This window comes from Nostoc sp., from assembly GCF_036918245.1.
Taxonomy (GTDB): Bacteria; Cyanobacteriota; Cyanobacteriia; order Cyanobacteriales; family Nostocaceae; genus Nostoc.
The window spans coordinates 115,344-173,014 of record NZ_JBALEF010000036.1; the positions used below are offsets into that span (position 1 = coordinate 115,344).

The following is a 57,671-nucleotide window of genomic DNA, read 5'->3' on the forward strand; positions in this document are numbered from 1 at the left end:
TATGCCAGTCATGCCTTTTTCCACAGTAGGTGAAGCAGTCTCTTTAGCCAATGACTCAATCTATGGATTAAGTGCTGCTATATTTGCCTCGGAAACAGAAGCTTTAGAAGTTGCTTACCAGATAGATGCAGGTGCTATTAGTCTCAACGATGCTGGACTCACCGCCATCATGCATGAGGGAGAGAAAAACCCCTTCAAATTCTCCGGTTTGGGAGGATCGCGCATGGGTGCGGCGGCGCTGAAACGGTTCATGCGAAAAAAAGCTATTTTGATTAAAACTAACGCTACTAATGACCCTTGGTGGTTTGAGAATGGGGAGTGACCAATGCCATCTGTTTTATGGCAAGGGACTGGGGACTGGGGACTGGGGACTGGGGACTGGGTGAAAAGCCTTTTTGTGTCTAAATTTTATCATCTGTTAATGTCCTAACCACCAAGGCTTTTGCTATACCAGAGGCGATCGCCTCTGCCACAGTTTCGCCCACAATAACCAAAGCACCTGGAAGAATTTTGATAGTTTTGGTTCAGAACACAAGTCTTTTGGTTCAAAACACGAGTCCATTCGTTCAAAACACGAGTCCATTTGTTCAGAACACAAGTCTTTTGGTTCAAAACACGAGTCCATTCGTTCAAAACACGAGTCCATTCGTTCAAAACACGAGTCCATTCGTTCAAAACACGAGTCCATTCGTTCAGAACACAAGTCCATTCGTTCAGAACACAAGTCCATTCGTTCAGAACACAAGTCTATTCTCAACAATTTGTTGTCTAGTATTAAGAAAACCTATAGGTCGGTTTCTACAATAGCGTTACACTCTATAACGGACTAAGCCTTTATGTAGATTCTGTAGCGCCTGATGAACCTAGCCGATATCCTCAAAGACTCAAACTACAAACTATCTCAGTTTACTGCGGCGGAAATTGAGCAGTTAGAGCAGAGCATTACTCTTAAAGCAACCAAAAGTGGCGAAGTGCCTTATATCGTTTGTTTGGTGCGTCAGAAGGCAATTAAGCTGACGCCAGAGGAAGCAATTCGGCAGCTATATTTACAGGTTTTAAATCAACGCCTGCACTATCCTCTCAGTCGCATTGAAGTCGAGTATGGGGTGAACTTTGGGCGGGAGGTGAAACGGGCAGACATTGTGGTGATGGACAAAGATCGTCCGAACACAGTCTACATGATTGTAGAGCTAAAGAAGCCAAAGCTAAAGGATGGGAAAGATCAGCTTCGCTCTTACTGCAATGCCACGGGTGCGCCGATCGCAGTTTGGACAAATGGCGATCAAATCTCCTACTACCAGCGCAAAGATCCCAATTATTTTGAAGATATCCCTGGTTTGCCCAATGCTAATCAAACCCTGGCAGATATTCTTCAGATCAAATTCACGCTGGAAGACTTGATCGCTAATGACAAGTTGATAAAGGAGAATAAATCTCTCAAAACCCTGATCGAAGAAATGGAAGACGAGGTGCTGGCGAATGCTGGGGTAGATGTGTTTGAGGAACTGTTTAAGCTGATTTTTACGAAACTCTATGATGAGTGGTATTCTGGGCAGGGCAACCGCCGTAAAACCCGTTCTCTAGAGTTTCGCAATACCGGACAGACAGAAGCAGCACTCAAAACCAAGATTCAGGATTTGTTTGATGGGGCAAAGAAAAAGTGGGAAGGGGTGTTTAGTGAGGATGCTAAAATTAGCCTCACGCCTTCGCACCTGTCGGTTTGTGTGTCGTCGTTGGAGAATGTGAAGCTGTTTAACTCCAATTTGGATGTGATCGATGAAGCCTTTGAGTATTTGATCAACCAGAGCAGTAAAGGTGAGAAAGGACAGTTTTTTACGCCCCGCTATGTGATTGATATGTGCGTAAAAATGCTCAATCCGCAAGAAGATGAGTATATGATCGACACGGCGGCGGGGTCATCTGGGTTTCCGGTGCATACGATTTTTCATGTGTGGCGGCAGATTTTGGTGGATGAGGGGTTGCAGGCGAGTCATTTGTTTTCGCTAGAAGACAAACCGCCCCGTTGCAAAGAATATGTGGAAGAGAAGGTGTTTGCGATCGACTTTGATGAGAAGGCGGTGCGGGTGGCGCGGACGCTGAACTTGATAGCGGGGGATGGACAGACAAATGTATTGCACCTGAACACGCTGGACTATGAACTGTGGAATGAAGTAACCGAACAAGAGGAATGGGATAACATTTATAATGCTGGGTTCAAACGGCTGAAACGGTTGCGACCGAAAGGGAATAAAGATTTTCGAGAGTTTCAGTTTGATGTGTTGATGGCGAATCCGCCCTTTGCCGGAGATATCAAGGAACCGCGCATGATTGCCCGCTATGATTTGGCAAAGAAACCGGATGGTAAGTGGCAAAGCAAGGTTGGGCGCGATATTTTGTTTATTGAGCGCAATTTGGACTTTTTGAAACCGGGGGGTAGAATGGCGATCGTGCTGCCCCAAGGACGGTTTAATAATTCATCGGATAAGAATATTCGAGATTTCATTGCGGAACGCTGCCGGATTTTGGCAGTCGTGGGGCTGCATGGCAATACGTTTAAGCCGCACACAGGTACAAAGACTTCGGTGCTGTTTGTGCAGAAGTGGAATGACGACCCGAAGGCGGGCGCACTCTGCCCTCGCCGGGATGACTACAACATCTTTTTTGCGACGATGCGGAAATCGGGGAAGGATAATTCTGGGGAGAAGATGTGGCGCAAAATTTCATCGTCTACTTCACCGCCTGATGACGAACTCAGCGAATTGATGCCACCTTCTCCGATGCAGCGAGTGGTGGGGGTGGAGGGCGATTTTTTACAAGATGTTCACGGTCATTTAGTGGTAGATCATGACTTGTATAACCACGAAGGACTGACGGAAGACGGCATTGCGGAAGCGTTTATTGAGTTTGCCAAAAAGGAGAAGCTCAGTTTTTTTGAATCTAGCCCATCTGTTACGCCGTTTGATGCTGTGAGGTATCAGCAGTTAATGGATGGGCTTGAAGCAGCAGCAGTCAACTTCCACCGTGTATGCTACGAAAATGAAGAATTCCGCATAGATTCAGAGTATTACCATCCATTACATCTAGTTTATGAGTCATTAGTTACAGCTAAGGAGCATGACAGGCTAGGAAAGTTATGCAATTTAATCGCTGGGCCTTTCGGCTCAACTGTCACAACAGATAACTATGTTGAAGACGAAGAATTCCGGTATATCAGAGGTAAAGATGTTCAAGATTTCTTCCTGGATGATAGCGATCCAGTTTATGTAGAAAGAAATTTATTTGACTCACTATCACAGTTTCATCTTAAAGCACTTGATATTCTCGTTACTGTTGTTGGAATGAACTTTGGTAAAACAGCTTTAGTTCTTCCTAAAGACTGTCCCGCTATTTTTAGCTGCAAAAGCACATTATTGAAAAATTCAGAGATCAATCCATATTTTCTGGTGACATATCTCTCTTGCAAACACGGTTATAGATTAATTAGAAGAGGTAGAAGAGGGGCTGCACAACCAGGTATAAATCTTTTTGATTTGAGGACGGTTACTGTTCCTATCTTTAGTCGCTCTTTTCAATATCAAGTAGAGATGATTGTAAATAATTATTGTCAATCACTAAAGGAAGAATCAAAAGAACTCTATCAACAAGCTGAGGATTTGCTGTTGTCGGAGCTTGGCTTGAAGGACTGGCAACCCACAGAAGAAACCGTTGCTGTCAAGAGTTTTGCTGAGTCGTTCCTGTCTTCCGGTCGCTTAGACGCTGAGTATTACCAGCAGAGATTTTATGAGGTTGAAAGTAAAATCAAAGCAAATGGATTTGTTCTAACTAAAGATATTTGCTCTCATATTAACTATGGCTCAGTACCAACAAGTTCTTACACAGAGAATGGTGAAGGTATTCCATACATCAAAGGGCTAAATCTTAAAAATGCAGAAATTGTTACCGTTCAACTGGATAGAATAATTAATACTGAAAGTTTACCCTCAAAGGTTTATACAAAAAAAGGAGATATTGTTATATCCCAAATGGGGACAGTAGGTAATTGCGGAGTAGTTGAAGATGAACAAGCAGGATGGATATTTGCTTCCTTCACCATCAGAATCAGGCTCAAAAACCAAGCTGATTTTAATCCGCATTTCGTTGCCTTTTATATTGATAAAGTCGCTAGACCCTATTACTTAATGCGTAATATTGCTCAAGCTAGCGTTAGGCAAAATACAGACTTACCAACCATCAAAAATATGTATATTCCACTTGTTACCAAAGATGTACAGCTTTTAATAGCTGAGAAAATGCAAAATGGGAAAGATGCAAAATCAAAATCCAAGCAACTGCTAGAAATTGCTAAGACAGGAGTAGAAAAAGCGATCGAAACTGATGAAGCGATAGCAACGGCTTGGATCAATCAGCAACTTGAAGTCTTGGACATTAACCTAACCACTACCACTTAAGATATTGGAGTAGCAATGAAAGCAGTTAAAGTCATGGCAACGATTAATGAGCAAGGACAAATAACTTTAGATTACCCTCTCATAACGGATAAAAATAGCCGTGTAGAAGTTATTATTTTAATTCCAGAAGAGGAAGTTCTGGATGATCAATCTCAAGCAGGAGTCTTAGCAGATTTCCGGCAAGCTTGGCACGAAGCCATGACCGGGCAAACTATCCCGGTGGCTCAACTTTGGGAAGGGCTAGAAAATGACTGATCGGCCTTTCATTCAAGTTGAAGCTTCGCCAACGTTCAACCAAAATTTACGCGCTCTTGCCAAGAAGTATCGCAGTATTCGGAATGATATACAACCCATCATCGAACAACTTGAGCAGGGAGAGTTGCCAGGAGATAAAATACCTGGGGTTGGTTATGCGGTCTTCAAGTTAAGAGTCCGAAATAGCGACACTCAAAAAGGTAAAAGCGGTGGCTATCGTCTGATTTACTATGTCAAGACAGCAACGGGAATTATTTTGCTGACTATTTATGCAAAATCTGAACAAGTCGATATTGCCGCAGATGACATTCAGAGCATCATTACAGAATATGAGCAACGGGCGATCAAAGATAAAGAGGATATCTAAACAAAGGATACTAGCGGCCGCTTAACTTAGCTCGACGAGAAACGCGATCGCTTGGAAGAAAAACAGAATTTTACATTGCAGAATTTTCAGTCAGGATTTCGGCACTAATTAGTGTGAGTTCGATGGATAGGAAAGGCCAAAAAGGTTGCTAGATATGAATTTGCTCAACTGGGTAGACCATAAGGCGATCGCATAGAAGGGAAAGCCCGAGAAGCCGATGATTCAATGGTTTAGTTATAAAACAAACCCAGAAATGAGCTTATATGAAATGATCTACATTAGTCCTGATAATAACAATCGTGCCCGTACTTGGCATTGGTTTAAGAACAATCAAATCTTTCAACGCACCTTAATTCAAGAAGAACGGCTAAGATAGTAATTTATCCTTTCAGAGATAACCACTCTTTATTCTCCTGTCCGCGCAGGCGGACTTTGTTTGTGTAGCTACGACTTCCAGTCGTTAGGCTTTCATCTCAAATTTCAACTTAGTAAGGTACACGCATGGCCAAAGGTGACAAAATAAACTTTTCTACTCCTAGCGGATTTCCAGAATTTCTTCCTAGCGAAAAGCGTCTAGAATTATATTTGTTAGATATCATCCGTAGAGTTTTTGAAAGCTATGGATTTACGCCCATCGAAACACCTGCTGTAGAACGTTTAGAAGTGCTGCAAGCTAAAGGTAATCAAGGTGACAATATCATTTATGGAATTGAACCCATACTGCCACCAAATCGCCAAGCCGAGAGAGATAAATCGGGCGAAACTGGTTCGGAAGCAAGAGCTTTGAAGTTCGATCAAACAGTTCCTTTAGCGGCGTATATTGCCCGTCACCTGAATGAATTAACCTTTCCCTTTGCTCGTTATCAAACCGATGTAGTTTTTCGGGGGGAACGGGCTAAAGATGGGCGTTTTCGTCAGTTTCGTCAGTGCGATATTGATGTAGTTGCTCGTCGTGAACTCAGCTTGCTCTATGATGCTCAGATGCCTGCAATTATCACGGAGATATTTGAAGCAATTAATATTGGTGATTTTCTGATTCGCATCAATAACCGAAAAGTTCTTACTGGTCTCTTTAAATCATTGGGAATTGCCGAAAATCAAATTAAATCGTGTATTGGTATTGTTGATACTCTAGAAAAGATTGGTGAAACTAAAGTAAAACAAGATTTAGAGAAAGAAGGAATTTCAGCCGAACAGGCGCAAAAAATTATTGAGTTTATTAAAATTGGCGGTTCGGTTGATGAAGTATTAGATAAGCTCAAGCACCTCGCCCAAAATCTGCCAGAAACCGAGCAATTGAGTTTAGGAGTTACCGAATTAGAAACGGTAATTGCTGGGGTGCGTAATCTCGGAGTTGCCGAAAACCGTTTCTGTATTGATTTATCCATTGCCCGTGGTCTTGATTACTATACTGGCACAGTTTACGAAACAACTCTATTAGGACATGAAGCTTTAGGTAGTATTTGTTCTGGCGGTAGATATGAGGAATTAGTCGGGGTATTTTTAGGTGAGAAAATGCCTGGTGTCGGCATTTCTATTGGCTTAACTCGTTTAATTAGTCGCTTGTTAAAAGCTGGGATTCTTAGTACCTTAGCTGCTACACCAGCCCAAGTGATGGTAGTGAATATGCAAGAAGATTTAATGCCCACTTATTTAAAAGTTTCTCAACATCTGCGTCAGGCGGGAATTAATGTGATAACTAACTTTGATAAGCGTCCTTTGGGTAAACAATTTCAATTAGCAGACAAGCAAGGAATTCAATTTTGCATAATTATTGGTTCTGAAGAAGCAGCAGCGCAAAAGTCATCGCTCAAAGATTTGAAAACAGGCGAACAAGTAGAAGTACTACTGGAAAATTTGGCTGAGGAAGTAAAAAAAAGGCTTACTTAATAGTTGACTTATAAAGTAGCAACTGTCTATTGCAATCTGCCTCATACACTCTACTTATTTGGAAGTCCTTTATGAGTTTGTCGGATGTCCCTAATCTCTGGGTTCCTCTAGCACTTTTAGGTTTAATTGTTATAGCTGCTGTATTTTTCAGCCGCAGCAGTTGATATTTAAAGTATTACAGTTGAGGTGGAGGTATCAGTTCTATGTTTGCTGTTGTCACACCCGATACAATCCATTTGCCCCCAGGCGCAGTAGTACGCCTACTCGGAAGTTGGCAAGATTATCAAGCATTGAATGAACAACTAGGCGATCGCTCCTCTCCTCGTATTAAGTATCGAGATGGAGAAATTCTCTTGATGGCACCGCTACCAGAACATGGGCCGAAAGTAAGTGTAATTGCAGATGTAGTAAAAGTTTTGCTCGATCATCTGGGACAAGAATACGAGGCATTTACCCCAATCACAATGGAACTTCCACAGGAAAGTGGTATAGAACCAGACTACTGTTTTTATATTGAAAACTGGGAGGCAATTGCAGGTAAAAACCGCATCAATTGGGGCGTTGATCCATCACCTGATTTAGTAGTGGAGATAGACATCACCAGCTACACTGATGTGAATGACTACCTACCTTATCGAATACCAGAAGTTTGGTTGTTCAGGAAGAACCAGCTTGTGATTTACAGATTGCAAGGCGATCGCTACACTATTGAAACCAGGAGCCGTTATTTCCCCAACATCAATGTGTCAGAAGTAGTCACAGAGTCTCTAAAAATTAGACCTCTTGCATAAATCCAAAATAAGAACCCCACCCCGCCAAAGCTACGCTTTGTCTCCCCTCCCCGCAAGCGGCGAGGGGTTGGGGGTGGGGTGTTAGGGACTTTTGCAAGAGGTCTATTGCCTACGAGCGCAATACTAGCACTGCTATTCGGGAATTACGGCGAAAATTGGCAAGTGAGAATTAAGTCTTTTGCGTTGGCGTAGCCAATGCAGACAATCTTTATCAATGACGACTACTTGGTACGATAAACTACAGAGTGTCACAACTTACTTTCAAGTAAATAAAAAAGGAATGCGTACATGGGAAAAGGGAGATTAGAAGCATTCAGCGATGGGGTGATTGCCATCATCATCACCATTATGGTGCTGGAAATCAAAGTACCGCATGGATTCGATTTAGCTGCCCTACGTCCACTAATCCCGGTATTTCTGAGCTATGTGTTGAGTTTTATTTATATCGGCATCTACTGGAACAATCACCATCACCTACTACAAGCAGTCCGACACGTTAATGGCCGTATCCTTTGGGCTAATCTGCATCTGCTGTTTTGGTTGTCCCTAATCCCCTTCGTTACTGGCTGGATGGGCGAGAATCACTTTGCCGCCATGCCAGTTGCCCTTTATGGTACGGTGTTGTTGTTGGCTGCGATCGCTTACTTCATCCTTACCCGCACCCTGATTTCTTACCACGGCAAGGATTCGACTCTAGCGATCGCAGTCACTGGAAACTTTAAGGAAAAGATATCGCTGGTATTCTATGCTGTGGCAATTCCACTTGCCTTTGTTAACTCATGGTTTGCTTGTGCATTATACGCTTTAGTCGCAGTCATCTGGCTGATTCCTGACCGTCGAATTGAGAAGACTCTCACTTTTTAAACGAATTACGAATCACCTACAAGTGCAATACCTAAACACAAAAAATATCAAAACGGCAAAACCAGTCGCGGCATAAAACACACTACTAATTCCGCCAAAACCAAAAGCATAACCCATCAACAATGGGCCTAATGTTTGTCCTAATCCATAGAATGTCCCATTTACCGATATAATCGTCGCCAAATATTCTCTTGGTGCTAAATCTGCTAACAGCGTTTGGATGCTAGGAAAACCAATACCAAGTCCAATCCCAAAAATTGTACTCGGAATTAATAGTAACCAGATATTTGATACAAAGGGAACTATTAACATCGCTAAAGCATAAAAAACATAAGATGCACTAATTAAACTTGTGGCAGGAAATCTTCTCACTAATCTACCTAACTGGGAAGCTGTGATGGTAATTGCTACGGAAACACTAGAAAGTAGCAATCCAATAATGGTGGGCGGCGCTTTGAAGGTATCGTTAATTAACTGTGGTAAATATGTGACATAAGCACCATAAAGGAAAACAAAGTTAGCAGCACTGGCAATAAAAAGTCCAAATAGCTGACGATTTTTCAGAACTTTTACGGCATTGCTCAAATACTCTTTGAGGTTGCGATCGCCTTTTGGTTCTGGATTCTTAAGTCCAAACAACACCAGTAACCCAAGAGGAATCGCTAATATGGGCAGCATAAAGGGATAATACCAGCCCATTGTAGCTAATGCACCACCGATTATTGGATAACTTGATGTGCCGACGCTGCTAATACTGGCATTGTAACCCATTGCTGTAGTCCGTCTGTCTCCGGTGTATAAATCGCCAATTAAGGTGATACTCAGAGAAAGTAAAGAAGCAGCACCAATTCCTTGCAGCAAACGCAACCATAGTAATAAATTAAAATCGCGGGCAAAGGCGCAAGCAGTACCAGCTATGCCAAATATAAATAGTGAAGGAACGATAATTCTCTTTCTGCCCAATCTATCGGCAAGAATACCAATAATTGGCCCTAAAATAAGAGATGGTAATGTAAATGCTGTAATCAATAAACCCAAGTTTTTCGGGTTAATATTTAAATCTTTAGCTAACTTGGGAAAAGCCGGAGTCACGCTAGAAACTCCAATAACAGCAATTAGTACAACTGCACAAATAATTTGAAAATTTAGCTCTCGATAAACTGGTCTTTGTCGTTCAAATTGGCTGTTATCTTCTGGTGAATGCATGATCCTACCCTGTGTATAAATAATCAAGAACGCGAAGTATCTCTTAAGATGCTTCGCGTTTATGTGCTAAAAAAGAGTGCCTAATTGATTCTCGTCTTAAGCTGCAACTTTTTCCTCAAATGGTTTAAAAGTTTTTTTGCTAGCACCGCAAATCAGATATTCCCAGTCTTCAGGAATTTCTTCAAAAGGTGTACCATGTGCAATCCCAGAATCAGGATCGCCAGTAACGGGATCGTAAATCATGCTGCATTGTCTACAAATCCATTTACGAGTTTTAGGATCTTCACCTGCAACTCTAGTTGCTGTTTATCCACCATTTAATACTTCTAAGGCTTCAGCGTAGCGATCGCCTCTACTCCCAACTGTTTCAATTTCTGCAACAACTTCTTGTGCTTTGCCTGCATTACCTGCATAGTTGACGACAAGAGATGCACCGTCACCAGCTAATTTTAGTGCGTAGGCGTAGCCCGTCGAAGACATCGCTCGTCCAATTCCCCGCGATGCACCAGTGATAATTGCAACCTTCCCTGCTAAAGATGCCATAGATTAATCGAGTTTTATTTTGGTTCACTAAAGTGATTATCTGCTCTTACAGTACTGTTCTAAGGTTAAATTTAGCGATCGCTGCTAAAACTGTCGACTTCATTCCAGCCAAAATCCCGCCAGCGAATTCAAGTAACTCTCAGGCGGGAGAAATGAAAATACTTTGCAAAAGGTGAAGATACGTGCCCTCTTGTCAGCATCTTCACAGCAGATTAAGATTTGCTACGGCTTGGCGAATATTGTTGAATATGTTGAGCTAAATCGAATTTCTGAGTCTTCATTGAGCTAAACACAATGCCTACGGCAGTAAACTACGCCCTACCGAACTTGACAGAATTTAAGTGCTGATGACACAGGTATTGTCTTGACCATAGTCTACAAACATCTTTTATAAATTGTCTGTCTTCGTTAACCAAAAGCTCATCTGGTTTATCATATCTGCGTAGATTAAATTATTTTAAGAAGGGATTTTCTGGACCTATCTCGGATTCAATCTCAATCGGACATGTTGGCTCAGATAAGAGTGTTCCATTAAATGTATAAGTAGTGCCGTTGGAATTGATAGCATTACCACTTATCCTCCGATCTGGAACAAAGTCTCCTCTTACTTGACCGCTAAGTGCGATACTTACTTCTGAAGTTGGATTTGTGACTGCTTGCCAATTTCTCTGATCCTGACCTAGATTTGTACGGCTATAAGTAGCATCTAGTCCAACAAAGCGAAGCCTGTTACCATTGGCGTTAAATTCAAAACAAGCAGTAAAATTATCTCCCTGACTCGAATTAACATTGACATTATAACTTTTGCCCTCCACTCCAGCTTGTACTGGCGCAGCTAACAACATTATCTGTCCAAGTAAACAAGTTAAAACTAAACCACATTTAGATTGGATGATTTTCCCTGACATAATTGTTTACCTCTGTTACGTAATCAAGTAATTGCTTACTTTTACTCATTGGTGACAGGTTAAGGTCATTAACCATTTGCCAATAAGTAGTGGTGATTAAATTTAGTCAAAATCGAGGTTACAAACGTAAATTTCCAGCCTGTGATGCCTTAGCATAGCGTCGTCATAGACAAGACTAGCTACGCCTACACATATTTAAAAGTATCGTTCATCCTTGCCTTAAAATTTAGTATAAAGCTTAATTAGAGACTCGATAGCATAGATAATTTACAGCGTAATCACTATTGACAAAACGAGTTATATCTTAAAATGTCACGAATGCTTTCTTTTTAGGAGAAAAGAATGGAAGTGAATTCAGCGTGTATTGCTATAGATATATACGTAGAGACTACTTTACAAGTTCTCCAACAAAGAGCGATCGCTATAGTTAACGCTCTTGGGTGAAGATTGGTAGGAGACAAGATTGAGACTTCTCCCTTGCTCCTCCTCTCTACTCCCCTTAATTAAAATTCTGGAACGATCGCAACACCATCCCTGAGATTGAGCAACCCTGAAATAATAACTTTATCTTCTGGCTGTAATCCTTCAATAACTTGGTAATTATTACCTTTAATCTCGCCTAGCTTCACTCGCCTTTGCCGAGCTACTTGTTGGGATACACCTTGGGGAGATGTTTCTGTTTCAACTACATAAACAAAAGTGTCCCCGCCTACACGAGTCATTGCTGTTGTGGGAATTAAAACTCCGGGGCGCTGATTCCAGAACACTCTAGTCCTGACCAATTGATCTGCACGTAGCTGACCGTTAGTGTTATCAAAAAGTGCTTTAATCAGTATCGTTTGTGTTTCATTGCTGGCATCAGGTGCAATAAAAAATATCCTACTTCTACCAAGCTTTTGACCTTGTGTGTTCATCACCTCTACTGGCATACCCTTACGCAATTGGGGCCCTTGCTGTAGTGGTACAGAGATATTCACTTCTAAAGGTCGATTTTGCTTGATATTAACTAATGGTGTAGAATTATTAACTAAATCACCGACTTTTACAGGGATGTTGCCAACTGTGCCACTAAAAGGAGCGGTAATTTTGTCAGACTGGGGCTGTTGTGTTTGAGTATTTACATTAGATTGCTGCAAAGATTTTTCAGCCTGCAAAATGGTGGCTCGTTGTGTTTGAATCCTGGAATCTATTGCATCCAGACTAGTCTTAGCATTGGTAAGCCGATTAGCAAACTGATTGCTAGTCTGTCGAGACACGGCTCCTTGTTCAGCTAGGCTGACAAACTTATCGTAGTTCTGCTGGTACAATTGCACATTCGCAACGTAGGATGGTCGTTCTGTTTCTAAAGATTTGAGTGTGGCGCGGGAATTTGCCAGTTGCACTAAAAATGCTTGAGGCACAGTATTATTCCTCGCGATCGCTGCCTGTGGTGTAGGATCTACTTGGAGAATTGCCGCTCCTTCGACGATTGGATCTCCCGATTTGACAAGTATCTGGGTAACTTGACCCTGAATCCTCGGCTGGAGCGTGACTGAGCGTAGGGATTTTAAACTAGCAATAAAATCTGAACTTTCCTCAATTATGCCGCTTTGTACTGTTGATATTTTGACTCTTACCCCTTGAGGTTGAGCGTTAGCAGTTGAAGGTGCTGAATTTTGTGGAGTGAGTAAACGCCAAACTAGAGTTGCTCCGCCCCCTAACAATAGGAGTGCGGCTAAACTCAACCAAAGCCACCGCCGTTTTCTAGAAGGTGGCTCAAATGAGGTTTGTGGAGCTTTTTCTCCAAAATCAGTTTGAGGCTCAGGGGATGTCATGGCTTTTGAGGAACTTAAGGAACAAATTAACTAGAATTCAATCAAAATTTCATCTGTTGATCTGGAAATTACTGATTTAGCATGAGGTTTTGTGGCAAATTATGTGTTACACCATTCAAATATACAGTTTTGATGATTCTGTCTAAATCTACCGAAAGGTGAATCCACTCTTTAAATTTCTGACTTCAACTGTATCCTTCAAAAAGTCAGGGATCATTTTGTTCATAACTCCTGCACAGATTTCTATAGATACATTGACATAATTTTATCGGAATCACTTTTATCTACAGCAGATTTCAAGTTGGTGAGGTACACAAGTTAAGTCTGTTACCCACGTATAAAGCGTATTTTACTCCTGAATTCTGCTGTAAGTATAAATCAATACTAACAGGTTGCTTGTTTCAGACATTGAAATTCAAACTACCTACCACAATCAGCTCACCGCGTTGAACTCATATTGTATTAAGTAGTAAGAATAACTGTTAAATATTGATGCAAAATCGGGTAATTTGTTGAATTTGCTTCGGAAAGTTTCAGATTATGTTTTCAACCATTAATAAATTTCAGGAGCAAATCAGGTGTTGACTTCAACCTTACTCGCTGCTGCAACCACACCTCTGCAATGGAGTCCTACAGTTGGACTGATTATGATTATTGCTAATATCGTTGCCATTGCCTTTGGCAAATCTACCATCAAGTATCCCAACGCAGAACCAAAACTACCCTCAGTCAATTTCCTTGGTAATTTTGGTGTACCAGCCCTTTTAGCAACTACCGCCTTTGGTCATATCTTAGGAGTGGGCGCTATCTTAGGGCTGCATAACCTGGGAAGAATTTAGGTTCTTACCCAAGTTAGCCTTTATTTGATGATTCTTTTGTCTCCAGCTTTGAGCCAGAGAACTAACAACACTCTCTGGCTCTTTTTTAACTAAATAGATGCTTTAGTCCAATAACTCAACACAAAACTACGTCAATGACAACCTGACATTGCTCAATAAGTGCAAAGGTGCTGTTAAAGGCGATGTCTACGGTGGTCACTGAGCTTTGTCGAAGTGCTGGCTACGTCTACGCATTCCTATAAGTGCCTGTAGAAGCCAAGCAAAAAGGCAAACCTATCTGGGTTGCAGATGATAACCAAAATCTTGAAACTGAAATTATTGGTATCTAAACAGCATGACAGATATAACAGACTCATCAAAAATAATTGCCAGCAAAGGCGATAATCCGCTAATTTTGTCACCGATAAACTTGCAGTCACAAGAAGACATAGAACTTGAGCGAAAACTGCGAGAACTCAAGTTTAAACAAGAACTAAGAAAAGATTGGATTTTATTTATTGTCAGGGATGTAGTAATTTTTCCTGCCGCCATCCTTTTTATTTTTGCTGTCAGTGGTTATTCCCTATTTATTCAGATTCATGGGTGACATACAGCAGGATTCAGAATTCAGGAGTTAAAAACGCTTTATATCTGGGTAACAGACTTAGCTGTGGTGTTTCAAAACAGAAACAATCTTCTCCAAAACGAAGTTAATATAACTAATGGGATGCAATACAAACAATCACTTAATTAATCATATATAGCAATTATATTTTATTTGTGATAATTCCAAACTGCAGATCCACGACTTATTTAAGAAGTCGGGTATCTTGCTTATGAAAAATGATTAATGATTGCTATAAATATCTAAATATTAAGGACATTGAGACTTTTCTGCTGCTTTCAACTCGGAATTATTTTTTTGCTTTTCGGCAGTAGAAGAAGCTGTTTTGTCTGTCTTGACAAATCAGGCAGGTTGCTTGCAGATGTATTACTACCAGAATTATTTGTATTGGAAGGGCTTGAAACAGAAGAATTATTTTTTGGATTAATATAATTTAAATAATCATATATAGCCTTACTATCTATTGCTATTGGTATTGCAAAAATTGCTAATAAATTTAGGGTAATCGTAAGATGAGATGTAGTTGTTTTTATTCGCTTATTGAGGTCTTGATTAGTATCCTCAAGATTTTGGCATTTCTTTCTCAGTTCTTCTAATTTATTTCGCATATTTTTAGGAGATGGATCGCTGCTAATGATACCCGTTCCTAAATTATCAGGATTTGACTGTATTTCTCCTTCTGCTTGAGGGTGACTATTAGACATAGTTCTTCGATTTGGCAGCTTTTCAGAATCTTTACATTTAGATTCTTCATCAAATTTATTTAAATTTTTCTCCTTGTCGGTATCCCAAAGGGTGAAAGTGAATTGCCTTTCTCCCACACCTTTTTGAGAAAAATTGGTGAGGATTTCTAAATAATTTTCAAAAAAGTCAATCGCATTTTCAATCTTCGGTTTATTAAGTATTTCTTGGCATCCATCAGCTTTAGTTAGTTCAACTAATGACTCTAAAGTACCCGTAACAGCAAGTTGTGGTTTGTTCTTTGCCCAATTGACTGTGAGTTTTTCACTCAACTTTACTTTTGGATCATCGTTTGCATAGTTGAGTAAATCCTCTAGTAAGCGCCTTGCCCGCTCTTGTTGTGAATCCCCGTAACTCCTCTTTGTCATTTTTAATAAACCTCTATGTGTAAATTTTTCATAAACAAATTCAGGATACCTGAAGTTCTTTGACTACCCCGAAGTTACAAAACGCTGATATTATTGGTGTTTTCAGAACATTTAACTGGTTTTTTTGCGGTCTTGCTTCTGGGTATAGCGTGGGTTGTAAATTTTAAATCGAACAACTCGTTGCAGGTTATACCAATGAAATCAGTTATCTTAAAAACAATTTTTGCGATTGCAGCGCTATCTACTCTAGGTTTAGTAGCATCTAAAGATAAAATAACCTCGTCATTTTTGACGACTCAATCTTCTGTAACTCCAAATTTATTAATGGCTGAAACAAAACCATTTTATTCAGTAGAGCGGATTACTGATGGTGATTCAATTTGGATTAACAAAAATGGCAAAAAAACCGAAGTGCGGTTAGCATGTATTGACGCGCCGGAAGGAAAACAGTTTTGGGGACAACAAGCAACCAATAGATTGGCAGAACTTTCACCTCCTGGTCAAAAAATCGAATTGCGAGAAACAGGACGCGACCGCTATAACCGGACTGTAGCCGAAATTTTTGTTGCTGGTCAATCAGTGAATCTACAGATGGTTCAAGAGGGAAATGCTGTCGTTTATCTGCAATATCTAAATAATTGCGCTTCTAACAAAAATCAGTATCTTCAAGCTGAAGAGTATGCCAAGATACAAAAATTTGGTTTCTGGAACCAGCAAAATCCAGTAATGCCTTGGGATTTCCGACGAGGTAAGCGCAGCAATCAACCCACATATTCACCTTTTCCGGTTAATCCAAGTAACTTGCCCAAAAACTATAACTGCCCTGACTTCACAACCCAAGCAGAGGCTCAAAAAATCTTCAATAAGTATCCGAATGATCTATTTGACCTAGACCGTGATAGCGACGGCATAGCCTGCGAAAACCTACCCTAAAAGCTAATTAGCGAATAAAACAGAATAGGTGGGCAATGCTCACCTTTCTTGTTTTTAGTATCTCCAAGTAGCTATTTATAAAGTATCATATTGTACAAAAATTCTGGACATTGCCTATAAGTATTAGCTTGCCTGAAAAAGTTTAGACAAAATACCAGCATTCTAGAAATTTGATTGCTATATTAGATTAAATAACTATTCTGGCAAGGGTTGAAAAGCTGTGCGGGATGATTTACAGGGCTTGGAAATTAGTCAGAACGATCTGCAAAAGCTGATTAATTTACCTGTCAATGGGGAACTTTTAATCATTACAAATCCTCTCAAGAGATTAGCAAATATATATATACAAAAAATTAAAAGCTCTGAAGGAGCGACTGTAGTTTTTATTGGATTTTCTACATTTGTTTTTGTCTATATTTTATTTGATATAATTATTAAAATGTTTGTTACATGGATAACAATTCCATCATGGATATTATTAATTTTCTTAGGGCTTTGGGTTGCTGGTCTGACGCAAAGCGTCTTATATTTTATCTGGAGAAGTAGAAGTAAGATTGTTAAAGCAAATATGACAAAATGTCTGCAAATCCTGTTAAATGAGGTTAATAGATATAATACTGTTATGAAAGTTATAGATATCAATGACCAAATAGAAGAAGCTGGGAATTCAGAAGTGATTATAAAGGAAAGAGAGGATGTAATCGAAGCACTTAAACTCACCAAAGCTGATTTAGTTCGCGCTTTGAAGACAGAAAGGATTTTGAGAGAGAATAAGAATTTTATCTTGAGTAATACAGAACTATTTGTCAACAATTTAGCAACTTTAACAGCTATGCAAGTAAATGAACAGGCTACTGAGCATGGAAGGTTACTTAATGAAGCATTACAAATTGCATTAGATGTGCAATACGAGATGAAAAGATTACAGACTCAACGTTAAGATAATTCGTAATTCGTAATTCGTGATTAAGTTTTGTAATGGAAATTTAGAAAGCACTCGTGAATTCACTCGGTACTCACTAAGAGTTAGACAAAACGTAGATGCTGCTGATAAATCCATAGAGGTTGCTGGGTGAGTTGGCTTCCAATCTACTAGTCAGATATTCTCAATGGCTTTTTTCCATAATCTTTCCCACGGTTGCAATCCCCGGTCTAACATAAAGAATATTCATAAAGGGATCGTTTATCCGCATGGACTGGAAAGAAATTAGAGGGAACTGGGTAATCATTCCCCAAAATCCCATAGGTATCGTTCATTTTTTAGGAGGTGCATTTGTCGCCACTGCACCGCACATCACTTATCGCTGGTTACTCGAACAACTGGCAGGTAAAGGCTATGTTGTAATTGCTACGCCTTTCGTCAATACATTGGATCATACTGCGATCGCAAAATCCGTGCTGTTAAACTTTGACCGCACCCTCGAACGATTGCATGATTCTGGGGCATTACGCAAGCTTTACTTTCCCATCTATGGCGTTGGACACAGTATGGGCTGTAAACTCCACTTGCTGATTGGTAGCCTTTTTAAAGTAGAACGTGCAGGCAATATTTTAATATCCTTCAACAACTACGCTGCTAAAGAAGCTATCCCTCTAGTAGAGCAGTTCAATTCTACTTTTGCGATCGAATTTACCCCCTCGCCGTTGGAAACTAACAAGCTTGTCCAAGAACGTTACAATATCCGGCGCAATTTATTAATAAAATTTAGTAATGACACCATCGACCAATCAGCAGCTTTAACCAAAATCTTACAAGAACGTTTTGATGAGATGGTGACAGCGCAAACGTTACCAGGAAATCATACAACACCTTTAGGTCAAGATATTAAATGGCAAACGGGAACATCTTTCACCCCCTTTGACGCTTTAGGGCAATGGTTCAAGCAAGAAGCATACCGCGACTTAAACCAGTTAAAAAGCAACATTCTTTTATGGCTAAATCCTTTGGGAGCGCCATAATATTTTATGACTGTTAAACAGTTGTAAATTCTACGAGTAAATAGAAATGAGTTATAGTGCTTCTCATTTGAGTCTAATAAAGACCAAACCCTCAACTCCTTACGCCTGTTGCTACAACGTAGGGTACTCTCTGTTTTTAGGAGAGAGGAGTCAAAGTCTATTGCATACATAGACGCGTAACGGCTACTCTACGAGTTCTCCGTTCGCGCTAGCGTCTCCCCCTCTCCCAAAGGGAGAGGCTAACGCTAAGGGAGAAGCAGTACGCGCAGGGTACGATAAGCGCTATAGCAGCATCTCTATTCTCTATATCGATACTACTAGCTTATTAGCTCATATCATATTTTTATTTTCTATTTTGACAAACAATTATTAATGAGTGTTTTCAACAAATTTATATGTTTCAAATACTAATAATTGATGACGACTATTCAATAAAAATACTCCTGAAAAGGATGTTGGAAAAACAGGGTTATGAAGTAGTTACTGCCAGTAGCGGCGAGGAAGGAATAGAAAAGGCACTAGCTTATCGTCCAGCACTAATTATTTGTGATTGGATCATGCCGGGTTTGACTGGACTGGAAGTTTGCCACCGCATTAAGACAGACCCCAAATTTTTTACCACATTCTTTATTTTATTAACATCCTTAGATTCCGTTGCCGATTGCGTCAAAGGTCTAGATGCTGGTGCTGATGATTTTATCTCTAAACCTATTGAGCATAATGAATTACAAGCACGGGTAAGAGCAGGATTACGTCTGCATCAGTTGAGTAGAGATTTGCAGGCTCAAAAGTTGCTTCTAGAATCAGAAATGTCAGAAGCAGCAGAATATGTGCGATCGCTGCTACCTCTTTCTATGACTGAACCCTTCAATATAAATTTCCGATTCATTCCCTCAAGACAACTCGGCGGTGACTGTTTTGATTACTATTGGCTTGATAATGACTATCTGGCAATTTACTTACTCGATACTGCCGGACATGGACTCAAAGCTACTCTTCCTTCTGTTTCAGTGCTGAATCTGCTGCGTTCTCGTGCCCTCAAAAGTCTCGATTACTATCAACCTAGTGATGTATTGAAGGCTTTAAATGATACTTTTCAGATGAATTATCAAAATGATAAATACTTTACGATTTGGTATGGAGTTTACAACCGAATCAACCGCCAGTTAATTTATGCTAGTGCAGGTCATCCACCAGCAGTTTTAGTAACTGGCACATCTCCAAGAAAGTCTGAAGTTAAACTATTGAAAACCCCTGGTATGCCAGTTGGCATGTTTCCAGAGGCAAAATATGTTGATGGGTTTTGCGATATTGAAAAGTTCAGTACCCTTTATATTTTTAGTGATGGCGCTTATGAAATAACTAAATCAGACGGTACATTTTGGAGTTTGGATGCTTTTATTCAGCTACTAATTAGCTTACAAGATCCTGTTGATAGCCAACTCGATCGCGTACTTAGTTATTTAATAGCTCTGAACTCCAAAGATGCTTTTGATGATGATTTATCTATTTTGCAAATGAAGTTTGATTAATTACGTATTAGAGACTAAAACCTGATTAAATGCATCTTGACTGGGAAAGATTTCAAATACTTTATCCATATTAGTCAGTTCAAATAATATCCTGACTTGCTCATTAATTGAGCAGAGAACAAGCTTAGTATCCGCTGCTCGCAAGGTTTTGAAAGCTAATACTAAAGCTCCCAAACCGGAACTATCCATAAACGTAACATCTTTAAAATCAACTAATACAATTTTCGCACCAATTTCTAGAATATCAGTGATATTTTGTCGAAAGTCTTGTGAAGTTGTAGCGTTCAAATTACCACTGAGCTTAATAACTTTTACTTGTTCTCTCATAATTATGTCACTCTGACTTATGTAAATAATACTCTGATTTCGCTATTATAGAACATTTAAAAATGCTTGTAAAATAAAATTTAAGATTAAATATTGAGTAATCATTAATAATTAATCACGATAGATAAAGATTAATTATAAAAGTTTGAATCTATTTTTTGTATTAAAAAAAATTATTAGCTTAATTAAGTATAGTTTTTTTACTAAAAATAGACCAATTAAAAATCAACCAGCTAAGTAAGTCGGCATGATAAATAACTAGTATATTTAGTTTTGTAAAAGTCTTAGAATAACCAATTTATAAGCCGTTCGTTGATTTGATGTTTGATTATGTATGTTAATTTTTAACGCCGACTTACTTGCATCTTATGGATTTAGATATATACTTACATACAAGCTGAAGTTACTGCTTTTCAGATTATTTACCAAAAATTTTTGCAAAACTGAGATTCTCCAATAAATTTCATGATAATAGCTGTCATTAAGCAATTCCAAATTCAACTAGTCGCAGCGATGCCTACGGCGGGCTACCCCTACGCATAGCTAAACCGAGTCTAGCAGTAGCTTTTCCTCCCTGAGTACTTAATGATAGTAACTAGGATCTACATTTATTTATGTCCAATTACTTACATAATTGAAATAATTTACCTCTGGACTACCGCTCTAGAGCCAAAAATTTAGGTTTCAACAGCGCCAAGCAAGCTAGAACCGACACCTAGGCTTTAAAAGAAGTTTTCTGAAGGCGATCGCCTGTGCTATTTTAGTATTCCCAATATCTGTCATTTCTCGACAGAGAATACGAAAAGTAAAGAGTTATGAATTTGTAACTCTAACTCCTCACTCCCTCAAACAGGACTCACTTTGGCTCTGTAAAGCAGTTTCTCCCCTTGAAGGTAGCCAGTGTAACGTACTTTGACTGTTTCTCCAGGTTGTGCAGTTCCCTCCAGCAATTGGTGCAGTTGGGGATCGTAAGGTAATTCTGCTCCCACAGGTGCGATCGCTTCCACTCCCCACGCCTGTAAAAGCTTTTCCAGGGGTTTCTGCACCAACGGTACTATTTTGACTGCTGCTAGCTGGGGATTCTCCTGCGCTTTCTGTGCTGCTGTTGGCCATTGCAATAATAAAGACTCCAGCAGTTGCAAACTTGACTGCTGGAGTTCTTGTAGCAATAATTCTCGCTGTTGTTCTAATTGAAGTTGCGAGCGATCGTACTCTCTTCTTAAATCTGTAATTTCTTGTAACAATTCCTCAGTAGGCGCTGTTTTCTCTTGTAACAACTCTACGGTTGAAAAAGTTGCGATTAATTCATTCAATGGCATCTGTAGCACTGGCGAAAGCCTAAGCAGCACATCTACCCGCATCTGCTCTAACTTTCCTTGGCGTAAGCGCAAAAGTTGACGCTCTGAGACACCAGCAGCGCGACTCAGCCCTTTAAAACTAGAAATATTTACCTGTTGCATTAAATCTTGCAACTTTTGGGTATGGGGCATTGGGTATGGGGCATGGGGCATGGGGCATTGGGAATTGGGCATTGGCGATTAAGTTTTTCTTTGTTCCCTATTCCCTATGCCCTATTCCTTATTCTTTATTCTTCCAGTAAACTTCTCAACATCCAAGCTGTTTTTTCGTGTACTTGCATCCGCTGAGTCAATAAATCGGCGGTAGGTTCGTCGTTAACTTCGTCTATCACGGGGAAAATAGACCGTGCAGTTCTGACTACGGCTTCTTGTCCTTCCACAAGTTCGCGAATCATCTCCACAGCTTTTGGAACTCCCGGAGTTTCTGGAATCGAACTTAGTTTGGCATATTCGCTGTAGGTTCCTGGTGCAGGATAGCCAAGCGCTCTAATTCTCTCGGCTATTAAATCAACTGCTAAGGCTAATTCTGTATACTGGGTCTCAAACATTAAATGTAACGTTTGGAACATCGGCCCCGTTACATTCCAATGGAAGTTATGAGTTTTCAGATACAGTGTATAAGTGTCAGCCAACAGGTGAGATAAACCGTCGGCAATTTTAGCCCTACTCGCCTCGTCAATGCCGATATTTACATTTTTGACTGTTACTTTCGATGACATAATTTTCTCCTAATTAGGTTATATGTAATTGGGGATTGGAAATTAGGCATTGGCCAAACAGGGCATTAGGAATACTCTAAGTCCCCATTCCCCATGCCCCATTCCCATTCTCTATGCCAAGTGCATCTTCAAAACGCTACGGGGTGCTTTACGGACTCTGGCTAAAACGGTTTCTTTGCCTAAACGCTGGCAAGCTTCATACCGATGGCAACCAGAAAAGCCATAATATTGTCCATCTACTTCTAGGACATCAATAGGTTCTTGCTGCCCAATCTCCGCAATCGATTCCATTAAGGCTTGTACTTTATTTGGATCGTTTGTACGGGGCAATGGCCGTTTTATCTGATTTAATGGAATTTCTTGGACTCTAACCATAAAGAGTTTATCCAACTAGTTCTGTTTTTTGTCTCTAAATAAATCATAGTCATTATGACTTCGTTTTGCAACTAGTATTAGGGCAAAATTGGTAATGGTATCATTGGAGCATTCATGCGACAAAAAAACCGCGCTACAAAGCAATTGGAAAATCAGCTCCAACGACGCATTAAGGGGCAGAAGACGCTTAAGTACTCGCTATCGCTTCCCTATCAGGTAGCCATGAAATTTTCGTTTTGGCGTTTTCCCCACACTGTGCTGACAACATTTTGTCTATTGGGACTGACTGCTGCATCAGGGCCTGAGAGCAATATCCAGGATATAGAACTGAAAATTGGGATTGTGCAGCGATTTGGCGCCGAAGCCACAGCCAAGCTGCAACTGGAACCCATAAAAGGCGATCGCTTAAAGCTAAAATTTCAAGCGGGCAATAAGCAGCAAATCCTGTTTACTAAGAATCCTGTAAAGCTGGAAACAGTCATGCAAGCTTTACCCCAGTCAGCAGTCGAAGAAGTAGTCGTTTTGGGCACATACCGCACTTTTGAAACTGCGGAAGACAGTGCTAATAAATGGCGCTCTCAGGGAATGGAAGTGGAAATAGCCCAGCCAGAACGCTGGCAGGTTTGGGCAAAACGAGATGTTTACAGCACTCCTTTACTGCGACGCTTGTTATTACAAAACATCCAAGCCTCTACCCAAGAAAAAGTATATCTTGATACTAGAGTTTTAAAGCAAGTGCCGCGAGTGAGTTGGGTGGTGGATGGTAATCGCTATAGCCCGAATAATTTGGAAATTAGCACTGATAAAAATTTGATTCGGGTAAATAAAACCGAAAAACAAGAGTTTGCTCGTCTTTATGCCGGTCGAATGAATTTGCAGCCAAATTCTTATGGCACATACACTTTAGTTAACCAAGTACCTTTAGAAACTTATTTGCGTGGGGTTGTACCTTACGAAATAGGCACAGAAGCACCAACAGCGGCGCTAGAAGCCCAGGCAATTCTCGCCCGGACTTATGTCTTAAGAAATTTACGTAGGTTTGCCGCAGATAACTATCAGTTGTGTGCTGATACTCACTGCCAAGTTTATTATGGGCTGAAGGGAGCAGCTGCCAAAACAGATCAAGCGATCGCCTCAACTAGAGGTAAAATACTAACTTATAAAAATGAACTTGTAGACGCCCTCTATTCTTCTACCACTGGTGGCGTCACCGCTTCCTTTAGCGATGTTTGGAATGGCGACGATCGTCCCTATCTGCGCCCTGTACTAGATGCTCCGACTAATTTTTGGGACTTGTCTAAGCAGAGTTTAGCAGATGAAAAAAACTTCCAAAAATTTATTAATAAGCAACAAGGATTTAATGAAAGCAAATGGGATATGTTTCGTTGGCATAAGGAAACCCCTTTAAAAGATATTATCAAGGACTTGCAGAAATTTTTACAGGTGAAAAACAGTCCTCATGCCAAATTTAAGACAATTCAGGCTATGGCAGTAGTGGAGCGAAGCCAGAGTGGACGTATCCTCAAACTCGCAGTTAAAACCGATCGCAGTACCTTTATTCTGTACAAAGACGAAGTTCGTAGTGCTTTTGCAGCCCCTACAAGTACGCTTTTTTACATAGAACCGCTGAACAAAGGCAAACCGGAATTCTGGGGATACGCTTTTATTGGTGGTGGATTAGGACATGGAGTCGGCTTGAGTCAAACTGGCGCTCAAAATTTAGCGAAACTAGGTTGGTCAAGTCCAAAAATTCTCCAATTTTACTATCCTGGTACTCAGATTCAAATTCTCAAAAAAGAGACTAAGCTTTAAGCTAATTGCCATTGAAGTTGCATCTTGAGCTAGGAATCGGGAGTTAAGAAGAGGCAAAAAATAGAGAGGAAACTCCATACTTAAAAAATTAAGCAGGAACACAAGATTTACTGTGTTCTTGCTCAACATAAAATTAGACTTTTTGTCAAAGTCGCTTTCAGAGGTATACACGGCATTGCATTGCAAGGGTGTTAACTCTAAATATCCTGCTTCTATTTTGTCAACATTAGTAACTCTTGCAAGAGGTTTATGTTTGACTCGCTTAACTGTTAGTAAAGGTCTTCTTCTTTGTGAGTTTCGATTGTTACGTCAGAGGTTGGGTAAGCGACACAAGTCAGTACATATCCCTTTTCTATTTGTTCATCATCTAAGAATGACTGATCGCCCTGATCGACAGTACCCTTGGTGATTTTACCTGCACAGGTCGAGCAAGCACCAGCGCGGCAAGAGTAGGGCAGGTCAAGACCAGCTTCTTCGGCAGCGTCTAGAATATAGACATCATCATCAACGTCAAGTGTTTGGTTCAGCCCTTCAGCTTCGTTGATTAGTGTCACTTTATAAGTTGGCATTGAGTAATCCTCTCTTTTGCAAACGGCAGTATAAGTTATCTTAAGGCAAAGGTCACGGCTGTTCTGTGGAATTAGCCGCTGGTTTAAATTTGCTTCAATTCTGATACTACGAGAAAAATTAAACGATGTAACTGGAAATTGAACCCGATTAGTAATGAAATTTAGTTACTTAATCCCGATAAGTTTTCTTTATATTATTTTCTACCCTAGTCAGGTTGTGATTAGAAAAAGTTATATGCCCGGAAAGTAAATATGAGTAAGGTTAATGTTACCTATATTTTGTAGGACTTACGTAGAAGAGGTTCTCCAATTCCTTTAAAAAGCAGTAGGACTGTTTCATTTTCTAATCTGATTAAACGCGCCCGTTATATATAAATGAAAGAAACAGAACAGTACAGTAGAGATGTAATTTTTCTTTTGCCAATTTTTTTGTTCATTATATTGACAAATTTCTGACATTATGAGTAAAAAAGGGACTTTATTTTGAAGTCTTCCTTTTTGAGTACACGTAATTCTATCTAGCTTCAAATAAAGTCTGATTTGTCCTTGAGGGGGTAGGACGAATGTTGTAGAGTCTAGACTGGTGAACCCCATGAAGAGAGAATCTCACCACTAGAAGCGTGGGAAGATCAAAAACAGAACTAATGAGGATCATGTATAATTCAGAAGCAGCTTTGGAAAAAGCAAGAGTGCGTGTAGGTTTGGTAGGTACTGGGTATGCAGCAAAGTTTAGGGCTGAGGCATTGCTTCATGATGAGCGATCGCACATAGTCGCGGTTGTTGGTCATACAAGAGAAAAAACCGAAACCTTTGCCAAAGAGTACCAGATTGAAGTCTTGAGTACTTGGCAAGAGCTAGTAGAGCGTGAAGATATAGACCTAGTAGCGATCTGCACTATTAATCGAGATCATGGTGCGATCGCTCGTGCAGCACTTGCCAATGGCAAACACGTAATTATAGAGTATCCCCTTTCGTTGGATGTAATCGAAGCAGAGGAACTGATTGCTTTAGCCAAAGCACAAAAAAAACTGTTGCATGTGGAACATTTAGAACTTTTGGGTGGTTTGCATCAAGCCTTGAAGCAAAACTTAGCCAAAATTGGTGAAGTGTTTTATGCTCGCTACAGCACGATCAATCCCCAAAATCCCGCACCTCGGAAATGGACTTATAACCATAAGTTGTTCGGCTTTCCTTTAATTGGTGCCCTGTCTCGCCTACATCGCCTCATCGATTTATTTGGTACAGTATTTACTGTTAACTGTCACCAGCGATATTGGGAAATAGAACCGGAATACTACCAAACCTGTTTATGCACTAGTCAACTCTGCTTTAACAGTGGACTTTTAGCCCAAGTAGTCTATGGCAAAGGCGAAAGTATTTGGCAATCAGAACGCAAGTTTGAAGTTCACGGTGAAAAAGGTGGTTTAATTTTTGATGGCGACACCGGAATATTCGTCCAACCAGGGGAAACAACACCCATAGAGGTTGGCCCTCGCCGGGGTTTGTTTGCCAAAGATACGAGTATGGTGTTAGACCATCTTTTTGACGGGACTCCTTTGTACGTTACCCCAGAAGAGAGCTTGTATACCCTCAAGGTTGCTGATGCTGCACAAAGAGCTGCACAGACAGGGTTAACTATGTTTATGAAAGATACTTTAGATAAAAGTTAATGAAAACCGAACTAATTGTTATTTTATCCCAACGAGAATTAGACAAAATGCGTCAAGCTGGGCGTTTAGCTGCTAAACTCCTTCAGCATCTAGAACCGTTTGTGAAGCCAGGGGTTAGCACTCTCGAACTAAATGATGAAGCCGAACGTTGGACGCAAGCGCATGGAGCAAAAAGCGCACCCCTTGGCTATAAGGGTTATCCTAAGTCGATTTGCACTAGTGTAAATGAAGTCATCTGTCACGGCATTCCCAATGCCAAGCAAATTCTTAAGGAAGGTGACATCATTAATATTGATGTCACGCCGATTGTTGAAGGTTATCACGGCGATACATCCAAGACATTCTTTGTTGGTACTCCTTCTCCAAAAACGAAAAAGCTGGTAGAGGTGACAGAAGAATGTTTGCGCCTGGGTATTGCTGAAGTTAAACCTGGGGCACGAATTGGCGATATTGGTGCAGCCATTCAAGAGTATGCTGAAGGACAAGGCTTTTCTGTAGTGCGAGATTTCGTTGGACACGGCATCAGTAACATTTTCCATACTGCGCCGGATGTTCCCCACTATGGCACACGCGGTAAGGGCAAGCGCCTCAGACCAGGGATGGTTTTTACCATTGAGCCAATGATTAACGAAGGTACTTACGAAGTCGAAGTTCTCAGCGATAAATGGACTGCTGTAACGCGCGATCGCAAGCTTTCTGCTCAATGTGAGCATACCTTAGCTGTAACTGAAGATGGGGTTGAAATTCTTACCCTACTTGAAAGTGAGAATTACTGGGCTGTATGACAACATTAGAATGAAAAAAAATTCCTTTCATTTAGAAGGAACCAAAGCCACTAGTACTGCAAAGCGGAATTCAAAATGACGCTCTCTACGAGACGCTAAAAGCGAACGCGGACTCGCTAACGCTGCGCTAACAAAATTCAAAATTCAAAATGAATACAGCGTAAGCGTTTCGTTGATTTGGAATGGGTGGTTTATTTACGCCGTGGTGTACTAGTTCAAATTCCTGAAAGACTTATATTTCGTTCGCTCAAGGATGTCGTAAAATCTCTTATTTTTTTCTCATAGCTCTCTGTTATGGAGGTAGGATTATGACCCAAGCGTTGCCCAAATTACTCACCTTCAATGAATTTATTGAGTGGTATCCCAACGATGGGAAACGCTATGAATTACACAAAGGAGTAATTATTGAAATCTTCGCTCCAACCGGAGAACATGAGAAAGTTATTGCATTTTTGTCGCGGAAATTAACCGTGGAGTTTGATCGTCTTAATTTACCTTACGGAATTCTTAAAACCGCATTGGTGAAAACTCCTTCCGCCGAATCCGCTTATTCACCTGATGTGTTGCTGCTAAATCTTGATAATCTTGACAATAAACCGCTTTTTCAAAAATAGTCAACAGTGAGCCAAGCAGCATCGGTTCCAATAGTTATTGAAGTTGTTTCAAGCAACTGGCGAGATGATTACTACAATAAACTTAGAGATTATGCTCGCGTAGCGTCTCGTTGGCGCAGCCTCTCGTAGAGAAGAGAAGAAATCGGAATTTCCGAATATTGGATTGCTGATTATGCTGCATTGGGTGCAAGAAAGTTTATCGGCAATCCCAAGCAACCCACTATTTTTGTATGCGAATTAGTTGATGGCGAATATAAAATGACACCTTTTCAAGGCAACACAGCGATTTTATCACCTACCTTTCCCCAATTAAATTTAACTGCACAACAGATTTTTAATGCGGCTAACTAATTTTTTATCTAGTCTTATAACTATCTTCCCAACTTATTAGGAATACCTTCACAACCACCAGGAATAGTACCTCTAGTTTTTTCGCCACCCCAAGTGCAACAGTAGTTACGTGTAGACTCAGACATCCGTTGTACGTTGCTGAAATCGGCATTTTCCACCACAGCGCCAGTTTGTTCGCCGGTTTGATAATCTGGTGGTTCAGTGCGACTACGGGGTGATGCTTTATCTGCTACACCATAGAATAGGCGAATCCCGTTGATGTCAGCACCATTGAGATTAGCACCATATAAAATTGTGCGGGAGAGGTTGGCTTTTACTAAATCACAACCGCTCAGATTGGCGCGGACAAGATTAGCTTCGCTGAGGTCAGTCCAACGCAAATCAGTACCAGAAAGGTCTGCTGCGGCTAGCGTTACGCCTAAATCGATGACACGCACACCTTCTAGGCGGTCTTCTGCATATCCGCCACTGCCGTCAAGAATGGCTCGACCTAATAGGCGATCGCGTTGTAAGGGTGAGAGCAACTTGGAACGTGAGAGAAAGCGGAGAATTTTCGCTTTACCACTGCCATCTACACTACTTAAAATTGCCGCAGTGCGTCCTTCGGCGATCGCTCTCTCTTGGGGCCAATCTTCTAATAATCCTTCTTGATCTAATACCAAGTCTGAAACGCCTTGAAAATAGGAATCAATTGTCTGTTGCTGGGTAATAATGTTTTGCTGAACTGTTAGCAGGTTTTGCTGAATTGTCAAGTCTTTGGAAATAACATATTGTCGCCACGCCACGTAAACGGCGATGACGGCGATCAGAATTTGCCCCAAAGCACCAAACCAATCTGCTAGGGTTCCAGCAATGTCCCAGTTAATCTGGCGTCCCCAAACAAGTAAGCGATCGCCCACACCTGTAAACTTAATCAAGCCGATGATCGCTACTATTAGTCCCAAAACAGCAACAAACAGGGTGCGTTCTTGGGGTGAAAACCACTCGTATAAGGCTTTTTGCAACCAAGGCAATAATATCGCTAGGGATAACAGCAAAGTTATCAGCGTTCCGATAATGCCAACGATCCAGTTATTGAGGATAACTCCAATGAAGGTGATGGCGATCGTTAGGAGAATGAGCAGCAATGCCCTCGGCTTAACTATGAATTGGTTGGTAGTGGGTTGCTTGAAGTCAGAACGGGCTTGTTTGAGAGCAGTTGTATGTTGCGGAGATTGCAAAGATGCGATCGCTGCTAGTGCTTGTTGTGTCGCTAGTACTTCTGAGCTTAGGTTTTTCTCAGTTGCACCACCGTCAAAGTCATCTGGTTGCGAATCGTTTTCGGGGCCTGGTTCTGGGGTTGGTAGATTAGAGGAATTGGATTCAATCGTCATGTTTTCTATTTTGCCCCAGTAGATTAAGAACAACATCTGTTTTATCAGAAATTGCACTAAACGAAAGACCTGTATTCTCTAAGACTGAGAACGCAAAGCTGTACATAGTACAGCATTTCATTAATTCGTAGCGAATTAAATTTGGCAATACCCGACAATGTGAATGCGTCAGCTTGCATTGTGAATGCATCGGCTTGCATGGTTAATGCATCGGCTTGCATGGTGAATGCATCGGCTTGCATGGTGAATGCATCGGCTTGCATGGTGAATGCGTCAGCTTGCATGGTGAATGCATCGGCTTGCATGGTGAATGCATCGGCTTGCATGGTGAATGCATCGGCTTGCATTGTGAATGCGTCGGCTTGCATTAAAAACGCTACGCTTTTACGCAAAGCTTTACTAAGTTCAGATATAGCCCTGGTCCTAACTGGTTCCCAAAGGGCTGTCGCCTCCGCTCAGTTTCAGTCGGAGTTTAAATCCCCTTATGTAATGTCTTTAATGCAAGAATTTTGTTAGCACAGCACTAGCGAGTCCATGTACTCCTACGTCGAAGCAAGCTACGCGCAGTGTCTCTTAGAGAGCATCATTTTGAATTTTAAATCGTTAAGTTTGGTCTACAGTTTGAATTGTCAACATTTGAGGGGGCGTAGCATCAGGTGGGTAGAGAAAATCGACTTCTACCAGTCGCCGCTGTCCAGGAGATATTTTTAATTGAGCCAGCGGTTCTCCCATCTGTCCCCGTTGTTGAACTAAATGCCAATATTGGGTTCTGGGTAAGCCATTATCGTCATTGTAACGAATACGAACTGTGCCTCGGAAAAAGACGGATGGTTGGGGTGGTGAAAAAAAGCGAAGCCCTGGTTGACTTAACTCATCTTCTTTGATAGGCGTTTGGAAAAGTACATTTATAGTTTGCGGCTTATCCGTATTGTTGAATAATGGTAGAGAGATGTTGTATTCAATGCCGTAGTTGCCGTGAGCTTCGTAAGCAGTACCAGGATAACGCGCTATTAGTTTAGCAGTTTGGTTTTGTCCAGTACCCATTTTGCCTGCTAAAAGAGTACTTAAACCGTAGGAAAAAGCTTGTCCTGATTCGGGAATTGTCAGGTATGAACTATTCGAGTCGGTAACTTGTGCTTGCCAACGAGAGCCAACAGCTACACCCGCTACCCGTCCGTAAATTTCTTTTGCCCCTGTAAGCTTATCTGGAGGACTGGGAGTCGGTTCACGCGGCCCAGCAAAATCACCATTTTCTAATAAATTCTCCCATTCTTCTAAAGTGGGCGCTCGTTCGCTACCATCGGGATTGGGTTTGGCAAATATGGCCAGGTTTGCCAGATAAACAGGACGATCGCTATACAAACGTAACAAAGTAGAACGTCCATTCAATGGCGGTGTTAAAGTCCGCACTGGAATTGGATGATTCATTAACATCCGGCTTTGTTTTGGTGGAATTACCAATTGGGCTGGCCATCCTTGTCGTCTGACTCGCAGCAGATCATTCATCACGCGATCGCCTGGTCCAGCATAAATATTTCCCGAATTATTTGACTGCATGGGGAGAAGTTTGATAAAAGGTGCATCAGGTTGACTGAGATAACTAGCTGCTTGCAATATATTGACAGTTGCAGGGCGATCGCTTGGATTGTAAACAATCACTCCCAAATAAAGAGTCCGCAAATCATTTGGCGTCTCAATCGCTCTAGCAATATGGTGAGAAAATAAATCAAACCGTCCCTGAAATGGAAAGTTCAGGTGTGCGCTGGGCACTTTTTTGCCTTGAGGAGGAAATGTAGAGAGCAGAATTCCTTCACTCTTAACTACTTCTGGGTTATTACTGTTAAATACTGGTACTGCATCAAGATGTCCTGTTAAAGGTCTTGTTTGTTGGGGAATGAAGATTTCCTGCGGTGCAGGTGGAGGAGAAGGCGATGCTTGAGCCAAAAACAAATAGGAAATAAAATTAAGCATTTATTCAAAAAGCAATTTATCGCTGAAGTTAAGAATACAGCATCCTAATCTATACCTCCTGCGCTCCGTGACAAGTTAGAGGAAGTTTGCCAAAACTCTTACTAATGCTTGGTCAAAGGCTGGTTGAGCAAGTGGTTAGGGTGAAATTAAAATCCCCGTGTCTTTAGATACGGGGATTTTAATTGTTGCAAATTCCAATATTCCGCACTCAATTAAGGTGCAAGAGCATTACCCCGAATTAGACTACCAATGGTTTTGGCAGTAATTTTCAGTTGGGTGATGGGATTAGCTGGGACAACGGTCTTATACAGATAGCTATCGAATGTTAGCCGCTGAACATCGAGGTCATCACACATTTCCACAAATGCCTCGCGGGTAGCGTCGGAACGATAGAACACGGTTTGCAGGATGTCCAGCACCTTGTAAGTGAGTCCGTATCTTTTATCCCAACGTTTCAGGTAAACCTTGAGGTCGCCTTCTGTAGGAATACGGCTACCACTGTTAGATGCTTCGACAATGGTTTCGGCACACATCCGCCCAGATTTAGCGGCAAAATAAATACCTTCGCCAGAAGACTTGGTAACGTAACCAGCAGCATCTCCCACCAAAGCGATGCGACCGACAACACGACGGGGACGGGGATGTTCAGGAATGGGGTGAGCTTCTACTTTGATGATTTTACCGCCTGCTAGCTTTTCGGAAGCACGGGCGCGGATGCCAGCTTGTAACTGTTTGATGCTGGCTTTATTGATGTGCATTGTACCAGTACCGACAGCTACGTGATCGTATTTGGGGAAAACCCAAGCGTAGAAATCGGTAGAAACGTCATCACCGACATACATTTCGGCGAGGTCGTTGTAATAGGCCATTTTGTCTTCGGGTAAGCGAATTCGCTCTTGGAAGGCGATCGCATAATTGTAATCCCCAGCGTCCATTTCTTTGGCAACGCGGGAATTAGCCCCATCTGCCCCAATAATTAGATCCACTTTCAGAGTTTTGGCAATACCCTGTGATATACCGTCTGTATGGTCAATGTAATGAATGGTATAGGGATCAGTATTGTTTCCTGGTATATCGAGTTTATGAACAGTGGCATTAATTAAATTTGCGCCTACTTTTGCCGCGCGATCGCGCAAAAAGCCATCCAGCACTTCCCGGCGGCACATTCCTATATATTCATCTTCATTTATCAGATTGATATCAACCTCGCGATTGGAAGGCGAAATCATTTTCATCTTCCGTACCCGGCGATCGATAATCTCTGGTGGTAGGTCAAATTCACTCACCATACATAGGGGAATTGCACCCCCACAAGGCTTTGCATTGTCTAGCTTCCGCTCAAACAGGTAGGTTTCAATCCCAGAGGCTGCCAGTGTTTCTGCGGCAGATGAACCAGCAGGGCCTGACCCAATAACAGCAACCCGTAGTGTCAAAGGTCTTTCTCCCAATCTTCACATTTACCGAGAGCATACTACCACGGTCTTTTGGGTGATTTGACGCTTTTCCTCCAGGTTTCTGCACAAATGCAATATTCCTTAATGTTTCGATACGAAAAGCGAGATGGAGAATTTGGTTAATGGAAAATTTATTCCCGAAATCAATAAAGCTATCCTCATCGTCACCACCGGCACAGCGCACACTCTCTCTAAAACTATCTCTGCTCTCAATAGTGCGCAAGGGAGATGTCTCTCTCCTTCCCCTGAAGCAAGAAACACTCAATCAACTCTATGCGATCACCCTTAGCCTTGAACTGGACTCCGTTGAATCTTTTCTAACTGCGATCGCTAGTGGTGACGTAAAACTTACAGGTATAATTTTTTTAACCCCAAGGCTCCTCACGCTTTGCTCCTCATTGTAGCTTTCTTGATCGCGGCAACTGCGGTAGCTAAATCTTGTCATTCAAAAATAACTATGTATGGTATATATAAGACACGGTAATCCTAGCAGGGAACTGTAGATTTAGTTGCAGAGGTACAGCAGCAGTGGGTATAGTAGTTGAGAACGTCTCTAAACAATTCGGGAGTTTCAAGGCAGTCGATCAGGTCAGCTTAGAAATTAAGAGTGGTTCGCTAGTTGCGTTGCTCGGGCCATCGGGATCGGGTAAATCTACGCTATTACGGTTAATTTCAGGTTTAGAAATGCCAGATAGCGGTAAAATCCTACTTACCGGTAAAGACGCTACATACCAAAGTGTGCAACAGCGAAATATTGGCTTTGTGTTTCAACACTATGCCTTATTCAAGCACTTGACTGTTAAGCAAAATATTGCTTTTGGCTTAGAAATTCGTAAGGCACAGCCAAAGAAGATTAAGGGGCGGGTAGAACAGTTACTCGAATTGGTGCAATTGAGTGGATTAGGCGATCGCTATCCATCACAACTTTCGGGTGGTCAAAGACAACGGGTAGCTTTAGCCAGGGCATTGGCAGTAGAACCGGAAGTTTTATTGCTAGATGAACCCTTTGGCGCACTTGATGCTAAAGTCCGCAAAGATTTACGGGCATGGTTACGCCGCCTCCATGATGAGGTTCATGTTACCACGGTTTTTGTCACCCACGACCAAGAGGAAGCAATGGAAGTCTCCGATGAGGTTGTGGTCATGAATAAAGGACGTGTGGAACAGGTGGGGACACCAGCTGAAATTTACGATAATCCTGCCACCGCATTTGTAATGAGCTTCATCGGCCCGGTGAATGTATTACCCAGCACCTCAAAGATTTTTCAAAGTAGCGGATTTGATGCAGCACACCCACAAGTATTTTTGCGCCCGCAAGATGTGATTTTGGAAAAGGTTGCCAACGGTACTACTACTGCTGCGACAGTGAGCCGATTGATACATTTGGGTTGGGAAATTCAGGTAGAATTAACTTTCGATGACGGGCAAGTGGTGATGGCACATTTAACACGCGATCGCTTTAATGACTTAGAGTTAGAACCTCTACAGCGAGTGTATGTGAAGCCAAAGGATGCAAAGTCTTTCCCAGTGTCTTATTCAATTTGAATGAGGCAGGAGGCAGGAGGTGATATTAGCTATCCTAAATCATTCGTGAACAATGAGATCCCCGACTTCTTAGAGAAGTTGGGGATCTTGTTATTGCGATTTTTACTAATCAGATAGGATTGTTATGTATCTGAAATAATTAGCTACCCTTGGTTACACTATCTCCAGGCCCGGTGGTGACAATCACCAGATTTTCTGGCTTAATTAAATCTTCAATTGCCTGTTGCATATTAGCCATAGTAACTGCTTGAATCCGCTGGGGAAACTCTCGGATCTCTAACCGTGAAAGCCCTAAAACAGCATTATCCAAAATGATACTTGATACACTACTAGGATTAGCTAAATCTACAGGGTAGCTATTGGTAATTGAACGTTTTGCTGTGTTGAATTCAGCCTCAGTTACTCCTTGCTCACGCAACTGTTTTAGTAAAGCGAGAGTACTGGCGATCGCTTTTTGGGCATCTCCTGGAGCAGTCTGCATTTGAATCAAGAAGGGCCCCGGATTGATTCCGGCGGCAAAACCACTATATATACCATAAGTTAGACCTTGGCGATCGCGCACTTCCGTACCGAGGCGGCTGGCTAAGGTATCACCACCCAAAATTTGATTTAGCACTAGTGCCGCATAATAACGCGGATCTTTCCGAGAGATGCCGTTGTAGCCGATGTATGTCACAGCCTCAGTTTTACCGGGAATTACTTTGTTTAGTTGTGTCAAAGTTTGCGGAAATGGTACGGTTTGGATTTTGAGAACAGGTGGCTTACCTGTGGCTTGCCATTTACCAAACACCTCATTTAGCAAAGCTTTTACCTTAACTTGATCGAAGTCTCCAACTATTGCGATCGTTGTGGTATCCGGTCGGTAGTGTGTTTGATAGAAACCAAGCAAATCATCACGAGTAATAGTCTTTAAACTCTCGGCTGTGGGAAAGCTGTGGAATGGATGATTTTCAGGATAAATTGCCTGTTGAAATACTTGTCTTCCCAAACCTCTAGGGTCATCTAGCTGGACTTTCAGGCTTGTCAGTGCCCTTTGGCGACTCAGTTCTAACTGATCGACGGGGAAAGTGGCGTTTTCTAACACATCTGCTAGAGTTTGAATCAATATTGGCAGATTTGCTGAAAGTCCCTCACCACTAACGTTAGTTCCCTCGCGGCTAGCACTGAAGCTCAAACCGGCTCCCAGGTCTTCTAAGGTTTTTGCTAGGGTCAGAGCATTTTTAGTCTGCGTCCCATTCATTAAGTTATTTGCAGTTAGATTCGCTAACCCAGCTTTTTGATTGCCATCAAATTCAGCACCAGCGTCAATTTGTCCGCTTAGGTTAATGGTGGGAAGGTTGCGATCGCTCAACAACAAAACCTTCAAACCATTCTTTAAGGTAAACTCTTCTGGTAGTGATTGTTTATTAGAATCTGTCTCTGATGTAGCAGGTGGCAAATATTTTGCTAGTTCTGCTGGATCTACAGGCTTACCAGGGCTGAAATTTTCCACCGTGCGTCCAGAGCCAGCGTTAGAAGTCCCTGGTTTACCATCTGGTTGAGTCGGTTCAAAGAAGCCGATAGTTTGTTGAGCCGGATTGAGGTAAGTTTTCGCTGCTTTCTGGACTTGAGCAGGGGTAACTTTAGCGATCGCAGCCAGATACTTTTCAATAAAATGATAATCCCCTGCGATCGTTTGGTTATATCCCAGTTGATTAGCCTGACTAGTGATATCTTGGTTCCCCAAAATATAAGAAGCTTGCAGTTGCGTCTTCGCTCGGTTCAATTCTTCTGATGTGACAGGCTGCTGTTGCAATTTTGCTAAAGATTCCTGGAGTACCTGGGCGATTTTACCCAACTCTTGACCAGGAGCCGCCGTAGCATTAATTTCATACCAACCCGGTTCGATCAGTTCAGCAGCACCGCCACTCACTGAACTCGCTAGTCCAGATTCCACCAAAGCCTGATAAAGCCTAGAGCTACGCCCACCTGTGAGAATAGCATCCATCAAATCAATTGCCGGAACATCAGGATGTTTGATATCTGGCAGAGGATACACTGCTTGCAGTAATGCTGCACTTCCAGGTTGCTTGAGGACAATCGGCGCTTTTTTCGCAACAGGGGTAGACGGGGAAGCGTCGCCAATGGAAGAAGATGCTGAGGAATTATCAATTGCTCTGCTGGCATTATGGAGTGGCGTATTCTTTTTTGCTCGTTGCGATAACTTACCAAAAGTTTCTTTCACAACTTTGAGTGCAGGTTTTGTAGCAAAATCTCCGGTAATCACCAACGTGGCATTTTCTGGGCTGTAGTAGGTTTGGTAATAATTCCGTACCTGCTCCAGCGTGAATTTTTCTACATCGGCTTTTGTGCCTCCCACTGATAAGCCATAGGCTCGATTGGGGAAAGCAGCTCGCATCACTGCCCGACTCAGGCGATAGCCTGGTGAATTTTCGTACCCCTGTAATTCGGAGATCACCACCCGCTTTTCACTTGTGAGTTGTTCAGTCCCAATTAAGGAGTTTTCCATGCGATCGGCTTCCAGTGTCAGCAGTGCTTCTAATTTGTCTCGCTGCACTGTGCCAAAGTAAGCTGTTTCGTCATAACTAGTAAAAGCATTGAACTGGCTACCCAAAGCACTAAACAACCGTCCAAACTGTACTGGACGGTCATTTGTGCCTTTGAACATCAAATGTTCTAGCTGGTGAGAAATACCATTCTCTCCCTTCACCTCGTTGCGCGAACCAACTTTATACCAAACTTGCACACTCACCACTGGAGCGGTATGGACTTCTTTGGTTAGTACCGTTAAACCGTTGTCTAATACCGTTTTTTGCACTCCTTGGGTGAATGAGAGAGCAGAGACAGGTGTGACTGCTGTTGGTATTGCAGCATTAGTGAAATTGCCTGAGGGGGGCACAATAGTTAAAAGCAGGCTGAGGAAAAATCCTAGAAGCATGTACGAGCGCCGTTTCATAAGCAATATAAAATTTCCAATTTTAAAATAAAACCCCAAAGGGTATTTCAAAATCTAAATCTAACTCAAGTTGCTAGTACACTGTGGCGGAAGTTTGCCTACGATTAACAAGTTTCTCAAGCAATTTGTTTAGTTAATTGAGATGGTAGCTGGATTTACGCCGTTAAATCTACTGAGGGTAATGAGGTTTGTAGATCAAATTTTTACGGAATATCAGAAATCATTGCAAGTATATTAACAACCTTTACAATGTGTTCCATTTTACACGATTTTCGGAATATGATTTTTTAAAATTGGTTTTAGACGTATTGTCATCCCATATAAAGCAGTTATCTCTGTCAAACTAGCAATAACTTTTTGAGATATGCAAACAAGAAACTTAATTGGATCGTTTACATTAGGTATGCTGTTAACAGGAATACCTGTATTATCAGCTAATGCCTCAGAATTAGTACCAAACTTATACCAGTTTCAAGGTAAGAATGTTAGCATTAGTTACTCAACGACAAGCTTTATTGGCAAACCCCTTTTTACCTATAAAGATAAGCAACAGACATTAAATTTTCAAGGTAGTGAGCAGATCCGTAGTGTAGAAACAGAGATTGGTACACTAGTAACTGTAACTATCCGTAAAACAGTAGATACTGGCAATACCGTGTTTCCCTTGATCTTACCCCGTGTAAACCTTGGAAAAAGCAACTCAGCGCCAGTTGAAACTAAGGGAATCACAACAACAAACCTCTTTTCTGTGATTCCTAAATTTAACCAGGGGCAAAGACAAACTTATACCACAATACATTTGACTGGTACAGCCCAAGCTGTCGCGTTTTAACTACACAAGAAGGATAAAAATATTAAACTTTTTGCTTAGATGAAGCAAAGCATTAAGGGTGAAAGTAAATAATTGTTTACCTTCACCCTTTGCCAAGATTAATATCGTGTCATTTATGAAATAGATAATAATTTAAATCAAGTAACGATTATTTTAATTCAGCATCAAAGTAGAATTTATGAATAATTTTAAGATATATTTTAAAAACAGGTAATTTAGGCGATGCCTACGGCGGTAAACTACGCTCTCTCCCCTCTTCTCTAAAATTACCGTTTAATTTGTTTAGGAAACTTAGAAAATAACAAAGATTGTTCTAATTCACCTTGCTGATTATAGAATTTAATTTGACCTTGTTCATTACATAACCATACTTTAATAGCTTGAGCTTCTAAATATAAATTTTTTTTAAATTCAATTTATTCCAAAGTGTTACCAGTTAATTTGACTTCTACACAAATTTCTAGTGCAATAGACGCTGATACTTCATCTTCAATTTGAGAAAATCGTTCTTCTGAACACCAGACAACATCAGCAACTTTCACCGCGTCTAATGTGTTGATAGCACATTCTGGCATTACTTCTCCTATATTCAATAAAGATTCCAATAAACGTTGGATTCTTCCTTGATAAAAAGAATGTTTAATTTTGACTGGACTCATGACGATTTGACCCCATTTATTTAATTCAATTTTGAAGGGTAAATCTTGTAATTGTTTGTGTTCACAAACTTCTTCCCATCTCATAGTTAATATCTGCCTAGAGTGATTGATTGAATTTTAACTCATCTATAGGACTCCGATTTGATTTTTCAAAACATACTGAGGCTGAAAAGCCCGTTTTACCAGGATTTTATCTGAAATCCTGTTCAGAAATCAGACAGGAGTCCTATATCAATATTAAAGACTCACCCTCTGATTCGCAGTCTTAGAGAGAATACAGGACGACGTGACTAAAGTATTGTGTATAGACTATGACTTATGCATTGTACAAAAGAATCATGTTGTATATCAATGTAAATACGTCGTTTCAGGTTTTTATTAATCATGATTATTGAACAAAATCAGCATCGGCTCCTTTGGCGTTTCCAAAAATCACTTTGGGGTGTATTACTCATTAGCATAACTTTGATTCCATTTAGTCTTTTCCTTTGTTTGCTTGGGTTAGTACTCCAACGTGCTGATTATCCTGGAATCATCGCTGTAGTAAGTGGATGTGTAATACTTGGAATTGTTCTATATACAATAATTAATGATACAGAGATTACTACTTACACTTTTGATAAAGTAAAAAATTCTCTTCTCTGGGAAAGACGAAATCGATTCAAAATTGTACACACAAAATCTGTTGAGTTTCCCTGTCATCTTCTTTCAGGTATTGAAATAGAAGATGTCAGTGGTTCTGAAGGGGGAATAGCTTTCTATGCGAGATTAATTTTGGCATCAATCTCCTGGCGCTTTATTCTAAAGTCTGATGGTAGCCATGAGAGTGCTGTAAGTCTTGCCAAAACAATTGCACAGTTTTTAGATATCCCCTATTTTGCTAGCAAATCGGAAGCACCTACTTCAACGCTTGATATGAAAATTATGGCAAACCGAGAACCAGGGCAATCTTCTTGGCAATACCTAGAGAATGAAGTTGAGCTTTTGCGGCAACAGTTAGACGATCATCCTCACGATCCAGACATTCATCAAGACTTGGGGATTTCGTTGTACTATCTGAATAGATGGATACATCGAAAGGAAGCAATTACGCATCTGCAACAAGCGGAAAGATTATTTGAGTCTACAGAGGATAGCGATCGCGCCGCTATTGCAAGGATAATGGCAGCACTTGTAAGTTGGAACTACTGAATATTGGGAAAAATTTTTTGTGGGAATTTATTATTGATTTAGTTAGTTTAGCCTCGTAAGGTAGGCAATACCCACCTTACAAAGTTGCTAAACTTCTACATTCAAAGTCCGCACCAAAAAAGCCCATTTGTCTGCGGCTTCTTCGATAATTTTAGCCGTGGGTTTACCTGCGCCATGTCCTGCTTTAGTCTCAATTCTAATTAGCGTTGGCGCATTACCTGCGTGAGCCTCTTGTAAAGCTGCGGCAAATTTGAAACTATGAGCAGGGACAACGCGATCGTCATGATCGGCTGTGGTAATTAAGGTTGCTGGGTAAGCTGTATCTGGTGTGATGTTGTGTAATGGTGAATAAGCATACAGCGCTGGAAACTCTTCTGGATTATCTGCTGAACCATATTCGGAAGTCCAAGCCCAACCGATGGTAAATTTGTGGAAGCGCAACATATCCATGACGCCGACTGCTGGTAAAGCTGCACCAAACAAATCGGGACGTTGCGTTATACAAGCACCTACTAATAAACCGCCGTTACTACCACCTGCGATCGCTAGCTTCTCAGTCTTAGTATACTTGTTAGCAATCAACCACTCAGCAGCGCCAATAAAGTCATCAAAGACATTCTGCTTTTTATCTTTTATTCCTGCTTGATGCCATTCTTCGCCGTATTCTCCACCGCCGCGGATATTAGGCATAGCATAGACACCACCCATCTCCATCCACACCAACAGACTCACAGAAAAGCCAGGCGTCATTGAGGCATTAAAACCGCCATAAGCATAGAGATAAGTAGGGTTATTTCCATCTAATTTAATGCCCTTTTTGTGCGTAATAAACATTGGTACTTTCGTACCATCTTTGCTGTGATAAAAGACTTGTTTTATCTCGTAATCATCAGGATTAAAATCTACCTGTGGTTGACGGAAAAGCTCACTTTTTCCTGTCACCATGTCGTAGCGATAAATAGTGCCTGGTATGGTAAAGCTGGTAAAGCTATAAAAAGTTTCAGTATCATAACGCTTACCCCCAAAGCCACCTGCTGAACCGAGTCCGGGTAATTCTATCTCTCGAATAAACGCACCTTTGAGGTCAAAAATTTTGATTTGACTGTGAGCATCTTTGAGGTAATCAGCAACGAACTGATTATTAAGTATACCGACACTTTCCAAGGTTTCCGCAGATTGGGGAATAATTTCTTGCCAATTTTCGGGTGCAGGGTTTTTCGTGTCAATCGCAATCACTCTTCCCCTTGGTGCATTTAAATCTGTGCGAAAATAAAAGACACTATCATCATTGTCTATAAAGCTATAATCTGCCTCAAATTGGTTAATTACTTCTACAACTTCCGCATTAGGGTTAGTTAAATCTTTGAAGAAAACCAAATTTTTAGAGTCAGTACCTAGCCAAATTGAAATTATTAGATAGCGTCCATCTTCAGTAACGCCACCACTAAAACCCCATTCCTTTTGGTCAGGACGATGGTAAATTAAAACGTCTTCTGATTGAGGTTTACCTAGTTGATGATAGTAGAGCTTTTGATAATAGTTGACATCTTCTAATCGAGTTTTTTCATTTGGTTCATCGTAGCGACTATAGAAAAAACCTTGATGATCGTGTGTCCAAGATGCACCAGAAAATTTAATCCACTTCAGGTGGTCTTGGAGGTCTTCACCAGTTTCAACATCACGTACTTTCCACTCTTGCCAATCAGAACCAGAAGAGGATAGACCATAAGCTAAAAGTTTACCATCCTCGCTAATCGATAATCCCGAAAGAGCAACAGTGCCATCTTCTGAGAGTTTGTTGGGATCGAGTAAAACTTTGGGTTGGTCGTCGAGAGTTTTCAAGGTGTAAAAGACACTTTGATTTTGCAGTCCGTCATTTTTGAAATAAAAGTAGCGGTCGCCTTCTTTAAAAGGGATACCATATTTTTCATAATCCCAAAGTTTGGTAAGGCGCTGTTTAATTTTTTCCCTAGCAGGAATTTCACTCAGGTAGCCAAACGTAACTTGATTTTGTGCCTCAATCCAAGTTCTTGTTTCTTCAGAGTCAGGATCTTCTAACCAACGGTAAGGGTCTGCAACTAAAGTACCGTGGTAATTATCAGCTTGATTGCTCTTATGGCTGGTTGGGTAAGTGAGATTTTCAGAAGAAGGCATAGTCTTAGGTCAAAGTGCTTCTTTACATACTACAAAGATAGACCCAAGACTTGGGGTATACACTCTAATTGTTCTCAAAGAGAAAGCCCCGGCTTCTGGCGGGGCCCATACGTGCTATTGATGTCTATAGAACAATTGTACTACAAGAACTAGTATCAGCTTTAACGAAATTAGAAGCGTGTAAAGTTTTCCCTAAAATCTAAGTCTTTTGGTTGGTTTAGCTAACGAGTTTCTCTCCTTTGAGCATCCGCGCTGCGGCTTCAAGTAGAGCTTCTTCGAGATAAGGCTTGGTAAAGTAGCCACTAGCACCGAGTTGAGCTGCAATTTGTCTGTGCTTGTCTGCACCCCGCGAGGTGAGCATAGCGATCGGTAAGTGGTTGAGGTTAGAGTCTTTCTGGATGCGAGAGAGTAATTCCAGTCCATCGCAACGGGGCATTTCGATGTCGCAAAATACGATATCGCAAGGCAGACCGGAGCGGAGTTTATCCCAAGCTTCCTGACCGTCACGCGCCTGTTCTACGCGATAACCTGCTTTATTAAACGTTAGGGAGAGCAGTTCTCGGACTGTAATCGAGTCATCAACAATCAGCACTGTCGGGTCAATCTTTGTAGGAGAGGTATCTGGGGGAGTAGTTTTCTGTTGCCAAGAACTGCCACCAATTTGTGTAGAAATTCGTCCCTGGAAGATGTCAATTATTTCTAGTACGTCAGCAATGGGCATAATCCGACCATCGCCCAAGACTGTAGCACCAGCTACACCAATGGGTTTAGGTGCTGGCCCTTCAAATTGCTTAATTACAATTTCTTGTTCGCTTAACACCAGATCAATCTGTAGAGCAATCAGGGTATTTGCCGATCGCACCACAACCACAGAAACCATATCATCATCTCTGGTACCGCCATAGACATTACCGCGACTGATTTGACGATTGAAGGTTAAAAGTTCCTTCAGAGGTCGGAATGGTAGCACTGTATCGCGCCAGGAAATAAATGATTGCCCATTGGCATCGTGCTGAATATTTTTGACTGGTATATCTAGCGTATCTTCTACACCATCCATCGGGAAGGCAATTCTGGCGCGATCGGAGACGCAGCAAAGAGCTTTACAAATACTCAGAGTCAGTGGTAAACGAATAGTAAAGGTGGTTCCTTTACTGATCGCAGAATCAGTGTTCACTGTTCCCCGAATTTCGCTAATCTCAGAACGCACTACGTCCATACCTACACCACGACCGGAAATTTCATCTGCCTGGTCTTTGATCGTAAAACCAGACTGGAACAGCAGATCGTAGACTTCCAGACGAGACATCGCTTTTGCCTGCGCTTCTGTAATCATGCCAATCTTCACCGCCTTAGCCTTAACTCTTGCGGAATCGATACCTGCGCCATCATCGCCTACGGAAATGATCGTTTGGTTGCCTTGGTGGAAAGCACGGATAGTAATGATTCCTACAGGTGGTTTACCAGCAGCTTGCCTCTCTTCTGGCGTTTCAATACCGTGAGCGATCGCATTATTCAGCATGTGAGTCAGCGGATCGGTAAGATGATCCAAAATCATCTTGTCAATTAAGGTATCGCCACCTTCGATCACCAACTCTACTTGTTTGCCACACTTGATAGCGTTGTCGCGCACTCCTCGCCGCCAGCGATCAATAGTTTGAGCAAAAGGCACCATTCGCGCTCTAGTTAATCCCTCTTGTAGCTGGGTGGTTACTTGGCGGAACTGCCTGGCGACTCGTTCGGTTTCTTCGGTAACAAAATCAATGTCACTAGCTGACTCACGCACTCGTACAATGCGCTCAATCATCTGCTGTGAGAGTGTGTGGAAGGGAGTAAAACGATCCATTTCTAGCTCGCTAAAACCCCGATCGGCATTGGAATCAGGGGCTTGTAAGCCGGGGTCTTTCTTTTTGCGTCCAGCTAACAGAGACGCTTCCAGTAGCGATCGCTCATACAACTCCTGCATCCTTGCACCCACATCTGAGAGTTGTTGTACCTGAATCAGCAAGTTATCTAATGACTGTCGTAGTCGTTCATGATCCTGCTCTAAGGTATTGCGGTTTACCACCAACTCCCCAACTAAATTACTCATATCGTCCAGTTGCTTAACTGGAACCTTCATCGTTTCTTCAAATCTCGCAGCCCGACGAGTTGAGGGGCCAGTAGTTTTGTTGGTGTTCGATTTGACTACAGTAGAATGGGATATTGTTTGATTCGCTTCTGCCAGCAACTTCTCTAAGTCACCAAATTCATCTTTTATGGCTGGTGATGGAATAGCATTTTTAGGTAAGACTGGTTGAGTGTTGAAGGGCTGGCGTTGGCGTAGCCCGTCGTAGACATCGCTATTGTTATCTGTACTTAGCAAGTCTTCCAGGGCAGCAAAATCTACTTCTGGTATCTTCTTAGCTTTGGGGATGGGTGCTACGTCCTCTCCTAATAATGCTGCCAAGTCTGCAAATTCATCTTCTTGAGTAACTATTTCAGTGGTTTCTGTAAACAATAAATGATTTTCAACAGCTGTGTTTTCTCTAAAATAAAAGGTAGTTTCTAAATTATTATTTTCCTCAGTCTCTAAAACTTCTGGGCTTGTCTGGACTGAATCTGAAGTTTCTCCAAAACTGATAGTTTCTGATAGCTCATTCACAGTCTTCTCTGTGGTGTCCATCTGAATATATGTCAATTCATTTGTCACTAGATCTTCAAACAGCACTTGTGGATTTTCATTGAAAGAGCCAAACAAATCACCTGGCTGTGCTTCGGGTGAAGCTGAATCTAAATTTTCTCCAAAACTGATAGTTTCTGATAGTTCATCCACAGTATTCTCTGTGGTGTCCATCTGAATATAGGTTAATTCATTTGTCGCGACATCTTCAGAGTCGAACAAATCACCTAGCTGTGCTTGGGATGATTCTGAATCTGAAGTTTCCCCAAAACTGATAGTTTCTGATAGCTCATCCACAGTATTCTCTGTGGTGTCCATCTGAATATAGGTTAATTCATTTGTCGCGACATCTTCAAACAGCAGTTGTGGATTTTCATCGAAAGAGCCGAACAAATCACCTGGCTGTGCTTCGGGTGATGCTGAATCTAAATTTTCCTCAAAACTGATAGTTTCTGATAGCTCATCCACAGTATTCTCTGTGGTGTCCATCTGAATATAGGTTAATTCATTTGTCGCGACATCTTCAGAGTCGAACAAATCACCTAGCTGTGCTTGAGATGATTCTAAATCTGAAGTTCCCCCAAAACTGATAGTTTCTGATAGCTCACCCACAGTATTCTCTGTGGTGTCCATCTGAATATAAGTGGAATCATTTGTCGCGACATCTTCAAACAGCAGTTGTGGATTTTTCTCGAAAGAGCCGAACAAATCACCTAGCTGTTCTTCAGGTAATACTGAATCTGAACTTTTCCTAAAACTGACAGTTTCTGATATTTCATCCACAGTATTCTCTGTGGTGTTCATCTGAATATAGGTCAATTCATTTGTAGTGACATCTTCAGAGTCGAACAAATCACCTAGCTGTGCTTGGGATGATTCTGAATCTGAAGTTTCCCCAAAGCTGACGGTTTCTGATAGTTCATCCACAGTATTCTCTGTGGTGTCCATCTGAATATAAGTGGAATGATTTGTCGCGACATCTTCAAACAGCAGTTGTGGATTTTCATTGAAAGAGCCGAACAAATCACCTGGCTGTTCTTCGGATGATACTGAATCTGAACTTTCCCTAAAATTGACGGTTTCTGATATTTCATCCACAGTATTCTCTGTGGTTTCCATCTGAATATAGGTCAATTCATTTATAGCAACATCTTCAAACAGAAGTTGCGGATTCTCATCAAAAGAGCCTAATGAATTAACTTCCAGATCAACAGCAGATATATCTGGGGTCTGATTAGTAAATTCTGGAACAAAATCTAAAGATTCTGGTTGTTGCGGTCTGAGAATTTCTTCCCCCGGATGCTGTGATAACAAAGGCGTTTCAGGCGTGGAGGTATCGTTGATTATAGGAGAAATAGTTAAGCTACTTGATGTAAATTCATCAAATAAATTATCTCCAGAATCTGATGATAATATCAAATCTAGCTGTTCTTGATGCTGGAAATTGATATCAAAATCTTCTTCTATATCAAAACTGGCTATAGGAGAAGGTATGGACTGCTGATTATCAGCAAAAATGTCATCAGCCGCCGCAGTAAACAAACTTTCATCTAACGCCCTTCCCAAATTCTGCTCAATTAAGGAATCGAAGTTGTCCTTTTCCTCTGTGGTTTCCTGGTTCCAGAAGTTGCTCAGATCATTTTCTGATTGAGAAAACTCAGGTTCTGTTACTGGAAATGTATCAAATAAATCACTGATTTCTGGTTCACTTGTCGATAATTGTGGCTGTTCTTCCATTTCAGCAAACAAGTTGTCCAAAGACAAGTCTGTTGGCTGAGGTAATTCTATGTAGTCACTAGGGGTAATTTCTTCTACCCAATTTGCATTTTTAGTTTCTAAGAATAAGTTATCAAAATTATTTTGTTGGTTGGTAGATAGTTCCACACTGGTGAATGGCTCAGTTTCTGGTTGAGTGACTTCGCCTGTTGGCAATAGTTCATCATCATCTAACTCCAGTGTCAAGAAATCTTCGACTACACTATTTTGGACAATCTCGCTAATAGTCTGGTTTGCATCACTAGGAATATCAATAAATTCTTGTAAAATTTCGGAAGAAGATGAGTCTAAATTTATCTCAAATTCGTTAATATCGCTCAACTCTAAAGGCGTAGCAGCTGTTTGTTGATTTTGCGGTTCTGAATTATCTTTTTCTAGGAAATGGTCGCCAAATAACAGGGATAAATCTTCTGTTGTAGCTGTGGTTGTTGGGTGCAGCGCGTTGCTTATATCTTCATTAAAGGAGAGTAAGTCAGATAAATCGTTATGAGCGTCTTCAGCCTCAGTGCTGCTCAAATCAATTCCAAAGTCATCGATAGCAACAATATCTAAGGTTTCTTCTTGATGCCAACTTTCATCTAATTCGGGAGTCTCACCGTCAAATAAATCAGCAAGGGTATTTAACTCAGCTATTCCTACCTCTGGCCCATTGGGGTCAAGATTGTTACTGATTGGATGTGCTTCGTCATGTGTAATGAAAGTAAGACTAGTGTTTCTACTTTCGTTTAGTGGTGTTCCTTGTAACTGAAGGGAGGGGCGTTCGTCGGAGACGTTGGCGTAGCTATCGCTACTATCTTTGTCTAAATTCAGTTCTTCAGTTGTCTGGGCTAACGCCTTGGTGTTGCCAGATAGAATTGGCTCTGATTCTGTGAAAGCCACAGATTGTTCATCAAACAAATCAGGGGTAATTTCTAATAACTCAATTTCTGCAAAGCTCAAAAGTGCTTCTAGTTGCTGACTAATTGCAATTTCGGCTTCTCTACCTTGCAGGACTAATTCTTGAGCTTGTTTGATTTCGGTAATGACAATTTTAGCTAAAGTCAGATAAGTATTTTCAGGATTGCCGATCGCACTGGCTGCTGCTTGACATAAACCACACCATTTGAGCAAATTCCAAGTTTCACCAAGTTTGACTAACTGGTGACAGCATTGCTGGAGGTTTTGCCGAGTTGAAGGTGTTGTAGTTTGCTTAAATAATTGCAACATTTCCCGCAGTGTTTGCAGCACTTGGGCTTGAAACTCGCTCCAGTTATTATTTTCTTTACCGGTGACTGGCGATAGCGCAGCGTTAGCGAGTCCGCGAGCGTCTCGCACCTCGTGGGGTGCTACCGAGTCTGGAGATTCCTGATGGGTGTATTCTGCCAGATCGGGAATATCTCGCCGCATGAAAATTTCTGTAAGTGTGGAGACATTCTCTACAGAGGTTGTAAGTTCTGTTGCGTCAGAACTGCTGGCTACTCCACTCTTTGCTTGTTCTACAAGTAGTTCCAGATGCTGATACAGCCATTGAAAGACTGGCTCAGTTTCTGACATCAAAGTATTAGCTGCATCTTCAGAAAGACCATAAGGCCCACTCAAATGCTCTAACAGCGATTTTAGGGTATCAGAGACACCAAGAAATAAAGACTCTAACTTTTGGTCAATCTGAACCGGATTATCTTTGAGAATTTTGAAACAATCTTCCAGACGGTGGGAGGTATGCTGGATGCTAGTCAATCCAAGCATCGCCGCTCCTCCTTTGATGGAGTGAGCCGCCCGGAAGACCTCACTGATCATTTCCGGGTCGTTCAGAGTACCCTCTAAATTCAGCAAGCCCTGCTCAATGGTATTCAGGTGATCCCTGGCTTCTTCGATAAAGTAACCCAAAATCCGCTGTTGTTGTTCCGGCAGCATAGTTTTTTAGTCAAGAGTCATTAGTTATTAGTCATTGGTCATTGGTCATTGGTCATTAGCAAATAACAAAGACAAAGGACAAATGACTATTTATCTGGTTTCCATAGTTTCCACTCGGAAACGTTCAACGGAGGCGATCAAGTCACGGGATACACCTACTAGGTGTTGTAAAGCACCTGAAACCCGCTGTGCTTCTTGGGAAGTTTCTTGCGCGGTCAGTTCTACTGATTGCATTACATGAGCGACGGCGCGGGAGGTTTCCGTTTGTTCCACAGTGTCGCTAGTAATAGATCGCACAAGAATATCGATACGATTCGCCACTTGAATAATGTTTTCGAGCGATCGCTTGGCATCTTCTGCCAATTTTGTACCTTTAATTACTTGTTGTGTGCCTTCTTCCATCGCGGTCATTACAGAGCCTGTTTCGCTTTGGATTTGCATCACAATTTGTTCAATTTCCTTCAGGGATTTAGCAGATTTATCTGCTAACTGGCGCACTTCATCTGCGACGATCGCAAACCCGCGCCCCGCTTCTCCTGCCCTTGCTGCCTCAATACTAGCATTGAGTGCTAACAAGTTTGTTCTCGAAGCAATTTGAGAAATCAACGCCACAATTTTAGAAATTTCTTGAGAAGATTCCGCCAATCGCTTCACTTTCCGGGTGGTTTCGGCAACGGTTTCTCGAATTTCTAAAATCCCTGCTACGGTATTTTCTACTGCTTCGCCACCTTTGAGAGCGATCGTACTAGCATCACGAGCAACGGTTTCGGCTTCCCGCGCCGCCTCTGCTACCCGCTGAATCGAGTCGGTCATTACCTGTACAGAATTCAGTGTTACTGCCAACTCTTCTGCTTGCCGCAAAGCATCACTAGATAAAGCTCTCGCAAAGGTTTCAGAGTTAGTTGCACCTTTTGTCACATCCTTCGCCGCCACTTTTACCTGTTGAACGATATCCCGCAGGTTTTGAATTGTCAGGTTAAAGGCATCAGCTACGGCTCCCAGTACGTCGGCTGTCACTTCCGCTTGGACTGTTAAATCGCCTCTAGCAGCTCCTTCCACATCATCCAACAAACGAATCACCTGACGTTGCAGGTTTTCTTTGGCTTCCTCTTGTTCATCGGCTTTCCGTTGGGCTTCACTTGTGGTTGTAAAAATTACCCGCGCCATTTCATTAAAGCCAGTGGATAAATGCCCCAATTCATCTTCGGAAAACACTGTGGCTTGAGCATTCAGATTTCCTTGACGTACAGCCTCAAACTGAGCTTGCAGATCATCAGTTGTGCGCCGAATTTGTTTAAGTGCCAGATTTCCCATAAAACCTGCGGTAGCAAAACCTGCAATCCCAGCAGCTAGTGACATTGCCCAACCTGTGTTTCGTACTGATTCTCGTTGTTGGGCTGGCGAAAATGTGGTGGCGACAAAGCTAACTGTGGCTACAACCAGCGCTGAGACAATGCCCACACTTCCAGCAATTAGCCATTGTTTCCGTTCGATGGAGGCATTTTCTAATGGTGCTAACCATCCTTGCTCGATGCTGACGTTGGGTTCTAGTTTTGAGACATCTGTTTGGCTAAAGACTGGAACGGCTTCATGGGAACCAGTCATTGAGAACAGTTCCTCTTCGCGATCGCTAGCAGCTGCATTACTTAAAAAAGCCTCCGCGCTTTGAAGGCGTCCAGTATCACTAGTTTCTACTGGAGCAGAATGGATTGCTGCATTACCGAAGTTAGAATCTCCTTCGATCAGGTCAAACCCTGGAATATTGCCTAAATCGTCAAATTCCTCAAAGTCATCTAAAAACTCGATATTGCTCTTAGAATTTTCTCCATTCAGTATATTGCTTGAGTCTTCATAAGAGTTTAAACTCTCTGAGCCGAAGGCAGACTCAAATGCTTCCATATCAAAATTTTCATCGTCATCGAAGCTATTTTTACTGATGAATTCACCTGATTTAAACTGCTTTTCCTTCTGAGGTAAATTACTATTAAAAGATGATTCATTATCAGGTAAATTCGGCTGAAAAGCTGATTCTGCGTCAGCTTCTTTTGGTGTTAACCAGCTATGGGATTCGGTTTCAGACAAGTTATGTTGACTGTTGTCTTCCAATTTATTTGTTATTGGCGAATCATTTCTCAGTTCTTCTGCAACAATCAGTAAAGTTTCTTCTCCAAAACTAGATTTTTTATATTCTAAATTTCCCATACTCTGCTCTGGAGACTTTGGCTCACTCAACAAATCAGGGAAATTATTCTTGTTATTACCAGTTTGTAAGTTAGAAGATGAAGAGTTATTATTGTCAATAGTTGAATTTCCGTAAGGAGAACTTATCCCATTATCTGAGAATTGACTATTTGCTAATGATTCTTCGGAAATATCTTCTGAGATACTTTCCTGCCAAAAAGCAGGTAACTCCAATTCTGTGTTCTCTTCCCAGTTTTTATTTGACTCTTGTTCCTGTGATTCTTCATTTATGGCAAAAGGATCATCACCAAAAGCTATAGAAGAATCTGAGATTTTTTCTGTTCCAATACTATCTTCTGTGGGCAGATCAAATGGACTTTTTGAAGATGTATCTTCAACGCCATTCATATTTTCTTGATGCTCTACAAAAAAGTTTAAATCAAGGTTATCGCTGTCAAACTCTTCACCAGCACTCAAATCTTCTAATTCTGGTTCGCTATATGCCAGTACATCAGATATCTCTGAGGAATCTATTTCCTCTTGATTTTTTGATGGATCGATCTGCCCACCGAATGACTGTAAATATTGATTGATATTGTCAATTCCATTCTTGGCAAAACCAATAATTTCTTGATCATTAGTCAAGCCTAATACTTGTTGATATTCTTCTTTTGCTACATCGTACTGCTGTAAAACATAGTAGATATGACCCCGCAACAAATGGGTATTGGGGTCATCTGGTAAATTTTGCACCACTTGGTCAACTAAAGTGGCCGCTACCTCATAATTTCTTTGAACATAGGCGGTCATCGCCTGTTGATATGTTGGCTCGTAATTATCAATACTTGCTGCCATTTCCTCCTCCAATTTCATCCTGCCCACCTAGCACTTCGTACAATTGCCATTTGATCGAGCAGTCGTAGACACTGGTTATTTCTAGCACTTAATGACCACTCTCCACGTAAAAAGGGAGCCATCGTATCTGGAACACTAGTTGGTGGCATAAGATTCTGGATATCCAACCAGTCCATACCACCGATTTCCTCTACTGCTAAACCCACTATTGTGTCTTGTTCTTCAATGGCAATGACCGAAATTTCAGCTCTATCCGTGTTTAATGCACTTGCTTCCCCCAGAAATTGACCCAAATCGGCCACCCAAATAACTCGACCTCGTAAATTTAGAGTACCCAAAAGTAAAGGAGAAGCATTAGGAATCGGGGTGATTCTATCAGGACTTAGTTCAATTACCTCTCGGATGCCAGTTGCTTGTAGTGCAAACTCCTGATGCGAGGGAATGTAAAACCTCAAATGTAACTCACCTTCAGGACTTTCTACTTGTAATTCTGGTCGAAAGTGGTCTTGACCGCTGCCACTTAAAAAGTCCGGTTTGCTGACCATGTTGTTTTTATCCTTATCCTCGCAGCAGTTGTTTGACTGTTCCTACCAACTCGGTTGGTTGAAACGGTTTGGCTATGTAAGCGTCTGCACCCTGCTTCATGCCCCAATAGCGATCAAATTCTTCACCTTTGGAAGAACACATAACCACTGGGACATTTTGGGTTTTTGGATCGGATTTTAACCGCCGACAAACTTCGTAGCCGTTCATTCGGGGCATGACAATATCTAATACCACTAAATCTGGAGGTGCTATTTGAATTGCCTCTAATGCTTCTAATCCATCACTAGCATGGGTAACTGTTAGGCCAGTTGCTTTCAGGAGGTCTGTAATCATCTCCCTTTGCGCTATACTGTCTTCCACAATCAGAACTGTGCTCATAAGTGTCTATTTACCTCCTGATTTAGACGTTCCTAATTGGAACATTCCTTGATCCTCCGCAAGTATTAACTGTATAAATTAATTTTATGTCTTCACTATTTTCCCGGAGATTGACGTTTCACTCAGTTAACTGACTCTGTGATAACATCTTTTAACTCATCTTTTAGTAGATCAACAAATCTTTGATCTCTTTATATGTCCCATAGACGAGGGAGATAAGGGAGATGAGGGAGAAATAATTAATGCCCAATGACGCCAGTTGCTTCTCCCAAGGGGAGACGCTACGCGAACAAGTCGGGCATTGCCCGCCCAGCGCACTGGCTCCCCAATGCGCAATGCCCAGTTTTCATTGGTTGTTGATATATTTCTCTACGAGCATGAGTAACTCAGTGTCTGTAAACGGTTTTGTTAAATAATCTGTTGCCCCGACCATCCTAGCTTTGACTCGATCCATAAACCCATCTTTCCCAGTAAGCATGATAATCGGTGTGAGCCGAAATGCTGTTGAATGTCGCAGCATGGCGCAAACCTCATATCCTTCCAATTCCGACATGGCAATGTCGCATAAAATTAAATCCGGTTTGAGTTGAAAAACCAGACTCAGTGCCTCTAAAGGATTGGTAAGAGCGATCGCTTCATAACCTTGTGGTTGTAAGATGGAATTTATAGTCTCACCGATGGCAATCGCATCGTCAATACATACTATCCGCCCCGTCGGTTTTCCCTGCAATTCCCAGCTATCCGTGTGTGTATCTGGTTGATTAATTTCTGAATATACTAGTTGTAGCCAACTTTGTTGTACATAAGGATATATTGCCTTAGCGACTGTCAAAATGTCTCGGTTGAGATGGCGAGCCAGTTGTCGCAAGGATGTTTTACCATCAGCCCAATGTTGTAGCTTATTCACGGTTGCTTCTGGTAAAGAAGATTGTAGCTGAACTTTGTCAGATAGCGCTGGCAATTGTTCTGGAGACTGAATGTGTGGATAGAGTTGCTTCCACTCTTGCAGCTGCTTGGTAATTTTTGTCACAAATGGAGCAATCTCAAAAGTGTTTAATTGCGGGGCAAGTGCCGCACCCTGATGGAAAATGAAGTTACCTTGGCGTAAACTCAGCAGATCAAAGAGAGTTTCATGCACCAAACCGTAAATGATCCTACCAGCTATTTTTGGGTTAATGATATTCCGCTCCAAGAGTGCCCAAAGATAGGCATACTCTGGCGCGTCGGTTGGTGGTAAAGAGACAATTTGTTTGTCGGTGAGTCGCATCTCAACTCGATAATGACGTAAATAATCGCTAATTCTGGATAAACTACTCTCACCTTCTTGGCAATAGATAATTTGACCATTAAGGAAAAAGACGAACCAAGACTGTTGTTTAGGACGATAAATAGTTGTTCCCTCTCCACCCAGTTTATTGTTCTGGTGAGAGCTATAAGCTTCCACCCATAGTTGCCCAGTTCGCTGTCCCAATTCAATCAATTGCAGAATACTGCAAATATCAATTTCATTTAAATTTCCCTGCATTTAGCTAAAAAGTACTCCTTAGTATTGCTGAATTCTGAATCGTGAATTATGACTTATTCTTTAAGTATTGATTATGGAGTATTGAAAAGATTTTTATTCTGTTCTGATTGTCATTAGGGAATACATTAAACTATAAACCTTCATCTTTCGTAATACACTTTGACAAAGCTAGTGTTAACACGGAAGTCATCATCACTGTCATCAGTACAAAATATAAGGGCGCGACCAGATCGCTTCTATAAGTATCAAGACGTAACATTTTGCGTCTATAGTTTTGTCTGTCTTGTTTTTCTAAACCCTGGTTTAGTAAGACAAGTTAACAGAATTATTTAAGGTATATCTCAAAACACGAACTTTAAGTGCATCAATAAAGGACTAAGGGTGTGCTGTATTTAGCAGAAGTACAAAAACAGAAAGGTGGTTTACTCAGTGGCGGTGGCAAAACCGAACTAAAACTGCTAGCTTGTCAGCGAACCGACCAGAATTGGAGTACTGTGTCGGAAGAGGTGATTGCCGCTGAGGAGGCAAGCAAATTAAACGATGGTGCTTTGGTATTGGTTGAACTGAATCCGAATCGTCAAGTGCAGCGAATTCAAGAAGCAGGGCGTCCACTCGTTAACATTTTGCAGAATTTTTCTCGCCAATTGGAGAAATTTAAGCTTAAGGAAGATGAGATCGATCAGTGGAAACAATCACTAACGTTTCAGGCGCAAGAGTTGAACCGCCGTGAAATGGACATGGAGGTACGGTTAGAACAGCTGCAACAATTGGAGGATGAGGTACAACACTTAGAGGAGCAAAAACAGGAAGTTGACACCTCCCGCCAGGAAATTGAACGATTACAAGGAGAAATTGAGCGCAACCGCCAAGAGTTGGAAGGCGCTTGGGAGCATTTACGGGGTGAGCAGCGTCGCCTGGAAGAACGCCAAGCGGATTTTCAACAAGGGACGGTTTTGGATGAGGAACAAAGTCGAGTAATGAGTGAGTTACTCGATCGCTTGTCTAGTCGTGTTACTCCTACGGGAACAGTTAGAGAACACCTGCATCTAGCCTTTGAATTGGTCGAAAAGCAGCAAGCTACTCTTACCCCACACTGGCAAAAATTAGAGGAGCATAAAAATGCGATCGCACAACAGCAAGAAGAAGTTGAGCGCTTATCACAAACCCTTAGCGATCGCCAAAATGCATTGCAACAAGCACAAAATTCTCTAGTTCAGCAAACAGCCCAATTGCAGATAAATACAGCAGACCTTAGCAGCAAGCAAGAGTATGCTCGGCTCGTCAAAGAGCAGTTACGAAACGCTGAAGAGTTATATCAACAGATGCACTCTTTAGCTGCAACATCTAGTGATGTAGTTCTCGGTAAGCAAGCTGATGTGGAGGCTTTGGATAAAATGCCTTTAGAAGAACTACAAAAGATAGTGCAAGACTTGCAGCATAAGTTAGAAATCGACGCTAGCTTTGTTCACGATCAAGAACAAGAACTGCAATATAAACAAGAAGCTATAGAAGAACTCCAAACTAAATTAAATCATGCATCTGACCATGACCATATCAATTTAGAACTGGAACTAACGGATGAAAAAGACCTTTATCAGATGCTAAATTCCAGTTTGGTGGGACAACGCCGCAATATGCTACAGCACCAGAAGTTTCTCAAGCAACATCAAGCTGTACTGCTACGGCGGCAGGGACGTACTGTTACTGAAGAAGAAAGTAACAACAAAATTAATTTAGAACCGATTCTGTTACAAATTGAAACCCAGCGACAACAATATTCACAGGAAATTCAAAAGCTGGAACGTGAAATTGAGCAGATTCGTTCTGGTGTTGAGCTAAATCAGGGAATGATTGACAATCAAACTCACGAGCTAGATGAAAAGCACCAAGAATTGAAAGCGATCGAGGAAAATTTGCTATCCTTACGAAGAACAAATGGTGAATACTATGGTCGAGTGAATCTTTATCAAGAAGCACTACAACCAATTCAGGATTCTCTAGATGGATTACGGCAAAAGCTGCAAGGAATTAGAGAATCTTTGGATCAATTCCAGGAAACTGGTGATTATCAAGTCCAAGCGATCGCTCAGTTGCGTCATACTCTCCAAAGTTTAATGCCTCAGCCAGAATTACTAGCATCTTAACAAGTACTTGGGCTTTAGCCTAGCTAAAGTTCAAGTACGAACTATGAGCTTAGTTATTACTCTATAAATAAACTAGAGTCTACATGAAAAAACTCTCCCAGCTTCCGAGCTTGTTCTATATTTATCTTTTCTTGTCCATTTAAAATATTATCAACCAAATTTTCTGTTCCTAAAACTGATACTAAATAATCTCTACTTCTCTCAGATTCTTCTAAAAGAAATAACAACATAGACGTAGGATTCTTTTGCTGGCTTGGCTGATAATATTCTTGTTCAAACTTTTCAATTAAAGTAATTAATAACTGATAAAGTTCGTCTTCTTCTGGGGTGCGTTCCCGGTGGATTAAATCTTCTACTATCTCTAAAGCTTGCTCATTTTCTGCTTCAATTTTTATCAGCTTGGGAAGATAAGCTGTTAATAATTCTTTGTATTTCTCTGGATTAAAAGTAAGGGTCATTTTTCCAGTTCTCTTTATCATATTCTGCATGGTTGAGGATATATTTTATATAAATTAACTGCGCTTCATAATCTATACTAACAATCAAGAGATATTTATTTCCTTTAATATTGAAAACTGTAAAATTACCAACAGCTTCAGCCTAAAAGGGTGACAAAGGATCTGAAGCCAAAGAAATGGAAGAGTGTGACCATTTTCAGGTAAAAAAAGATAGGTCAGATATTCTCAACAAGACCTATTAAATGATAATTTGACCTAAATTATACCAAACCTGCTTCCAAATCTACGTTTATTAATTAGTATTAATTTCATTGTTAATATGTGCAAGTATGTTGTCTCAGTTTTTATTCAATTTCATTAATCCAGGTTTGAATAGCATTGAGTAAATTTGCTTGGTTCCGTGGAAAACCTCTCAATGGTGCGTTTAATGGTTGGTCAGTGATAAAGGCAATGTGCAAAACATCTGTTAATTTACG

At 41.3% G+C, this 57,671-nt stretch carries 44 protein-coding genes and 5 pseudogenes (2 of these 49 cut by a window edge); 22 read left to right on the forward strand and 27 right to left on the reverse strand.

What is annotated here, in order from left to right:
• On the forward strand, positions 1–322 hold the 3' end of the coding sequence (locus V7L12_RS08050) for an aldehyde dehydrogenase family protein (protein ID WP_335083681.1). It extends 1,097 nt beyond the left edge of the window; 322 of the gene's 1,419 nt are visible here — the last part of the coding sequence; its start codon lies off the left edge, out of view; the stop codon is at positions 320–322.
• A 104-nt stretch (positions 323–426) separates the two neighbouring features.
• On the opposite strand, the gene V7L12_RS08055 is transcribed toward V7L12_RS08050, so the two are convergent.
• Complete coding sequence (locus V7L12_RS08055; RefSeq protein WP_335083683.1) at positions 427–675, reverse strand: hypothetical protein; 249 nt, start codon at positions 673–675, stop codon at positions 427–429.
• Positions 676–857: 182 nt separating this feature from the next.
• Between V7L12_RS08055 and V7L12_RS08060 the strand changes: the two genes are divergently transcribed.
• The 7 genes and pseudogenes from V7L12_RS08060 (at position 858) to V7L12_RS08090 (ending at position 8,615) form a co-directional block, all read left to right on the forward strand.
• Complete coding sequence (locus tag V7L12_RS08060) at positions 858–4,448, forward strand: N-6 DNA methylase (protein WP_335083685.1); 3,591 nt, start codon at positions 858–860, stop codon at positions 4,446–4,448.
• Between the two features lie 15 nt (positions 4,449–4,463).
• Entirely contained in the window at positions 4,464–4,703 is a 240-nt protein-coding gene (locus V7L12_RS08065; RefSeq protein WP_335083687.1) for a type II toxin-antitoxin system RelN family antitoxin, read from the forward strand.
• Positions 4,696–5,070, forward strand: a complete 375-nt coding sequence (locus V7L12_RS08070; protein WP_335083689.1) for a type II toxin-antitoxin system RelE/ParE family toxin — start codon at positions 4,696–4,698, stop codon at positions 5,068–5,070. The genes V7L12_RS08065 and V7L12_RS08070 overlap by 8 nt, the downstream gene beginning before the upstream one ends.
• Positions 5,071–5,256: 186 nt before the next feature.
• Positions 5,257–5,446, forward strand: a pseudogene (locus V7L12_RS08075) (DUF3598 domain-containing protein); the annotation flags it as partial.
• A gap of 125 nt (positions 5,447–5,571) precedes the next feature.
• Positions 5,572–6,960 carry a histidine--tRNA ligase gene (hisS, locus tag V7L12_RS08080; protein ID WP_335083691.1) on the forward strand — a complete coding sequence of 463 codons (1,389 nt, stop codon included), beginning with the start codon at positions 5,572–5,574 and terminating at the stop codon, positions 6,958–6,960.
• 203 nt (positions 6,961–7,163) lie between these two features.
• Complete coding sequence (locus V7L12_RS08085; protein ID WP_335083693.1) at positions 7,164–7,751, forward strand: Uma2 family endonuclease; 588 nt, start codon at positions 7,164–7,166, stop codon at positions 7,749–7,751.
• A 288-nt stretch (positions 7,752–8,039) separates the two neighbouring features.
• Positions 8,040–8,615: a TMEM175 family protein gene (locus tag V7L12_RS08090; protein WP_335083695.1), complete on the forward strand. Its 576-nt coding sequence runs from the start codon at positions 8,040–8,042 to the stop codon at positions 8,613–8,615.
• A 12-nt stretch (positions 8,616–8,627) separates the two neighbouring features.
• Here the strand turns inward: V7L12_RS08090 and V7L12_RS08095 are convergent, their stop codons facing one another.
• The 5 genes and pseudogenes from V7L12_RS08095 to V7L12_RS08115 all read right to left on the reverse strand — a co-directional run bounded on the left by V7L12_RS08095 (position 8,628) and on the right by V7L12_RS08115 (position 13,086).
• A complete protein-coding gene (locus V7L12_RS08095) occupies positions 8,628–9,821 on the reverse strand; it encodes an MFS transporter (protein WP_335083697.1) in 1,194 nt (397 codons plus the stop codon).
• A 96-nt stretch (positions 9,822–9,917) separates the two neighbouring features.
• Positions 9,918–10,169: pseudogene (locus V7L12_RS08100) on the reverse strand (rubredoxin); the annotation flags it as partial.
• Between the two features lie 69 nt (positions 10,170–10,238).
• Positions 10,239–10,364, reverse strand: a pseudogene (locus V7L12_RS08105) (hypothetical protein); the annotation flags it as partial.
• A 452-nt stretch (positions 10,365–10,816) separates the two neighbouring features.
• Complete coding sequence (locus tag V7L12_RS08110) at positions 10,817–11,272, reverse strand: hypothetical protein (protein WP_335083699.1); 456 nt, start codon at positions 11,270–11,272, stop codon at positions 10,817–10,819.
• 503 nt (positions 11,273–11,775) lie between these two features.
• Positions 11,776–13,086 carry an efflux RND transporter periplasmic adaptor subunit gene (locus tag V7L12_RS08115; RefSeq protein ID WP_335083702.1) on the reverse strand — a complete coding sequence of 437 codons (1,311 nt, stop codon included), beginning with the start codon at positions 13,084–13,086 and terminating at the stop codon, positions 11,776–11,778.
• A 578-nt stretch (positions 13,087–13,664) separates the two neighbouring features.
• Here V7L12_RS08115 and psaK point away from each other — a divergent pair.
• Complete coding sequence (psaK, locus tag V7L12_RS08120) at positions 13,665–13,925, forward strand: photosystem I reaction center subunit PsaK (protein ID WP_335083704.1); 261 nt, start codon at positions 13,665–13,667, stop codon at positions 13,923–13,925.
• A gap of 334 nt (positions 13,926–14,259) precedes the next feature.
• Positions 14,260–14,511, forward strand: coding sequence for a hypothetical protein (locus V7L12_RS08125; protein WP_335083706.1), 252 nt, complete (start codon positions 14,260–14,262; stop codon positions 14,509–14,511).
• 296 nt (positions 14,512–14,807) lie between these two features.
• On the opposite strand, the gene V7L12_RS08130 is transcribed toward V7L12_RS08125, so the two are convergent.
• Entirely contained in the window at positions 14,808–15,638 is an 831-nt protein-coding gene (locus V7L12_RS08130; RefSeq protein WP_335083708.1) for a hypothetical protein, read from the reverse strand.
• Positions 15,639–15,833: 195 nt separating this feature from the next.
• Here V7L12_RS08130 and V7L12_RS08135 point away from each other — a divergent pair, with 195 nt between their 5' ends.
• The 4 genes from V7L12_RS08135 (at position 15,834) to V7L12_RS08150 (ending at position 20,062) form a co-directional block, all read left to right on the forward strand.
• A complete protein-coding gene (locus tag V7L12_RS08135; protein ID WP_335083710.1) occupies positions 15,834–16,571 on the forward strand; it encodes a thermonuclease family protein in 738 nt (245 codons plus the stop codon).
• A 220-nt stretch (positions 16,572–16,791) separates the two neighbouring features.
• Positions 16,792–17,511, forward strand: coding sequence for a hypothetical protein (locus V7L12_RS08140; protein ID WP_335083712.1), 720 nt, complete (start codon positions 16,792–16,794; stop codon positions 17,509–17,511).
• 251 nt (positions 17,512–17,762) lie between these two features.
• Entirely contained in the window at positions 17,763–18,530 is a 768-nt protein-coding gene (locus tag V7L12_RS08145) for a DUF1350 family protein (protein WP_334822155.1), read from the forward strand.
• Positions 18,531–18,925: 395 nt separating this feature from the next.
• Positions 18,926–20,062: a PP2C family protein-serine/threonine phosphatase gene (locus tag V7L12_RS08150; protein ID WP_335083714.1), complete on the forward strand. Its 1,137-nt coding sequence runs from the start codon at positions 18,926–18,928 to the stop codon at positions 20,060–20,062.
• On the opposite strand, the gene V7L12_RS08155 is transcribed toward V7L12_RS08150, so the two are convergent.
• From V7L12_RS08155 to V7L12_RS08170, 4 genes are all read right to left on the reverse strand, one after another.
• Complete coding sequence (locus V7L12_RS08155; protein WP_334822153.1) at positions 20,063–20,389, reverse strand: STAS domain-containing protein; 327 nt, start codon at positions 20,387–20,389, stop codon at positions 20,063–20,065.
• A gap of 845 nt (positions 20,390–21,234) precedes the next feature.
• Entirely contained in the window at positions 21,235–21,921 is a 687-nt protein-coding gene (gene grpE, locus V7L12_RS08160; protein WP_335083716.1) for a nucleotide exchange factor GrpE, read from the reverse strand.
• Positions 21,922–21,974: 53 nt separating this feature from the next.
• A complete protein-coding gene (locus V7L12_RS08165; protein WP_335083718.1) occupies positions 21,975–22,466 on the reverse strand; it encodes a Dps family protein in 492 nt (163 codons plus the stop codon).
• A gap of 111 nt (positions 22,467–22,577) precedes the next feature.
• Positions 22,578–22,841, reverse strand: a complete 264-nt coding sequence (locus V7L12_RS08170) for a ParB N-terminal domain-containing protein (RefSeq protein ID WP_194043156.1) — start codon at positions 22,839–22,841, stop codon at positions 22,578–22,580.
• 114 nt (positions 22,842–22,955) lie between these two features.
• Between V7L12_RS08170 and V7L12_RS08175 the strand changes: the two genes are divergently transcribed.
• Complete coding sequence (locus tag V7L12_RS08175) at positions 22,956–24,653, forward strand: SpoIID/LytB domain-containing protein (RefSeq protein WP_335083720.1); 1,698 nt, start codon at positions 22,956–22,958, stop codon at positions 24,651–24,653.
• 269 nt (positions 24,654–24,922) lie between these two features.
• Here the strand turns inward: V7L12_RS08175 and V7L12_RS08180 are convergent, their stop codons facing one another.
• Positions 24,923–25,222: a ferredoxin gene (locus tag V7L12_RS08180; protein ID WP_335083722.1), complete on the reverse strand. Its 300-nt coding sequence runs from the start codon at positions 25,220–25,222 to the stop codon at positions 24,923–24,925.
• 653 nt (positions 25,223–25,875) lie between these two features.
• On the opposite strand from V7L12_RS08180, the gene V7L12_RS08185 reads away from it, so the two are divergent.
• The 3 genes and pseudogenes from V7L12_RS08185 (at position 25,876) to V7L12_RS08195 (ending at position 28,642) form a co-directional block, all read left to right on the forward strand.
• Positions 25,876–26,892, forward strand: coding sequence for a Gfo/Idh/MocA family protein (locus V7L12_RS08185; RefSeq protein WP_335083724.1), 1,017 nt, complete (start codon positions 25,876–25,878; stop codon positions 26,890–26,892).
• A complete protein-coding gene (gene map / locus V7L12_RS08190; RefSeq protein WP_335083726.1) occupies positions 26,892–27,677 on the forward strand; it encodes a type I methionyl aminopeptidase in 786 nt (261 codons plus the stop codon). Before V7L12_RS08185 ends, map begins: the two co-directional genes overlap by 1 nt.
• A gap of 308 nt (positions 27,678–27,985) precedes the next feature.
• Positions 27,986–28,642: pseudogene (locus V7L12_RS08195) on the forward strand (Uma2 family endonuclease).
• Between the two features lie 20 nt (positions 28,643–28,662).
• On the opposite strand, the gene V7L12_RS08200 reads toward V7L12_RS08195, so the two are convergent.
• The 4 genes from V7L12_RS08200 to chlP all read right to left on the reverse strand — a co-directional run bounded on the left by V7L12_RS08200 (position 28,663) and on the right by chlP (position 33,419).
• Positions 28,663–30,015: a pentapeptide repeat-containing protein gene (locus V7L12_RS08200; RefSeq protein ID WP_335083728.1), complete on the reverse strand. Its 1,353-nt coding sequence runs from the start codon at positions 30,013–30,015 to the stop codon at positions 28,663–28,665.
• Positions 30,016–30,071: 56 nt separating this feature from the next.
• Positions 30,072–30,383 (reverse strand): hypothetical protein, encoded by a 312-nt coding sequence (locus V7L12_RS08205; RefSeq protein WP_335083730.1) that lies wholly within the window; start codon positions 30,381–30,383, stop codon positions 30,072–30,074.
• Between the two features lie 235 nt (positions 30,384–30,618).
• Positions 30,619–31,986 carry a DUF3370 domain-containing protein gene (locus V7L12_RS08210; protein ID WP_335083733.1) on the reverse strand — a complete coding sequence of 456 codons (1,368 nt, stop codon included), beginning with the start codon at positions 31,984–31,986 and terminating at the stop codon, positions 30,619–30,621.
• Between the two features lie 212 nt (positions 31,987–32,198).
• Positions 32,199–33,419: a geranylgeranyl reductase gene (gene chlP / locus V7L12_RS08215; protein WP_322720788.1), complete on the reverse strand. Its 1,221-nt coding sequence runs from the start codon at positions 33,417–33,419 to the stop codon at positions 32,199–32,201.
• 549 nt (positions 33,420–33,968) lie between these two features.
• Here chlP and V7L12_RS08220 point away from each other — a divergent pair.
• Positions 33,969–34,985 (forward strand): sulfate/molybdate ABC transporter ATP-binding protein, encoded by a 1,017-nt coding sequence (locus V7L12_RS08220; protein ID WP_335083735.1) that lies wholly within the window; start codon positions 33,969–33,971, stop codon positions 34,983–34,985.
• A 139-nt stretch (positions 34,986–35,124) separates the two neighbouring features.
• On the opposite strand, the gene V7L12_RS08225 is transcribed toward V7L12_RS08220, so the two are convergent.
• The gene (locus V7L12_RS08225) at positions 35,125–37,941 is read right to left on the reverse strand and encodes a M16 family metallopeptidase (protein WP_335083737.1); all 2,817 of its coding nucleotides are present in this window, start codon (positions 37,939–37,941) and stop codon (positions 35,125–35,127) included.
• A gap of 364 nt (positions 37,942–38,305) precedes the next feature.
• On the opposite strand from V7L12_RS08225, the gene V7L12_RS08230 reads away from it, so the two are divergent.
• Positions 38,306–38,773 (forward strand): hypothetical protein, encoded by a 468-nt coding sequence (locus V7L12_RS08230; protein ID WP_335083739.1) that lies wholly within the window; start codon positions 38,306–38,308, stop codon positions 38,771–38,773.
• Positions 38,774–39,189: 416 nt separating this feature from the next.
• Here V7L12_RS08230 and V7L12_RS08235 read toward each other — a convergent pair whose 3' ends face one another.
• Positions 39,190–39,516 carry a hypothetical protein gene (locus V7L12_RS08235; protein ID WP_335083741.1) on the reverse strand — a complete coding sequence of 109 codons (327 nt, stop codon included), beginning with the start codon at positions 39,514–39,516 and terminating at the stop codon, positions 39,190–39,192.
• Between the two features lie 300 nt (positions 39,517–39,816).
• On the opposite strand from V7L12_RS08235, the gene V7L12_RS08240 reads away from it, so the two are divergent.
• Entirely contained in the window at positions 39,817–40,623 is an 807-nt protein-coding gene (locus V7L12_RS08240) for a tetratricopeptide repeat protein (RefSeq protein WP_335083743.1), read from the forward strand.
• An 87-nt stretch (positions 40,624–40,710) separates the two neighbouring features.
• Here the strand turns inward: V7L12_RS08240 and V7L12_RS08245 are convergent, their stop codons facing one another.
• The 6 genes from V7L12_RS08245 to V7L12_RS08270 form a co-directional block, all read right to left on the reverse strand.
• Positions 40,711–42,777, reverse strand: a complete 2,067-nt coding sequence (locus tag V7L12_RS08245) for a prolyl oligopeptidase family serine peptidase (protein ID WP_335083745.1) — start codon at positions 42,775–42,777, stop codon at positions 40,711–40,713.
• Positions 42,778–42,994: 217 nt separating this feature from the next.
• A complete protein-coding gene (locus tag V7L12_RS08250; protein ID WP_335083748.1) occupies positions 42,995–49,108 on the reverse strand; it encodes a hybrid sensor histidine kinase/response regulator in 6,114 nt (2,037 codons plus the stop codon).
• Positions 49,109–49,198: 90 nt separating this feature from the next.
• Positions 49,199–52,144 (reverse strand): methyl-accepting chemotaxis protein, encoded by a 2,946-nt coding sequence (locus tag V7L12_RS08255; protein ID WP_335083750.1) that lies wholly within the window; start codon positions 52,142–52,144, stop codon positions 49,199–49,201.
• Between the two features lie 14 nt (positions 52,145–52,158).
• Complete coding sequence (locus V7L12_RS08260; protein ID WP_335083752.1) at positions 52,159–52,689, reverse strand: chemotaxis protein CheW; 531 nt, start codon at positions 52,687–52,689, stop codon at positions 52,159–52,161.
• 13 nt (positions 52,690–52,702) lie between these two features.
• Positions 52,703–53,068, reverse strand: coding sequence for a response regulator transcription factor (locus tag V7L12_RS08265; protein ID WP_069073698.1), 366 nt, complete (start codon positions 53,066–53,068; stop codon positions 52,703–52,705).
• 346 nt (positions 53,069–53,414) lie between these two features.
• Complete coding sequence (locus tag V7L12_RS08270; protein WP_335083754.1) at positions 53,415–54,593, reverse strand: response regulator; 1,179 nt, start codon at positions 54,591–54,593, stop codon at positions 53,415–53,417.
• Between the two features lie 383 nt (positions 54,594–54,976).
• Here V7L12_RS08270 and hmpF point away from each other — a divergent pair, with 383 nt between their 5' ends.
• A complete protein-coding gene (hmpF, locus tag V7L12_RS08275; RefSeq protein WP_335083756.1) occupies positions 54,977–56,737 on the forward strand; it encodes a pilus motility taxis protein HmpF in 1,761 nt (586 codons plus the stop codon).
• A gap of 56 nt (positions 56,738–56,793) precedes the next feature.
• Here the strand turns inward: hmpF and V7L12_RS08280 are convergent, their stop codons facing one another.
• The 3 genes and pseudogenes from V7L12_RS08280 to V7L12_RS08290 form a co-directional block, all read right to left on the reverse strand.
• The gene (locus V7L12_RS08280) at positions 56,794–57,195 is read right to left on the reverse strand and encodes a helix-turn-helix domain-containing protein (protein WP_335083758.1); all 402 of its coding nucleotides are present in this window, start codon (positions 57,193–57,195) and stop codon (positions 56,794–56,796) included.
• Positions 57,179–57,337 (reverse strand): annotated as a pseudogene (locus tag V7L12_RS08285) (type II toxin-antitoxin system HigB family toxin); the annotation flags it as partial. The pseudogene V7L12_RS08285 and the gene V7L12_RS08280, both read right to left, overlap by 17 nt.
• Before the next feature lie 202 nt (positions 57,338–57,539).
• Positions 57,540–57,671: the 3' portion of an NACHT C-terminal alpha/beta 1 domain-containing protein gene (locus tag V7L12_RS08290; RefSeq protein ID WP_335083760.1), read on the reverse strand. The gene runs 3,981 nt beyond the window's last position; 132 of the gene's 4,113 nt are visible here — the last part of the coding sequence; the start codon falls outside the window, past its right edge; the stop codon is at positions 57,540–57,542.

What these genes read in the sequence shown, in the direction of transcription:
- V7L12_RS08070 (WP_335083689.1), top strand. Translation starts at nt 4,696, where the DNA reads ATGACTGATCGGCCTTTCATTCAAGTTGAAGCTTCGCCAACGTTCAAC.
- V7L12_RS08085 (WP_335083693.1), top strand. Translation starts at nt 7,164, where the DNA reads ATGTTTGCTGTTGTCACACCCGATACAATCCATTTGCCCCCAGGCGCA.
- V7L12_RS08205 (WP_335083730.1), bottom strand. Translation starts at nt 30,383, where the DNA reads ATGCAAGCCGACGCATTCACAATGCAAGCCGATGCATTCACCATGCAA.
- V7L12_RS08150 (WP_335083714.1), top strand. Translation starts at nt 18,926, where the DNA reads ATGTTTCAAATACTAATAATTGATGACGACTATTCAATAAAAATACTC.
- V7L12_RS08255 (WP_335083750.1), bottom strand. Translation starts at nt 52,144, where the DNA reads ATGGCAGCAAGTATTGATAATTACGAGCCAACATATCAACAGGCGATG.
- hisS (WP_335083691.1), top strand. Translation starts at nt 5,572, where the DNA reads ATGGCCAAAGGTGACAAAATAAACTTTTCTACTCCTAGCGGATTTCCA.
- V7L12_RS08090 (WP_335083695.1), top strand. Translation starts at nt 8,040, where the DNA reads ATGGGAAAAGGGAGATTAGAAGCATTCAGCGATGGGGTGATTGCCATC.
- V7L12_RS08270 (WP_335083754.1), bottom strand. Translation starts at nt 54,593, where the DNA reads ATGCAGGGAAATTTAAATGAAATTGATATTTGCAGTATTCTGCAATTG.
- V7L12_RS08260 (WP_335083752.1), bottom strand. Translation starts at nt 52,689, where the DNA reads ATGGTCAGCAAACCGGACTTTTTAAGTGGCAGCGGTCAAGACCACTTT.
- map (WP_335083726.1), top strand. Translation starts at nt 26,892, where the DNA reads ATGAAAACCGAACTAATTGTTATTTTATCCCAACGAGAATTAGACAAA.
- V7L12_RS08125 (WP_335083706.1), top strand. Translation starts at nt 14,260, where the DNA reads ATGACAGATATAACAGACTCATCAAAAATAATTGCCAGCAAAGGCGAT.
- V7L12_RS08065 (WP_335083687.1), top strand. Translation starts at nt 4,464, where the DNA reads ATGAAAGCAGTTAAAGTCATGGCAACGATTAATGAGCAAGGACAAATA.
- V7L12_RS08185 (WP_335083724.1), top strand. Translation starts at nt 25,876, where the DNA reads ATGTATAATTCAGAAGCAGCTTTGGAAAAAGCAAGAGTGCGTGTAGGT.
- V7L12_RS08250 (WP_335083748.1), bottom strand. Translation starts at nt 49,108, where the DNA reads ATGCTGCCGGAACAACAACAGCGGATTTTGGGTTACTTTATCGAAGAA.
- V7L12_RS08200 (WP_335083728.1), bottom strand. Translation starts at nt 30,015, where the DNA reads ATGACGATTGAATCCAATTCCTCTAATCTACCAACCCCAGAACCAGGC.
- V7L12_RS08145 (WP_334822155.1), top strand. Translation starts at nt 17,763, where the DNA reads ATGGACTGGAAAGAAATTAGAGGGAACTGGGTAATCATTCCCCAAAAT.
- V7L12_RS08180 (WP_335083722.1), bottom strand. Translation starts at nt 25,222, where the DNA reads ATGCCAACTTATAAAGTGACACTAATCAACGAAGCTGAAGGGCTGAAC.
- V7L12_RS08155 (WP_334822153.1), bottom strand. Translation starts at nt 20,389, where the DNA reads ATGAGAGAACAAGTAAAAGTTATTAAGCTCAGTGGTAATTTGAACGCT.
- V7L12_RS08265 (WP_069073698.1), bottom strand. Translation starts at nt 53,068, where the DNA reads ATGAGCACAGTTCTGATTGTGGAAGACAGTATAGCGCAAAGGGAGATG.
- V7L12_RS08240 (WP_335083743.1), top strand. Translation starts at nt 39,817, where the DNA reads ATGATTATTGAACAAAATCAGCATCGGCTCCTTTGGCGTTTCCAAAAA.
- V7L12_RS08210 (WP_335083733.1), bottom strand. Translation starts at nt 31,986, where the DNA reads ATGCTTAATTTTATTTCCTATTTGTTTTTGGCTCAAGCATCGCCTTCT.
- V7L12_RS08110 (WP_335083699.1), bottom strand. Translation starts at nt 11,272, where the DNA reads ATGTCAGGGAAAATCATCCAATCTAAATGTGGTTTAGTTTTAACTTGT.
- V7L12_RS08280 (WP_335083758.1), bottom strand. Translation starts at nt 57,195, where the DNA reads ATGACCCTTACTTTTAATCCAGAGAAATACAAAGAATTATTAACAGCT.
- V7L12_RS08130 (WP_335083708.1), bottom strand. Translation starts at nt 15,638, where the DNA reads ATGACAAAGAGGAGTTACGGGGATTCACAACAAGAGCGGGCAAGGCGC.
- V7L12_RS08230 (WP_335083739.1), top strand. Translation starts at nt 38,306, where the DNA reads ATGCAAACAAGAAACTTAATTGGATCGTTTACATTAGGTATGCTGTTA.
- V7L12_RS08235 (WP_335083741.1), bottom strand. Translation starts at nt 39,516, where the DNA reads ATGAGATGGGAAGAAGTTTGTGAACACAAACAATTACAAGATTTACCC.
- V7L12_RS08170 (WP_194043156.1), bottom strand. Translation starts at nt 22,841, where the DNA reads ATGGTTAGAGTCCAAGAAATTCCATTAAATCAGATAAAACGGCCATTG.
- V7L12_RS08245 (WP_335083745.1), bottom strand. Translation starts at nt 42,777, where the DNA reads ATGCCTTCTTCTGAAAATCTCACTTACCCAACCAGCCATAAGAGCAAT.
- V7L12_RS08135 (WP_335083710.1), top strand. Translation starts at nt 15,834, where the DNA reads ATGAAATCAGTTATCTTAAAAACAATTTTTGCGATTGCAGCGCTATCT.
- V7L12_RS08060 (WP_335083685.1), top strand. Translation starts at nt 858, where the DNA reads ATGAACCTAGCCGATATCCTCAAAGACTCAAACTACAAACTATCTCAG.
- V7L12_RS08225 (WP_335083737.1), bottom strand. Translation starts at nt 37,941, where the DNA reads ATGAAACGGCGCTCGTACATGCTTCTAGGATTTTTCCTCAGCCTGCTT.
- V7L12_RS08165 (WP_335083718.1), bottom strand. Translation starts at nt 22,466, where the DNA reads ATGTCATCGAAAGTAACAGTCAAAAATGTAAATATCGGCATTGACGAG.
- grpE (WP_335083716.1), bottom strand. Translation starts at nt 21,921, where the DNA reads ATGCCCAATTCCCAATGCCCCATGCCCCATGCCCCATACCCAATGCCC.
- V7L12_RS08175 (WP_335083720.1), top strand. Translation starts at nt 22,956, where the DNA reads ATGCGACAAAAAAACCGCGCTACAAAGCAATTGGAAAATCAGCTCCAA.
- V7L12_RS08115 (WP_335083702.1), bottom strand. Translation starts at nt 13,086, where the DNA reads ATGACATCCCCTGAGCCTCAAACTGATTTTGGAGAAAAAGCTCCACAA.
- V7L12_RS08095 (WP_335083697.1), bottom strand. Translation starts at nt 9,821, where the DNA reads ATGCATTCACCAGAAGATAACAGCCAATTTGAACGACAAAGACCAGTT.